This window comes from Tenacibaculum sp. (assembly GCF_048269885.1).
Lineage (GTDB): Bacteria > Bacteroidota > Bacteroidia > Flavobacteriales > Flavobacteriaceae > Polaribacter.
On the sequence record NZ_JBLWTZ010000006.1, the window covers coordinates 115,344 to 173,014 of the forward strand.

Genomic DNA, 57,671 nt, shown 5'->3' on the forward strand with positions numbered 1-57,671 from the left:
TATACCCTGCTTGTTCAGGTACTACTTCGTTAAATAATACTCTACCAACTGTAGTTTCTATTAATTGAGTTACTAACTCACCATTCTCGTTAAAATCTTTAGTTCTTACTTTTATTCCAGCATTTAAGTCTACTTGCTCTTCATTATAAGCAATCGTTACTTCTTCTGGAGAATAGAAAGTTAATCCTTCACCTTTAATAGGCACTTCTGGAGTTGACTTTCTTTCTTTTGTCATATAGTATAACCCTAAAACCATATCCTGAGATGGTACCGTAATTGGTGCTCCATTTGCAGGGTTTAAAACGTTATGAGAAGCTAACATTAATAACTGTGCTTCTAAAATTGCTTCTGGTCCTAATGGTAAGTGAACCGCCATTTGATCCCCATCAAAATCGGCGTTAAATGCCGTACATACTAATGGGTGTAAACGAATTGCCTTTCCTTCAATTAATTTTGGTTGGAAAGCTTGAATACCTAAACGGTGTAAGGTAGGGGCACGGTTTAATAAAACAGGGTGTCCTTTAATTACATTTTCTAAGATATCCCAAACAACTGGTTCTTTTCTATCAATTATTTTCTTTGCAGATTTTACTGTTTTTACAATTCCTCTTTCGATTAACTTACGAATAACGAAAGGTTTGTATAATTCAGCTGCCATATCTTTTGGCAATCCACATTCGTATAATTTTAATTCAGGTCCAACAACAATTACCGAACGTGCAGAGTAATCAACACGCTTACCTAATAAGTTTTGACGGAAACGTCCTTGTTTACCTTTTAAACTATCAGATAATGATTTTAATGGTCTGTTAGACTCCGTTTTTACAGCTGATGATTTACGTGTGTTGTCAAATAATGAATCTACTGATTCTTGTAACATACGTTTTTCATTACGTAAAATTACTTCTGGTGCTTTAATTTCCATTAATCGTTTTAAACGATTGTTACGGATAATTACACGACGGTATAAGTCATTTAAGTCAGAAGTAGCAAAACGACCTCCATCTAATGGTACTAATGGACGTAATTCTGGTGGAATAACCGGAATTACCTTCATAATCATCCATTCAGGATTGTTTTCTCTGTTTTTTTGAGAATCTCTAAATGCTTCAACAACATTTAAACGTTTTAATGCTTCGTTTTTACGTTGCTTAGAAGTTTCAGTATTTGCTTTATGACGTAATTGATATGACAACTCGTCTAAATCGATTCTTTCTAATAAATCAATTAAACACTCTGCCCCCATTTTAGCGATAAACTTATTAGGGTCAGTATCTTCTAAGTACATATTTTCTTGTGGAAGCTCATCTACGATATCTAAATATTCTTCCTCAGTTAAGAAGTCCATTTTTTGCAATGGTTCTCCTTCGGCATTCTTAGCAATACCTGGTTGAATTACTACGTAACGTTCGTAGTAAATAATCATATCTAACTTCTTAGATGGTAACCCTAAAAGGTATCCCATTTTGTTAGGTAATGATCTAAAGTACCAAATATGTGCAACTGGTACTACTAAGTTAATATGACCTACTCTATCTCTACGTACTTTTTTCTCAGTAACTTCAACACCACATCGGTCACAAACGATACCTTTATATCGAATTCTTTTATATTTACCACACGCACACTCATAGTCTTTTACAGGACCAAAGATACGCTCACAAAACAATCCATCTCTTTCTGGTTTGTGTGTACGGTAGTTTATAGTTTCTGGTTTTAACACCTCTCCTTTAGAAGCCTCTAAAATAGACTCAGGTGATGCTAAACCTATTGAAATTTTGTTAAACTTCTTAACAGTGTATTTTTCGTTTTTTCTTGCCATGATAATGGATTCGAATTAAAAATAAATGTCTTATAATAAGACTGATATTGAAAAAATGATTTGCCTCAGAGCTTACACTCTGAGACATTTCACTGTGATTATTCTTCTAATTTAACGTCTAATCCTAAACCTTTAAGTTCGTGCATTAATACATTAAATGATTCTGGTAAACCTGGTTCTGGCATTGCTTCTCCTTTAACGATAGACTCGTAAGTTTTCGCTCTACCTAGTACATCATCAGACTTAACAGTTAAGATTTCTCGTAAGATACTTGAGGCACCGTATGCTTCAAGTGCCCATACCTCCATCTCACCAAAACGCTGACCTCCAAATTGAGCTTTACCTCCTAATGGTTGCTGAGTAATTAATGAGTAAGGTCCGATAGAACGTGCGTGCATCTTATCTTCAATCATGTGACCTAACTTAATCATATAAATTACTCCTACCGTTGCAGGCTGATCGAAACGTTTACCAGTACCTCCATCATATAAATATGTATGTCCGTAACGTGGAATTCCTGCTTCATCAGTTAAAGCATTGATTTGATCTATTTTTGCTCCGTCAAAAATAGGTGTCGCATATTTTTGCCCTAATTTTTGACCTGCCCATCCAAGAACCGTTTCATAAATCTGACCAATGTTCATACGCGATGGTACCCCTAATGGGTTTAATACGATATCTACTGGTGTTCCGTCTTCTAAGAAAGGCATATCTTCTTGGCGCACAATACGGGCAACAATACCCTTGTTTCCATGACGTCCAGCCATCTTATCCCCTACTTTTAATTTACGTTTCTTAGCAACATAAATTTTAGCAAGCTTTAAGATTCCTGCTGGTAATTCATCTCCTACAGAAATTGTGAATTTCTCACGACGTAAAACTCCTTGTAAATCGTTTACTTTAATCTTGTAGTTGTGAACTAATTCTACAACTAATTGATTTAAGTCTTTATCAGTAGTCCAAGTTCCACTTAAATGTGTAAAATCTTCTACAGAGTTTAACATTTTTTGTGTGAACTTTTTACCTTTTGGCAATACTTCTTCTCCTAAGTCGTTATACACTCCTTGAGAAGTTTTTCCTGATACTAAGTTGAATAATTTTTCAACTAAAACATCTTTTAACTCCTCGAACTTAGACACATAAGATGCCTCTAAAGATGCAATTGCTTCTTTATCACGGGCACGCTTATTCTTATCTTTTACTGCGCGTTTGAATAATTTTTTATTAATTACAACTCCTCTTAATGATGGAGACGCTTTTAAGGATGCATCTTTTACATCTCCTGCTTTATCACCAAAGATAGCGCGTAATAACTTTTCTTCTGGAGTTGGATCAGATTCTCCTTTTGGTGTAATTTTACCAATTAAAATATCACCAGGATTTACTTCTGCTCCAATGCGAATCATTCCATTTTCATCTAAGTCTTTTGTAGCCTCTTCAGAAACGTTAGGAATATCGTTAGTTAATTCTTCAGCTCCTAATTTTGTATCACGAACATCTAATGAATATTCATCAATATGAATAGAAGTAAAGATATCTTCACGAACTACTTTTTCAGAAATCACAATCGCATCCTCAAAGTTATACCCTTTCCAAGGCATAAAGGCTACTTTCATGTTTCTACCTAAAGCTAATTCTCCTTTTTGTGTTGCATATCCTTCACAAAGTACTTGTCCTTCTTCAACTCTATCACCTACTTTTACAATTGGTTTTAGGTTAATGTTTGTACCTTGGTTGGTTTTTCTAAACTTAATTAAGTCGTAAGATTTCTCATCAGAATCGAAGCTTACCATACGCTCTTCTTCTGTTCTATCATACTTAATTGTAATTTTGTTGGCATCTACATACTCAACAACACCAGCTCCTTCTGCGTTGATTAAGATACGAGAATCTTTTGCTACTCTACGTTCTAAACCTGTACCTACAATTGGAGATTCTGGACGTAATAATGGAACTGCTTGACGCATCATGTTTGATCCCATCAATGCACGGTTTGCATCATCGTGTTCTAAGAAAGGAATTAACGATGCTGAAATCGAAGCAATTTGATTTGGAGCAACGTCCATGTAGTTAATTGCTTCAGGGCTTTCAACAGGGAAATCACCTTCTTCACGTGCAATTACTCTATCGCTTTCTATCTTACCGTCTGCTGCTATTGGTAAATTAGATTGAGCAATCTTCATTCCTTCCTCTTCTTCTGCACTTAAATATATAGGTTCTTCTCCTAATACGTTCCCTTCTGCTACTTTCTTATATGGTGTTTCAATGAACCCCATATTGTTTACCTTAGCATAAACGGCTAAAGAAGAAATAAGTCCAATGTTTGGTCCTTCAGGTGTTTCGATTGGACATAGACGACCATAGTGAGTATAGTGAACGTCACGTACCTCGAAACCTGCTCTTTCACGTGATAAACCTCCAGGTCCTAAAGCCGATAAACGACGCTTATGAGTAATCTCTGCTAATGGATTGGTTTGATCCATAAATTGAGATAGCTGGTTGGTACCGAAGAAAGAGTTAATTACTGATGATAAAGTTTTTGCGTTAATTAAGTCGATTGGAGTAAATACTTCGTTGTCACGAACATTCATTCTTTCACGAATTGTACGTGCCATACGAGCCAAACCTACACCGAACTGACCTGCTAATTGCTCTCCAACAGTTCTAACACGACGGTTAGATAAGTGATCGATATCATCTACTTCAGCTTTAGAATTGATTAACTCAATTAAATACTTGATAATGGTAATGATATCGTTCTTAGTTAATACCTTTTGATCTAAATCTTCATCTAAACCAAGTTTTGTATTCATTCTAAAACGTCCTACTTCCCCTAGACTATAACGCTGCTCTGAGAAAAATAATTTTTCAATAATTCCTCTTGCAGTTTCCTCGTCTGGTGGTTCCGCATTACGCAATTGTCTATATACGTGCTCTACAGCCTCTTTTTCAGAGTTAGTAGGGTCTTTTTGTAATGTATTGTGAATGATGGCATAATCTGCTTGCTGATTGTCTTCTTTGTGTAGTAAGACAGTTTTTGCACCTGCTTCAATTATTTCATCAATGTGTTCTTTTTCTATAATAGTATCACGGTCGAAAATAATTTCGTTACGTTCAATAGATACAACTTCTCCTGTATCTTCATCTACGAAATCTTCATGCCAAGTTTTTAATACTCTTGCTGCTAATTTACGCCCTAATACCTTCTTTAATCCTGCTTTAGAAACTTTTACTTCTTCAGCTAAATCAAAGATTTCTAAAATATCTTTATCTCTTTCAAAACCTATGGCTCTGAATAACGTTGTTACTGGTAATTTTTTCTTTCTATCAATATAAGCATACATTACTTGATTGATATCGGTAGCAAATTCAATCCAAGAACCTTTAAATGGAATTACTCTTGCAGAGTATAATTTGGTTCCGTTAGCGTGGAAAGATTGCCCAAAGAATACACCTGGTGAACGGTGTAATTGTGACACTACAACTCTTTCTGCACCATTAATAATAAAGGTACCTGAGTTTGTCATATAAGGAATTGTACCCAAATACACGTCTTGAACAATTGTTTCAAAATCTTCGTGTTCTGGATCGGTACAATATAATTTTAAACGTGCTTTTAGAGGTACACTGTGGGTTAATCCACGCTCTATACATTCTTGGATGCTGTATCTTGGTGGATCTACAAAGTAGTCTAAAAATTCTAATACAAATTGATTACGTGTATCTGTAATCGGGAAGTTATCCATGAAAGTTTTATACAAACCTTCTTCTCCTCGCTCTTCAGCTTTAGTTTGCAATTGGAAGAAATCTTGGAAAGATTTTACCTGAATATCTAAAAAATCTGGATAATCAGCTCCTAACTGCGATGACGCGAAGTTAATTCTTTCAGTAGTATTTATCGTTGCCAAAAGAGATGCTATTTTTAATTAAAAATATTATTTTTGAAACTTAACTGTTTCAATACTGCAATTTTAATTGCTGTTACTGATTAAAAATCAGCACTTTATAATCGTAAAATCACAATTGAAAAAATTGTGAAAAATAAAGAACGAATATATACACAAAATGGTTTAGGTCTAAAAACATAAGTTTTTAGTACCTAAACCTTTATTGTTTTTTCCCGTTTTTTTTTATAATTCGGGAGTATAGCTTACTTAAGCTCTACCTCAGCTCCTGCTTCTTCTAAAGACTTTTTAAGACCTTCTGCCTCATCTTTAGATACACCTTCTTTAATTGGTGCTGGTGCGCTATCTACAATACCTTTAGCTTCTTTTAATCCTAATCCAGTTAATTCTTTAACTAATTTTACAACTGCTAATTTAGAACCTCCTGCTGCTTTTAAGATTACATCAAACTCAGTTTTTTCTTCTGCTGCATCTCCACCACCTGCTGCTGGTCCTGCTACTGCTACTGCTGCTGCTGCTGGCTCAATACCATACTCTTCTTTTAAAATATCAGCTAATTCATTAACTTCTTTTACTGTTAAGTTAACTAATTGTTCTGCGAAATCTTTTAAATCTGCCATTTTAATTGTTTTTTAAAAATTTTATTTATTTAGTTTATTAGTGCGCGAAATTATTTTTCTGATAATGTCTTTAAGATACCTGATAACTTACCACCACCTGATTGTAATGCTGAAACAACATTCTTAGCAGGAGATTGTAATAAGGTAATAATATCTCCAATAAGTTCTTCTCTAGATTTAATGTTTACAAGAGCATCTAATTGGTCATCTCCAATATAAACTGCCTCTTCTACATACGCTCCTTTTAATAAAGGACGATCTTTTGATTTTTTTCTGAACTCTTTGATAACTTTTGCTGGTGCATTAGATGCCTCAGCAATTAACATTGAAGTGTTTCCCTTTAATACCTCTGGTAACTCTCCGAAATCTTTATCAGAAGCTTCCATTGCTTTTGAAAGCAATGTGTTTTTAACAACAGCCAATTGTACGTTCGCTTTAAAACATGCTCTACGTAAGTTAGATGTAGTAGCTGCATCTAAACCAGAAATATCTGCTAAATAGATCGTGCTAGTATCTGCTAATTGTGCTGTTAAATCTTGTATTACTTGTGATTTTTCCTCTCTAGTCATAATTAAAAAGTTTTAACTGCCTTACGATACTGTTTTAACATCTACAGCTACACTAGGGCTCATAGTAGAAGATATGAAAATACTCTTAATATAAGTTCCTTTAGCCGCTGTTGGCTTTAATTTAATTAATGTTTGAATTAACTCGTTTGCATTTTCCTCAATCTTTGCAGCATCAAAAGATGCTTTTCCGATTGCAGCGTGTACAATACCAGTTTTATCTACTTTAAAGTCGATTTTACCAGCTTTTACTTCTTGTACTGCTTTTGCAACATCCATAGTTACTGTACCAGTTTTAGGGTTAGGCATTAAACCACGAGGTCCTAATACACGTCCTAATGGACCTAATTTACCCATTACACTTGGCATAGTAATTATAACATCTACATCAGTCCATCCTCCTTTAATTTTCTGAAGGTATTCATCTAATCCAACATAATCAGCTCCTGCTTCTTTAGCTTCTGCTTCTTTATCTGGAGTAACTAATGCTAAAACTTTCACGTCTTTACCAGTTCCGTGAGGTAAAGTTACAACACCACGAACCATTTGATTAGCTTTACGAGGGTCTACACCTAAACGTACTGCTAAATCAACAGACGCATCAAATTTTACGTATGTAATTTCTTTTACTAATGCTGATGCATCTTGTAAGCTGTAAACTTTAGAGCTATCTACTTTAGCACGAGCTTCTTTTTGCTTTCTAGTAATTGCCATTTCTAAATATCTTTTAAAGTTTAAGCAGGTGCATCACCTGTTACTGTTAATCCCATAGAACGAGCTGTTCCAGCGATCATTCTCATTGCAGACTCTACTTCAAAGGCATTCATATCTACCATTTTGTCTTCTGCAATTCCACGAATTTGATCCCAAGAAACGCTTGCTACTTTTTTCCTATTAGGTTCTCCTGAACCTTTCTTAATTTTGGCCGCTTCTAATAATTGTACCGCAGCTGGTGGAGTTTTTACAACAAATTCAAATGATTTGTCTGTATAAACTGTAATCACAACAGGTAATACTTTACCTTGTTTGTCCTGTGTACGAGCATTAAACTGCTTACAGAACTCCATGATGTTAACACCGGCAGCACCTAAAGCGGGTCCAACTGGTGGCGACGGATTCGCTGCACCTCCCCTAACTTGTAGTTTAACTAATTTACTTACTTCTTTTGCCATTGTTTAAGATTTAACGATGTGTTTAAATTGGAAGCTTAAACTCATCAAAATATAGGTGTAACAATTATATTTTCTCTACTTGCATATAATTTAGCTCTAATGGAGTTTTTCTTCCGAAAATCTTAACCATTACTTCTAACTTACGCTTTTCTTCATTTACCTTTTCAACCGTTCCATCGAATCCATTGAAAGGTCCGTCAATAACTTTTACCGTTTCTCCAACAGTATAAGGTATTGCGATATTTTCATCTTTAACAGAAAGTTCATCAACTTTTCCTAACATTCTGTTTACTTCTGATTTACGCATAGGTACCGGATCACCTCCTTTTGTTTCCCCTAAGAAACCAATAACACCTGTTACCGATTTAATTACGTGAGGAACCTCACCCGCTAAATTAGCTTCAACCATTACATAACCAGGAAAGTATACTCTTTCTCTGTTAATTTTCTTTCCGTTTCTTACTTGAATAACTTTTTCTGTAGGAACAATTACTTGGTTCACAAAATCAGACAACCCATGACGAGCAATCTCAGTCTCGATATAAGTTTTGACCTTATTTTCTTGACCTCCAATAGCTCTCACCACATACCACTTCATCACCGAATCAGCCATCATTAAAACATTTTAAAGAAGTTATCTAACCCTGTTTGAAAAACCTTATCTATCCCTGCTACAGCTAAAGCAAACACAATTGTAAATGCTGCAACCACTACAGTAGACTTTTGAGCTTCTTCACGAGAAATCCAAGTCATATTGGTATTTAATTCTTCAAAAGAATCTTTAATGTATTGTATAAAGTTACTCATATTTTATCCTTTTAACGAGTTGCAGTTTTCACCACAACTCGTTTTAGTTTTTGCACGGGTTGAGAGACTCGAACTCCCGACACCTGGTTTTGGAGACCAGTGCTCTACCAACTGAGCTAAACCCGTATTTTAAAGGAGTCTCTCTTAAAAAAGAGACTCCTTATACTTTATTATTAAACTATAATTAGTCTAAGATTTCAGTTACCTGACCAGCTCCTACTGTTCTACCTCCTTCACGGATAGCGAACTGTAAACCTGTGTTTAATGCGATAGGTTGGATTAAGTCAACAGTAATAGTTAAGTTATCACCTGGCATTACCATTTCAACACCTTCTGGTAAGTTAATGTTACCTGTTACGTCAGTTGTACGTACGTAGAACTGTGGACGGTAGTTGTTGTGGAATGGAGTGTGACGTCCACCTTCTTCTTTCTTTAAGATATACACCTCAGCTTTAAACTTAGCGTGTGGAGTGATAGAACCTGGCTTACAGATTACCATTCCTCTCTTAATTTGAGTTTTTTCAATACCTCTTAATAAGATACCTGCATTATCTCCAGCCTCACCTCTATCTAAGATTTGACGGAACATTTCGATACCAGTTACAGTAGATGTTAATTTTTCATCTCCCATACCAATAATCTCAACAGGATCTCCAGTGTTAATGATACCAGTTTCGATACGTCCAGTTGCTACTGTACCACGACCAGTAATAGAGAATACATCTTCGATTGGCATTAAGAAATCTTTTTCAGTATCTCTTGGTGGCTCTTCGATCCAAGTATCAACAGCTTCCATTAATTCTAAAACTGTATCAACCCACTTTTGCTCTCCGTTTAATGCACCTAAAGCAGAACCAGATACAACAGGACCATTATCTCCATCATACTCATAGAAAGATAATAAATCTCTCACTTCCATTTCTACTAATTCTAATAACTCCTCGTCATCAACCATATCAACTTTGTTTAAGAAAACAACGATACGTGGAATACCTACCTGACGACCTAATAAGATGTGCTCACGAGTTTGTGGCATTGGACCATCAGTAGCAGCTACTACTAAGATAGCACCATCCATCTGTGCAGCACCAGTTACCATGTTCTTTACGTAATCGGCGTGACCTGGACAGTCAACGTGTGCGTAGTGACGGTTAGCTGTTGCATACTCTACGTGAGAAGAGTTAATTGTAATACCTCTTTCTTTTTCTTCTGGAGCGTTATCGATTTGATCAAAAGCTCTCTGCTCAGAATATCCAGCATCTGCTAATACTTTAGTAATTGCAGCAGTTAAAGTAGTTTTACCGTGATCTACGTGACCAATAGTACCTACGTTTAAGTGCGGTTTCGAACGATCATAAGTTCCTTTTGCCATGATTATTAATTTTAATTCTTAGTTAAATATATTTAGTGTTATTTTTAAACTCTTGTCAAATAAACTCTAAAATAGAGCCAACAACGGGATTTGAACCCGTGACCTCATCCCTACCAAGGATGCGCTCTACCAACTGAGCTATGTCGGCAACGAATTTAGAGCGGGAGACCGGGTTCGAACCGGCGACATTCAGCTTGGAAGGCTGACGCTCTACCAACTGAGCTACTCCCGCGATTTGATTAACGATTTATAGAAACTGACTTCTGACTCACATCATTGCCTACCCTAAAATCTTTAATCTACAATCTTAAATTTAAAATGTGGGGAGAGCAGGATTCGAACCTGCGAAGTCGTAAGACAACGGAGTTACAGTCCGTCCCATTTGGCCGCTCTGGAATCTCCCCAAAAATCTTAAATCAAAATTTTAATGAACTTTTGTTCTTTTAGAGCCGATGGAGGGACTCGAACCCACGACCTGCTGATTACAAATCAGCTGCTCTAGCCAGCTGAGCTACATCGGCGTTTGCTATAAAAAAACAATCCGCTATTTCTAACGGACTGCAAATGTAAAAAGTAATTTTTAATTTTTAAAACTTTTTTGATTATTTTTTATCGTTTTTATGACACTAACGCATCCTTTGATTTTTCTTTTGATTTTTGTAACTGTCTTTTTAATGATTCAACGCAGACACTCACCCCCTCTTCAAAGGTTTTGTTCTGTTTTTTCACAATTAATTCATTCCCCGGTATATTAATTTTTACTTCCGTTATTTTATTTTCCTTTTCACTCGTTTTTTGCACTTTCAAAAACACTTCTGCATCAACGATCTTATCATGAAACTTTTCTAATCCTCCTACTTTTTTCTCAATGAAGTCTATTAGTTTTTGGTCTGCTGAGAAATTTACTGATTGCGTGAATACCTTCATAATTCTTCGATCTTTTAAGTTGACTCTCTAGGATGAGCCTTATTATACACTTTTTTTATTTGCTCCAAGCTACTGTGCGTGTACACTTGGGTAGAGGCTAAACTTGAATGCCCTAGTAATTCTTTAACCGAATTTAACGACGCACCGTTATTAAGTAAATGTGTTGCAAAAGCATGCCTTAATATATGAGGACTCTTTTTTGCTTTTGTAGACACTCTACTAAAGTACAAATTTATTATTCGGTAAACAAGGGTTTCATAAATTTTAACGCCCTTTTTAGTTACTAAAAGCACCTCTAAATCCACCTCTTCAATCTCTCTTTTTTGCCTTAAATATTCTTGTAAAGTTTTATATACTGACGGTAAGATTGTTACATACCTTTCCTTATTTCTTTTTCCTAATACTTTTATTGTTTTACTTGAATGGTTTATATCTTCTTCTTTAACATTTATTAACTCATTCCTCCTCATTCCTGTTGAGTACAACATTTCTACAACCAATCGGTCTCTTACCGATTCAAAATCCGAACCTTCTTTTATTAGTTGTAAAACTTCTTCTACTTCCGTTTGATCAAAAGGTGTTTGTATCTTTTTTTGAACTTTTAACGCCTTGTGGTTTGAAAGTGGACTTACTGTTACTTCTCCAATTTTTTGCAAAAACCTATAAAAGGTTTTCAAAGAGCTTACTTTTCTATTTACACTTCTATTCGACACATTAGCATTCACTAAACTCACAAGCCATGTTCTAATTTGATTGTAATGAATATGTTCCAAATCTTCTTGATCAAACGCTACCTCACAAAAATCTTTAAACGCTACCAAATCTGTTTTATAAGCTTGAATTGTATTTTTTGAATACTTTTTTTCAAACTCTAAATATTCTAAAAAAGCTTCTATTAACATGGGGCTTATTATTTATAAAATGAAGGTACAAAAAAAACCTGTATTGAAATCAATACAGGTTTTTATACTTTAGTAGATAAACTACTATCCTACTTCTTCTTGAGTTCTTAATCTCTGAACGTAAGATGCTTTAATCATTTGAGCACGTTTTGCTACAGATGGCTTTGTAAATTGCTTTCTGTTACGTAATTGCTTCATTGTCTTTGTACGATCAAATTTACGCTTGTAACGTTTTAACGCTCTATCGATATTCTCTCCTTCTTTAACTGGAATGATTAACATATTTTTGCACCTCCTTTCATCGTAGTTTCTATATCTTTAAAATTGACAACAATCAGTATATCAATTAATTATACTATAATATTTCTTTTTTGGACGGCAAATATACAAAGTATTATTTAAAAACACCCTATTTTATTTCTTTTTAGTATAAAATGAGATAAATAAAAATCCTGCAAAAGCAGGATTTTTATTTATCTATTTTCATCGAGAACCTGTAAACAGATTACAAGTATTCCTTATTAATAATTATTTTCAAAAAAACATTAGGTAGCTGGCCTGTACTCTTTTTTGTCGATTATCATTTTTGCGATACGAAAACACGTTTTCGCAAAAATGAAAAAAACTAGGTAGCTGGCCTATACTCTTTTTTATCGATTATCATTTTTGCGATAATCTCTTTTAAGATTTCAGAAGTACCCCCGCCAATCGGACCTAATCGGCTATCTCGTAATAAACGTGCCATTGGGTATTCTTCCATATAACCATACCCTCCTAACAATTGTAGAGCGTCATATATAACCTCATCTGCCATTTTAGTAGACAACAGCTTACTCATGCTTGCCTCTTTTACCACATAAATACCATCATTTAACCGTTTTGCTATAGAATAGTTGTATTCTCTACACATATCTACTCTACTTGCCATTTCTGCTACTTTATGACGTAAAGCTTGAAATTTATCTAATGTTTTACCAAAAGCTTCACGCTCGCTCATGTAGTGTACTACATAGTCAACAGCGTATGCCGCACGTGCATGAGCATTGATTCCCATTACTAATCTTTCCAAAGCAAAGTGCTGCATGATATAGGGAAATCCTTTTCCTTCTTCCCCCATTAAGTTTTCAGCAGGTATTACCACATTATCAAATGCTATCTCAGCAGTATCTGAAGCTCTCCAACCCAATTTATCTAACTTAGTTGACGATATTCCTGGAGTATCTCTATCAATAATAAAAATACTCATTCCTTTATGTTTATCTTCTGGGTTTGTTTTGGCTGCCACTACTAGATAATCAGAATACACTCCGTTTGTAATAAAGGTTTTTGATCCGTTAACTACATAAGTGTCTCCTTTTTTTATTGCGGTAGTACGCATTCCCGCCACATCGCTTCCTCCAAAAGGTTCTGTGATACATAAACACCCTATCTTATCTCCTTCAATACTTGGTGTTAAGTATTCTCTTTTAATTCGATCGTCTCCTTCTTTATTAACATGGGTCATCGCTAAATATGCATGTGCCCACATGTTCGCTGCAAAACCTCCTGAATTTATTTTTTGCAATTCTTCTAAAAAAATTACAGTATAAAAAAGATCTAACCCTAATCCTCCATATTCTTCTGGCTGGTTTAAACCAAAGTATCCCATTTCACCAAATTTCTTCCAGATAAAACGCTCTACCGTACCTTCTTTCTCCCATTTATCTATATGAGACACTACCTCTTTTTGTAAAAAATCTTTAAAACTCTGGCGAAAGGCTTCATGCTCTTCGGTAAAGTACATACTATTCATAGTGGTTTGTTTATTAAATTTTGTTGCTTGTTTATTTTGCTTCCAAATATAAGATTATTCTACTGTATTTATTTAACGGAAAATCTTTAATATTTCTTAATTCTGATATATCTTGTAATTCTGCGACTTCATCTCGGTATTCAAAAATCTTTTTACACAACTCATAATTTATATATGGATTCTCCAATACTTCTTTGAACCTAGCTGTATTAATGTTTACTTTTTTTATAATGGGTTTTTCTATTACAGCAAAAGTTTGCTCAATTCTATTTATTGTTGCTTCATCTAATCCCCACACTTCATACAATTGCTCTGTTAGTGAATATCCTTGCAACTTATCTCTATACTTAATAATTCTAGAGGATAGCACTTCCCCAATTCCATTAATAGTTTCAAAATCACGTTGGGTCGCTTTATTAATGTCATTGGTAAAAATTTTATACTCCTTATTATATGTATGTTTTTCTATTAAGCCAGACTCTATTTTACTTTTCTTCTTTTGGCTTTCTTTTTTCACAACCCAATCTGGAAATTTAACATAAGGAACTATTCTGTTCAATAGACTATCAGATATTTTTGTTACTTGTTTGAATTCTTTAGCTGAATTAATCCATTTATTTTGCTTTCTATAATTATGTAACCTGTCTATTTCCTCTACTGACATACCTAATTGATATCCTTTAAAATCTGTAATATAATTTGGATTGAACGGATACAACCTTGACTTTCTTTTATCCACTTCAATTCTTTTCAAACTATCAATAGTATTTTGAAAAGCTGCCAACTCTTCTTTATTTATGTCTTCTACTTTTTTTGAAGAAAAATCTAGGCATACATATATAAATTGTAAAGCAACTATGACAAGCAACAAAAAGAAAACCCCATTTCTTTGGCGTTTATTATACCAGAAATGGGGCTTAAATATGTTCATTTGTTTGTTTCTTATTCTTCTACTGCTTCTTTTTTAAGGTTAATAGCATCTAAATATCTTTTTAGTTGCTTTTTAACCACTGGCATCAATAAGTATAAACCTACCATGTTAGGGAATACCATTGCAAAAATCATCGCATCTGAGAAATCCCAAATAGATTTCATACTTGCTGCTGCTCCAATTACCACGAAGGTTAAGAATAAAATTTTATATGTTAAATCTGCTTTTTTTCCTCTACCAAATAAAAATTTCCAAGATTGTAATCCGTAGTACGACCAAGAAATCATTGTAGAAACCGCAAATAATACTACTGCCACTGTTAAAAATACATTTGAAAAAGGAATGTATGCAGCGAATGCTCTTGAAGTAATCCCTGCTCCTTCATAAGCCACTCCATCAATAAATACCGATCCTGTACCATCTCCTCCATATTCAAAAGCTCCTCCGAAGTTAAAAATAATGATAACTAAAGCTGTCATTGTACATATTAATACTGTATCGATAAACGGCTCTAATAATGCCACCAAACCTTCAGATGCTGAATATTTCGTTTTTACTGCCGAGTGTGCAATCGATGCTGAACCTGCTCCTGCTTCGTTCGAAAAAGCGGCTCTTTTAAACCCTACTAATAAAACACCTATAACACCACCAACACCAATTGCTGTTGGATTGAAAGCTTCTGTTATAATTAAAGAGATCGCATCGTCTATTAAAGAGAAATTCACACCTAATATATACATACATGCTAACAAGTATAATAATGCCATAAAAGGAACTACTTTTTCTGTTACTGAAGCAATTCTTTTAATTCCTCCAATAATTATAATTCCAACTAAAACTGCTAACACCACACCTATGATAGCTCCGGCTGCTGTACTTTCTAACCCTAACAATTCTTTAATTACAATTGTTGCTTGGTTAGATTGTGCTGCATTACCACCACCAAAAGATCCTCCGATACAGAATACTGCGAATGCTCCTGCGGCAATTTTACCTAAAGTAGCAAAACCTTTTTCTTTTAATCCTTTAGATAAATAATACATAGGTCCACCATATACTGTTCCATCTTCTCCTACATCACGGTAATGAACACCTAACGTACATTCAACAAATTTTGTAGACATTCCTAGCAAACCACAAATGATCATCCAGAAAGTTGCCCCTGGACCTCCTAAAGCAATTGCCAATGCAACTCCTGCAATATTACCATTTCCAACTGTACCAGAAACTGCTGTTGCTAGTGCTTGGAAGTGAGACACTTCTCCTTCATGACTTTCATCGCGAATGGTATCTTTAATATCTCCATCAATTTCTAAATCACTGTGCAAACTTTCTACATTTTCTATATGCTCTTCAATATCATCAACCTCATTCATATCTACTCCTTGAGCTATACCATCTTCTCCATATAATAATTGTGCTCCGTGCTTTTCGATATCTTCATACTTTCCTCTAACAACATTTATCGCAGTAAAAAAGTGACGGATATTAGGAAATCCAAAATAGAACGTAAAAAAAGCGGCACTAGCCACTAACAAAATCAATACAAAAGGGGTTCCAAATACTTGAAAGAAAATCACACTACTAAAAAAATCAGAAATAGGCTTAAAAGCTTGGTCTATTTGTTGATCTAAACCTTTTTCCTGTGCAAATGTTAACATCGGTGTCATTAATAACAGCAATGCAAGTAGTTTTTTGTTCATAATATGTATTAGATTTTTGAATTAGTAGCCCGCAATATCATAAAAAAATGTACTTACAACAAGTTTTCGTTGTTAAATATAGTTTTTACGTTAGTTTTTCTTTAAATTTCTGTAAATCTTCTTGAAATGATTTTGGGTTTATCCTCAGATACTTCCTTGTTTTAGACAAATCAAAACCTGTTATAGCCGGTCGTTTGGCTGTTTGATTAAGTGTAACTGTAGAAATTGGTTTTATTAAGCTTTTGTCTAACTTAAAAGCCTGTGCTATTTGCTGGGCTATATCGTAAATACTCAATAATGTATTTGATGATATATTAAAAACCCCTAATGCTTTTTTGTCTATTGATATTTTACAGGCTAGTGCCAAATCTTCTGCATAGGTTGGCATGCGAAACTGATCGTTTACTATAGTAATTTCTTTTCCTTCTTCCAACATTTGCTTTACCCACAACACTATATTACTACGAGACATATCATATACTTTTCCGTAGACTAATATGGTACGTAAGATAGTATAAGATACTGTAGACTTTACTAAAATTTCTTCTGATTTCAATTTTGAAACCCCATAATAACTTAACGGGTTAGGTGTGTCAGTCTCTTTATATGGTCCCGCTTTACCATCAAATATAAAATCGGTTGAAATATGGATTAAATGAGTTTTATGTTCTTCAGAATAGTTTTTCAAACACCTTACTGCTTCTACATTTAACTTATCACAAGCTCCCTTATTGGTTTCGCAAGCATCAACATTAGTCATTGCTGCTGTATTAACAATAACATCTGGCTTGTACGCTGAAAGTGTATCATAAAACAAAGCTTCATTAGTTATATCGATTGAAACATAATCAAAATCACTTCTTCCACTTCTATTTTCACCTCTTGAAAAACCTATTACCTGATATCTCTCTTTTTCTTCTAGCAAAAGGTTTACTAAAGTTTGACCTAACAAGCCATTACTCCCAGTAATAATAACTCTCTTCATTAAAAAACTCTTCTAAGTGTTTCTATTTGTTCTGGTCGACCTAAAACGATTAAATTCCCTCCTGCTTCTAATTTTACAGATGCTTCTGGATTAATGATATAGTCTTTATCTGGAGTACGATATCCAATCACTGTACATCCTGTTATTTTTCGTAAATCTAAATCTAAAATTGTCTTGTCAATATATTTTTCAGGCAAATCATTAATTGCCACCTCTTCTAAATTTGCAGTGGTTTCCCCCTCAATAGTTAACCTATCAACAAACTCAATAACATCAGGAGTTACCACTAACGACGCCATATGAGAACCTCCTAACTTATCAGGCATAATTACATTATCGGCTCCTGCTATTTTTAGTTTACTATACGAGGTTTCTTTTGATGCCCTGCTAATTACTTTACAGTCTTTATTTAATTGTTTTGCCGTTAATACCACAAACAAATTATCTGCATCAGAAGGCAAAGCAGTTATTAAGTTTTTAGCATTCATAATACCTGCTCTTAACAAGGTTTCGTCGAGCGTTGCATCTCCTTGAATAGTTAATACGCCTTTTTCGTCTAGTTGTCTGGCTATTCCATCAAATTTTTCAACCACTACAACTTGCTTTTTATAATTTTTTAATTTTGAAATAGCTTGTTTACCATTTCTTCCATAACCACACACAATGGTGTGTCCTTGTAATTTTTCTATTTTTTTTTGCACTTTTTTTACTTTTAGTTGATGGAAAAACTGTCCACTGATTAAATATTCTGAAAATGAAGAAACTGCATAACCAAAAATAAACAAACTAGATATTATCAATCCGATTGTAAATAATTTTTCTCCTGTACCAAACGGGTGCACTTCTCCAAAACCAATCGTGCTAATGGTTATGATTGTCATATATAAAGCATCGATAAAAGAATATCCAAATAACATTACATACCCCAACACACCTGCTGAAACAATTAGCACAGAGTAAGTAATCGCTTTATATAATTTTGATTGAAACACGGTATTTATCATAAATCAAAAACAGAAGTTCTTTTGGTATAAATCATATCTTTTAAACGCAGTAAAAATGCCATGGTTAAATACAAACCAAAAGACAAACCCACAGTAACAAATGATATGTATATAAAAAACAAACGTACATTGGTTGCTCGCATCCCTAAACGGTCTGCAAATCTAGAAGACACATTAAAACCATGTCGTTCAAAAAAATGTCGTACGGAATGGATAAATTTCATTATACTATTTTTTTCAAGATATAAAAATTCTCATTTAAAATTACATCTTTTTCTAACTTCACTTCATTATTATATTTTTGGGAAAGACTAAAATAATCTTGATGATTTATCAATTCATAACTTTTACTTTCACTGTAAAAAGCTGCTTCAATTGTCTGCCAATCTGATGCTTCAGTTTTCACCATTTCTTTATTACAAAAGTCGAGTAATTTTTTAAATCCTTCTGACTTTTTTAACTCTTTTTGAAATGAAGCACTTCCTATATAATCTCCTTTTCCCTGCAAAACTGAAAAGAAATCAAAAAGCTTATCAGTGTCTTTTCTTGACAAAAAAAACAATACTCCTTCTATTAAAACAAATGAGGTTTTATTTTTTTTAATCGTTTTAATTCTTTTAAGTAAATCCTCTACATAATCCTCGCTAAAATCAACTCCTATAAAATGGATTGTTCTTTTTGGTAATTTTTCTTGACGTTCAAACTCATTAATTTTTCCTTTTTTATAATCAACAATTTCTTTCTTATCTATTTCAATATTGATTATACTTTCATCTAATAAAAAAGGATACATACTAAAGCCCGATCCAAAATTGATAAGCACCTCTGGTTTGCATCTTTCAATCTCTTCAAGAAAGAATCGATTTCTCAAACAATGGGCAGACACTTCTTCTAAACATACTTGATGAAGATACTTTTTTACTAAAATATCGGTTCGAGAATTATTCCAAAGCTTCGCGTACACATCCTTACTCAAGTCTTCATTTAAAGATCTAAAGGTGGATGTAACAAATGCTGTTTCGTGTATTTCTATATCCAAACCACTCATTGATACGCAAGATACTATTTTCAGTTTATTTGTTGACAATCACTACTCCAAAATAAATTTGGTTTTGGTAACTTTGCTGTTTTTGGTAAAATCCTCACTTTGAAAGAACAAGAATACATAGAAGTTTACGGAGCACGCGCTCATAATTTAAAAAACATTGACGTTAAAATTCCTCGTGAAAAGCTAGTTGTAATTACTGGGTTAAGTGGAAGTGGAAAGTCTTCTTTAGCATTCGACACCATTTATGCTGAAGGACAACGTCGCTATATTGAAACTTTTTCTGCTTATGCACGTCAGTTTTTAGGTGGTTTAGAAAGACCTGATGTAGATAAAATCGACGGGCTTTCTCCGGTAATTTCTATTGAACAAAAAACAACCAATAAAAGTCCTCGTTCTACTGTAGGAACGATTACTGAAATTTACGATTTCCTTCGTTTACTGTTTGCCCGCGCAGCAGATGCTTACTCCTATAATACAGGTGAAAAAATGGTAAGCTATTCTGACGAGCAAATCAGGAAATTAATTTTAAAAGATTTTGACGGCAAACGTATTGCCATTCTTGCACCATTAATTAAATCGAGAAAAGGGCATTATCGTGAATTATTCGAACAAATTTCTAAACAAGGTTTTGTTCGTGTTCGTGTGGATGGGGAGATTCGAGAGATTGAAAAAGGGATGAAACTCGATCGCTACAAAACGCACGACATCGAAGTGGTTATCGATCGATTGGCTGTAAATGATGCTGCTGAAAAACGCCTTGAAGAAACTATTAAAACTGCGTTATACACGGGCGACAACATTTTAATGGTAATTGATGTTGACGATGAAAAGCCTCGTTATTTTAGTCGTGAACTGATGTGTCCTACTACCGGTATTGCTTATCCTAACCCTGAACCCAACACTTTTTCGTTCAACTCACCAAAAGGAGCTTGTTCACATTGTAACGGATTGGGAATTACCAACGAGATAAACCATCAAAAAGTAATTCCAGACAATGACATTTCTATAAAAAACGGAGGAATTGCTCCTTTAGGCGAACAAAAAAATAGCTGGATTTTCAAACAGCTTCAAACCATTGCTGAACGTTATCGTTTCAAGTTAACCGACCCCATAAAAAGCATTCCTAAAGAAGCCATGGAAATTATTCTTCACGGCGGAAAGGAAAAATTTGAAATCCAATCAAAAACTGCTGGAGTTACTAGAAATTATGAAATTGATTTTGAAGGTATCATTGCCTTTATTGAAAATCAGTATAAAAACTCAGAAAGCACTTCCATCAAACGTTGGGCAAAAGGTTTTATGGATGAAGTTACTTGCTCGGTTTGTGATGGAAAGCGCTTAAAAAAAGAAGCACTTCATTTTAAAATTACCGACAAAAACATTAGTGACTTAGCACAAATGGATGTGCTAGAATTAGCCAGTTGGTTTCAAAAAGTTGACAACAAATTATCGGAAAAACAACTAACTATTGCTGCTGAAATTTTAAAAGAAATACGTACTCGAATTCAATTTTTGTTAGATGTAGGACTAGATTATTTAACATTAGACCGTACATCTAAATCACTTTCTGGTGGAGAAGCACAACGTATTCGATTGGCTACACAAATTGGTTCTCAACTAGTTGGTGTTTTATATATTTTAGACGAGCCTAGTATTGGTTTACATCAACGTGATAATCAAAAATTAATTGACTCTTTAATTAAACTTCGTGATGTTGGAAACTCTGTTTTAGTTGTTGAACATGATGAAGACATGATTAAGAATGCTGATTTTGTTTTAGACATTGGTCCTGGTGCAGGTCGACATGGAGGAGAAATTGTTAGCGAGGGCAACTTTGACGATTTAAAAAGTCACGATACCCTTACTGCTGACTATTTATCGAGAAGAAAAGAAATTGAGATCCCTAAAAAACGTCGTGAAGGAAACGGAAAAGCAATCTCATTAAAAGGAGCCTCTGGAAACAACTTAAAAAATGTTTCCGTTGAATTTCCTTTAGGAAAAATGATTTGTGTCACAGGTGTCTCGGGTAGTGGAAAATCTACTTTAATCAATGAAACCCTCTACCCTATTTTAAACGCACACATTTATCGAGCAGTTAAACAACCAATGCCTTATAAAAAAATTGAAGGCTTAGAACATATTGATAAGGTAATTGATATTGACCAATCTCCTATTGGTAGAACTCCACGTTCAAATCCTGCCACCTATACTGGAGTATTTAGTGAAATACGTAGTTTATTTGCAAAGACACCAGAAGCTTCTATTAGAGGATATAAACCAGGTCGTTTTAGTTTTAATGTAAAAGGAGGGCGCTGTGAAACCTGTCAAGGTGGAGGTGTTCGCGTAATAGAAATGAATTTCTTACCAGATGTTCATGTAGAATGTGAAACCTGTCAAGGAAAACGTTTTAACCGAGAAACTTTAGAAATTCGCTACAAAGGAAAGTCGATTTCAGACATTTTAGAAATGACAATTAATGAAGCCACAGTATTTTTTGAACACATTCCTAAAATATATAGAAAATTAAAAACGATTAAAGATGTTGGTTTAGGATACATTACACTCGGACAACAATCTACTACTCTTTCTGGAGGAGAAGCACAACGCATTAAATTAGCTTCAGAGTTGTCTAAAAGAGATACTGGAAACACCTTTTATATATTAGACGAACCAACAACCGGACTTCATTTTGAAGACATTCGTGTGTTAATGGATGTTTTAAATAAGTTAGCAGATAAAGGAAACACTGTTTTAATTATTGAACACAACTTAGATGTAATTAAACTCGCCGATTATATTATTGATATAGGTATGGAAGGTGGTAAAAAAGGGGGTAAAGTACTTACTTTTGGAACTCCTGAAGAAGTTTCAGAACACAAGAAAAGTTACACTGCTAAATTCTTAAAAAAAGAGTTAAAAAAATAAAACAACAATATTTCTTATTAGTAAATAATTTATTTTATGCATATTTTTTTTGATTTTAAATTAGTTTATATAAATTTATGAACTGATTTTTTTATAAAAAGAATCAATTAAATAGTGTTCCCCCCGAAATTATTTATACATGAGAAAAGAAAAACAATCTGCCTTATTAGCGGATAATTGCCCGCTTATTTGCGAAACGTACAAGAACATAATATCTAAAATAGCTAGATTAAACCCAAATTTTAATTTTAACACAGACATTACTTACAATTGTAATGGAGCTTACGATATTATAAAAAAGACGATTGAGAAGGAAACCTCTTTAAACTTTGTTGTCTTAGACTTAAAACTTTCACCTGCTAAGAATAGAAAAATCTTATCTGGAGAAGATTTAGGACTCTTAATTAGAAAGCTACTACCCAGCACAAAAATTATTGTTTCTACTGATTGTAATGATAACTACAGAATTCACAATATTTTTAAAAGCTTAAACCCTGAAGGTTTTCTTGTTAAAAACGACTTAACCTCAAAAGAGGTGAAAAATGCCATAAAGAACGTAACAAACAACATTCCTTATTACAGCAAAACGGTATTAAGCCTTTTAAGAAAAGAAGTTTCCAACAACCTCTCTATTGATTCAATAGACCGACAAATTTTATACGAACTTTCATTAGGATCTAAAATGAAAGACATGCCAAATTACATACCTCTTTCTGCGGCTAGTATTGAAAAACGAAAACGACATTTAAAAAAAATATTCAATGTCAAAGCTAAAGGAGACAGAGAGTTAATACTAATAGCCAAAGAAAAAGGCTTTATTTAAAAAATTAAAAAATACGGTTTTCCCATACTTTTTTTATGGTTTTTTTTATAAAAAAACAATTATCAACATATAGCTTTGGGAAGATTAAGAATAGCTAGCCCTAAAAACTTTTTACTTTTGAAAGACACTTTAATCAATTTAGTACAAACATTACTCAAGAAAAATAGTATTTCTTTTGACAAAGAAGAATTAGCTTTTCAAATTCAAAGCCATCCTTCTTACCCTAGCTTACATGCAATTACAGGAGTATTAGACCATTTTAATATTGAAAATGTTGCGGCAGATGTTCCTGTCAACTCAGAAACACTTTCTCAGCTCCCTAACTGCTTCATTGCTCAAATAAACAGTGACCATGGTCAGGATTTAATTGTATCGGAAAGAAAAAACTTGGAGTATATTATCTATGATTCTGAAAACAAAAAAACAAAACTAACTGAAAGTGAGTTTTTAAATAAATTTACAGGAATTATTGTTGCTGTGGAAGAAACTGAAAACTATCTAACAACTAAAAACAATTCTAAGTTAGTTAAAACGATCGCTTTTGCTTTATTCGGAGCTTTTGCTTTATTTTTTGTTCTTAGCAATTCAACTTCGTGGTATAACACTTTTTATTTCTTATTATCTATTACAGGAGTCGTAATTAGTAGCGCAATTATAAAACAAGAACTTGGATTAAAAACCTCTATAGGCGATGCCTTTTGTTCGGGAACTGATGATAAAAAAGACTGTGATGCCGTGCTAAGTTCTAAAGGTGCTGAAATTTTCAAGGGGTATAAATTGAGTGATTTTAGCATGCTCTACTTTGCTGGCTTGTCTCTTTTAACATTTATGCAAATTTCTAACCCTGTTATTTCATATACTATTAGTTTGCTTGCCATACCTATTACACTATACTCTTTATACTACCAATATGCAGTAGTAAAAAAATGGTGTCTTTTATGCTTAAGCATTGTTGGTGTACTTTGGTTACAAGCATTAGCACCAATACTAACAAAAAACTACATTAGCACTTTTGTACTTAGTGATTTTATTACTTTAGGTCTCGTTGCTTCATTTACTTGGTTGGCTTGGAGCTATATAAAACCTCTATTTACCGAAGTTCAAGAACTTAAAAAAGAAAAAATAGCAAGTGTAAAATTCAAAAGAAATTATACACTATTTGATAGTTTATTACAAAAATCACCTCTGCTTGACACTCAATTAACTGATAGTAGGGAAATTATTTTTGGAAATCTTAACTCCAACCTTGAAATAACAATTGTTACCAATCCTTTTTGTGGTCACTGTAAACCGGTTCATACACATGTTGATGATATTCTTAAAAGATATCATAACCATGTAAAAATTAAAATACGATTTAATGTAAACGTAGAAGATAAAGACAGTGATGTGATTAAAATTACCAGCAGACTCATAGAAATTTATAATACTAAAGGAGGTAAGGAATGCCTCTTAGCCATGGATGCTATTTATGAAGGACAAAAACCAACTGCTTGGTTAAAAGAATGGGGAGAGTGTGTTGACAAAGAAACTTACACTTTAGAGTTAGAAAAAGAGAAGAATTGGTGTACGCAAAATGGCATCAACTTTACTCCTGAAATATTAGTAAACGGACAATCTTTCCCAAAGGAGTACAGCAGAACTGATTTGATATTATTTATTGAAGACTTGGAAGAAAACTCACATACTTCTAATGTATCATTAAAAACAGCATAAAAAAAACAAAGCCCAGAAAAGGGCTTTGCGTTTTGAACAAAATTCTCTCGCGAAGAATAGACACATAGGTGAGTGTCTTTAAATGTTCGCCGCAAAAGTAACCTTAATATTTTAATTATGAAAAAACAAATTCTAAATTTAGGTAAAGCTTTAAAGAAAGCGGAACAAGCTCAAATTAACGGAGGTAGAATGCAATGTGATGCTAACAGAGATCGCATATGTGAAGACTTTGGATGGAAATGTGCAGAAAGCTACTGCCAATTAATGCCTTTTTAATGATGAAAAAATCAATTTTAACCTTAGGCAAGATTTTAGACAAAGCGGAACAAGTTCATATCAACGGAGGAAGAAAACAATGTGATAAAAACAGAGATGGTATTTGTGAAGACCATGGGGTACATTGTGCTGAGTTTTATTGTGGTTTTATTCTGTAACAAAAGAGCTTACTCATGAAAAAATCAATTTTAAATTTAGGAAAGCTTTTAGACAAAACAGCACAAAAGCAAGTTAAAGGAGGCGCTCCAAGATTTTGTCAATGTGACTCAGAATGTGGCAGTGGACACCATTGTTGTAGTCATCGATGTTATGCTATTAACGCTCCGAACTACCCAACAGGAAACTGTCCTCCTCTTGTGTGCCCTATTCTAGAATAACTTAACTAGTGTAATCTGAAAAGAATAGGCTGAATAATGGGCACTGCTTTCGAGTATAACTACACAATAAAGTTAGTGCCTTACTCAATACTTTTTACAAAACAATAATAACTTACTCATGAAAAAATCAATTTTAACCTTAGGAAAAACCTTAAATAAAGCAGCACAAATCCAAATTAACGGAGGTAGAAAAATGTGCGATACAAACAAAGACCGTGTATGTGAGGATTACGGACCGCATTGTGCTGAAATTTACTGTAGTTTCATTTTAGACTAAAAATGAAAAAACCAATATTAACTCTAGGAAAACCTTTAAGTAAAGTAGAGCAAAAACTAATTAGTGGAGGTAAATACAATTGTTTTACCAATGATGATTGTAACATTGGATGTTGTAACACTGCTAACTTTTGTCAATCCATTGGAAGCCCTAACTCAGGAGACCTACTTTGTAAATCTTAATCAACTTCTTTTAAACCTTAGAATTATGAAAAAATCAATTTTAACCCTAGGAAAGGCTTTAAATAAAACAGAGCAAACTCTAATTAACGGAGGTAAAAAACAATGCGACAACCATTACCAATGCGGAAGTGGATATTGTTGTAATACTGCTGGTTGGTGTCAATTATTTGGCGACCAAGGAAATACAGGTTACTTATGTGACGGAAGTATAATTTAATAAAATTAAAGATGAAAAAATCAATTTTAACCTTAGGAAAATCTCTCAATACAGCAGCGCAAAAGCAAATTAACGGTGGAGGTTTAAAACCTAGAAGATGCTGTGACCCAGCATTGCAATGCTGTACAACAAGTCATGCCGCATTAAACAACCCTAGCTGTGGGGGAACTTATATTTCGGGTTGTCAATATCACCCAGCCACTAATTGTTGTATTTAATTCATAAGATCATGAAAAAAACAATTTTAAATTTAGGAAAGCCTCTTAACAAAACAGCCCAAAAACTAATTAATGGCGGAGGAGCTGTAGGTTTTTGTGACGGTGAAGGCAGCTGTCCTGCTGGGCAATACTGTCAAGGAATATACTGTTATACAGAAGACGGAAACGGCAGCGACCCTGGTAATAACAACTGTACAGGTCCGTGGCAATTTTGCCCTAATGGCGGTATAAGCTGTACAGGCTGCTAACGAACCAATATAAAAATCAATATATTTTTTATGAAAAAACAAATTTTAACCCTAGGCAAGGTTTTAGGTAAAACACAGCAAAAACAAATTAATGGGGGGCAACCAATGCCTGATCCAAGATGCAAATGCTTCTGTTATTTAAATTCAACAAAATACACAACAGATTGTCAATCTTTATGTCCAAATGGAGACATCCCTGGAGTGTATGAGGGAACACCTACTTCTTGTTTTGGTGATTATCCTATGTAATTAATGATTGTTTTATTTAAAACACACCCATTTAGATTCTTTATAATGAGCGAGATTCAGTACCACAACTTGGAAAAATTGGACATGTAGCAACTACTCCAAGTCAAAAAAGGTTTTTTTTCTAGTCGTAAATTCAATACAATGCTATAAAAAACATTTATTGTTCAGATAACACCTCTATAAACATACCTTAAAAAGTTATTGATTATTTAGCTCTTAGTAATTTTTAAAACTAGGTTAGAAATTGTATATTCCTGACCTAGTTATATATTATACCAAAATTGAACTTGAAAAAATTCCCAAACTATAAACAGACTGAAGCAAAGGATTGCGGTCCTACCTGCATAAAAATCATAGCCAAACACTATGGTAAAACTATTAATACACAACAACTAAGGAGCTTAAGTGAAACCACTCGTGAGGGTAGTAGTTTGCTCGGTTTAAGTGAAGCTGTAGAGTCTATAGGCTTCAAGTCTTTAGGTATTAAATTGGCTTTCAGTAAACTTAAAGAAGCCCCATTCCCATGTATTATTCATTGGAATAAAAATCATTATGTAGTTCTCTACAAAATAAAAAAGGAGCTCGTTTATATTTCTGATCCAGCTCACGGATTAATTACTTTTACAAAAGAGGAATTTATCCAACATTGGATTGGTAATAATGCTGATGAGAATACTGAAGAGGGAATTGCCCTACTAGTAGAACCAACTCCCAAATTTTATCAAGAAGAATTTGAAGAAGATGAAAAATTTGGTTTTTCATTCATCTTTAAATACCTCTATAAATACAAAAAATTTATAGCGCAATTAATAATAGGACTTCTTGCAGGTAGCTTACTTCAACTAATCTTACCTTTTTTAACCCAAAGTGTAGTTGATGTAGGTATTAAAAACCAAGACTTAAACTTTGTTTACTTAATTTTATTTGCTCAATTATTTCTATTTATCGGAAAAGCTTCTTTAGAAATTATTAGAAGTTGGATTTTATTACACTTGAGTACTCGTATTAATATTTCTTTGATTTCTGACTTCTTTATAAAACTAATGAAATTGCCTATTTCCTACTTTGATGTGAGGATGACAGGTGATTTACTGCAAAGAATTAACGACCATAAACGTATTGAACGAATTTTAACCACATCATCTTTAACAGTTTTATTCTCTTTTTTCAACCTTATAATTTTTAGTTTGGTTTTAGGATATTACAGCCTACAAATCTTTGGTGTTTTTGTATTGGGAAGTGTATTATATTTTGGATGGGTATTGTTCTTCTTTAAAAAGAGAAAAGAACTTGACTACAAACGTTTTTCTCAAGTAAGTCAAGAGCAAAGTAAAGTTATTGAGCTTATTAATGGGATGCAAGAAATAAAACTCCACAATGCAGAAAGACGCATGCGTTGGAATTGGGAATATGTACAAGCACGATTATTCAAAGTAGCTACCAAGAGTCTTGCTTTAGAACAAACTCAAAGTGTGGGATCTAACTTCATTAATGAGCTTAAAAATATGTTTATCACCATCCTTTCTGCTAAATTAGTTATAGACGGTCAAATAACCCTTGGTATGATGATGGCTATTAGTTATATCGTAGGTCAGTTAAATGGTCCTATTACACAACTAATTAATTTCATGAGAGACATACAAGACGCTCAAATCTCTTTAGATAGATTAGGTGAAATACACAATATGGAAGATGAAGAAAAACCTAGTGATGAAAAAGTAACTACCATTCCTGAAAATGCTTCAATAAAACTAAACAACATTTCATTCAGATATACAGGGGGGCTAGAACCTGTTTTAAAAAATTTATCACTTGAGATTCCTGCAAATAAAACAACAGCAATAGTAGGAGTTAGCGGAAGTGGTAAAACTACTTTAATGAAATTATTACTTGGTTTTTATCAAGTTGATCAAGGTGATATAATGATCAACAACTTTAATCTGAAAAACATCTCTCAAAAAGAATGGAGGAGGAATTGTGGTGTTGTAATGCAAGAAGGATACATCTTTAATGATTCTATAGCTAAAAATATAGCTGTAGGGGAAGATTATATTGATAAAGAAAAATTAGCTCATGCAATAGATGTGGCAAACATTGGTGATTATATTGAAGGACTACCATTAGGATATAATACCAAAATTGGTAGCGAAGGTAATGGATTGAGTACAGGTCAAAAACAACGATTATTAATTGCCCGATCAGTATACAAAAACCCTAAGTTTTTATTCTTTGATGAAGCTACTAGCGCACTCGATGCCAATAACGAAAAAGTTATCATGGGAAAACTTAATGAGTTTTTTGCTGATAAAACAGCTGTTGTCATAGCACACCGATTAAGTACTGTAAAAAATGCGCATCAAATAGTGGTTCTTGAAAAAGGAAAAATTATTGAAAGAGGAAGTCATGAAGAGCTAATCAAACTAAAAGGAAGTTATTACCACCTAGTTAAAAACCAGCTAGACTTAGGTAAATAAGAATATTCACTCGCGAAGAATAGACACAAACCTTGAGTGCCTTTAAAGGTTCAGGGATTTAATCAAATTTAAATTATTTAAAAATGAAAAAATCAATCTTAAACTTAGGTAATGCTCTGAGTAAAATAGAACAAGAGCGAATTAAAGGAGGCAAAACAATTGGTTTTCCTTGTTCTAACTACTTTTTTTGTGCTTTAGATTGCCAAGAAGGAGATGTGTGTGCTGTGCCAAATGGTACGGGAGGAGCCAATAGAGGCATTATAAAAAATGGACAATGTTGTCCTGCTTAATTTTTTAAATAAATTACGATGAAAAAATCATTTTTTAAGCTTGGAAAAGTTTTAAACAAAGCAGAACAAAAATTTATTAATGGTGGTTATTCTTGTAAGACAGAAAAAGATTGTTACGATCAACAAGGTCCTGGAGACCCTTTAACTCCATGGATTTGTTATAACGGAACTTGCATAATATCCTAAATTAATTTATTTCATTGGTGCTCTTATCTTATCTGAATGTAAGAGCACTTTTATACATTCTAAGATGCCAAACAATACTCAAGACATAGAAATTAGAAGTGAAGAAGTTCAAGAAATTTTAACCCATGTACCAAATTGGATGATTCGCTGGGGGAATACATTATTACTTGGGCTTATAGTAATGCTATTATTCATTTCTTGGTTCGTAAAATACCCGGATGTTATATCTGCTGAGGTGATGGTTACTACCTCAACACCCCCTGAGAAAATTTATGCAAAATCAACAGGACAATTTGAAACCTTTTTAACTAATGAAGGTAAAAATGTTTCCGAAGGAGATATTTTAGCTGTTATTGAAAACAGTGCTTCATACAAAGATGTTTTACTATTAAAGAGTATTGTGGATACAATTAAAATAAATCAACAAAATTTCTTCTTCCCTATCGATAAAGTTCCTCCTTTAATTTTAGGAGACATAACTTCTAGTTACTCACAGTTTGAAAATGACTACTCCGAATATGTTTTAAACGAAAAATTAACTCCGTTTAAATCTGAGAATTTTGCAAATCAAATGTCTGTTATTGAAGCTAGGGGGCGATTACAAATTCTATTATCTCAAAAAGAGTTAAACTTAAAAGAATTAGATTTTAAAGAAAAAGACTTAGAACGCAGCAGAAAAATGTTTAGTCAAGGTGTTATTTCTGCTAAGGAAAAAGATCAAAAAGAAATTGAGTATTTACAAGCTAAACGCTCATACAAAACTCTTGAATCTTCAATTTCACAAATACGAGAATTGATTAACAATTCTGCGAAAAACTTAGAGGGGACTTCTATAAAAAAAACACAACAAGATACTCGTGTTAAAAAGAAAGCTATTCAATCTTTGCTATACTTAAAAAAGGCGATTAAAGATTGGGAAAAACAATATGCCCTTACTTCTTCAATAAACGGAAAAGTTTCCTTTTTGTCTTTTTGGAATAAAAACCAAACAGTTAATACGGGAGACTTAATATTTACTATTATTCCAAACAAGGGAAACTCATTTATTGGTAAAATTGAAGCACCAGCTGCTAATTCTGGTAAAATAAAGAAAGACCAAAAAGTTCAAATCAAATTATTAAATTATCCTTCTGATGAATTCGGAGAATTAAATGGAAAAGTTAAATCTATTTCACTTATTCCTAATGAAAAAGGTAATTATATAGTGGATGTAGAACTTCCTCAGAATTTAGAAACTACTTATAATAAAACTATTCCTTTCAGACAAGAAATGAAAGGTGCAGCAGATATTGTAACTGAAGACTTACGTTTGATAGAACGTTTTTTCTATCAACTTAAAAATATTATCAAATAAAAAATTCTTTCGCGAAGAATAGACACAAACCTTGAGTGTCTTTAAACTGTTCAAGGATTAATTAATACCAAATTTTTTAATCATGAAAAAATCAATTTTAACCTTAGGTAAGGCTTTAGAAAAAGCTGATCAAAAACAAATTAATGGTGGGTCTAATGGCTTTTGTTATCAAGAAGGTCGTAAATGCTGCCAAAATACATCTTGGGGCGTTTTTTGCGATGCTGGTAGATGCGACAGATATGGTTGCTTCTGGTACTAAATTCATAACCCTCTAAAAATTTCAATTATGAAAAAATCAATCTTAAACCTAGGTAATGCTTTAAGTAAAGTGGCTCAAAAACAAGTCAAAGGCGGAACCAAATTAACAACACCAGGAGAGTGTGATGCCATAGAAGGCAATGTTCCTTACGGTTGTCCTTGTAAAAGTAACTGGTGTGCTCCTGGCTTGCGCTGTGACACAGCACAACAAAGTCATTTAGATGGTATTTGCGTTTATAGCTAACACCTTTTTTAAACATGCATAAAGTTTCGAAACTTATTCGAAGCTTTATGTTTCTTTAACATAAAAAATCAATCTTAAACTCATAACTCACTTGAAGCAAAGCTGAGCAAAAAAATGTAAGATCGTGGTAACTTACTCCATACGCTCCTTATGGTAATTTACTAAAAAGACACAGTAAGGTTGCCAAGCCATAATTTTTAAACACTAACTACAATAAATTGTTACTTCTTTCTTCTGAAGGGAAGGGTTGTCTTCTAGCCTAAATATAATATTCGCCTTTACTCGATTACTCAATCAAAAAACAATCTTTTTAAAGGAGTTTTTCTTTTATCTTTTTTTCTAACACCAAAAACCACTAAATTAGCAGGCTTGCTAAAAATCAAATTTTAGCGATTTAATTTGTTATTTAATATAAAAGTAGAAGAATTATGAGTCCGAACGATGACAGAAAAATTAGAGAAAAACTACAGCAAAAAACCTGGAACGAAATAAAAACAAATGATTCTTGGGCAATATTTAAAATTATGTCTGAGTTTGTTGATGGGTATGAAAAACTAAGCAAAATTGGACCTTGTGTGTCTATTTTTGGATCTGCTCGCACAAAAACTGATGACCCTTATTATAAATTAGCTGAAGAAATAGCCTATAAACTAACACAAAATGGTTTTGGAGTAATTACTGGTGGAGGTCCTGGTATTATGGAAGCGGGTAATAAAGGAGCTCATCGAGGCAAAGGAACTTCGGTAGGCTTAAATATTGATCTTCCTTTTGAACAACATGACAATCCATGGATTGATAGTGATAAAAACTTAAATTTCGATTATTTCTTTGTTCGAAAAGTAATGTTTGTAAAATATTCTCAAGGTTTTGTTGTAATGCCTGGTGGTTTTGGTACAATGGATGAGCTTTTTGAGGCAATTACTTTAATTCAAACTAATAAAATTGGTCGTTTCCCTATTGTTTTAATTGGTAAAAAGTTTTGGTCTGGTTTGTTAGATTGGATTAAAAATACTTTAATTGAAGAAGGTAATATTAGCGAAAAAGATTTGAATTTATTTAGAGTTGTAGATACTGCTGATGAAGCTGTTGAACACTTTAATAAATTCTATGCGAAATATCAGCTGAAACCAAATTTCTAAAAATATTTATCTTTAAAGCTCGTTGTAATTCCAACGAGCTTTTTTATTTTCACAGGGTTTATGAAACACATTTTGTATACCCTTTCTTTAAACAAAACCTTATATTGAAACAGAAAGTACTCCTCTTATTATACGCTACCTTCTTGTATTGCTTTAAAATAGTAGCGCAAGAAAACTCTGTTGAAATAAAAGCTAAACTAGATACTAGCAATGATTTAATTCACATTTTACAAAAAACAACTTTTTATAACCACTCTTCAGCAAACTTAGATCGTGTTTTTTTACATAACTGGGCCAATGGTTTTAAAAATGATAATACTCCTTTAGCTAAGCGTTTTATTGAAGACTACAAAAAAGCTTTTTACTTTTCGAAAGAAAAAGATAGAGGTTATAGTAAAATAAGAAACTTAACTGTAAACTTTAAACAAGTTTCGTTTAAGGAAAGAAAAAATCAGCAAGATATTATTGAGGTATTTCTTAACAAACCTTTAAAACCTAAAGATCGTTTAATAATTCGTACCTCCTATTCTGTAAAGGTTCCAAATGCAAAATACACAGGATATGGGAAAACAAAAACTGGATACCATTTACGATTTTGGTATGTAACTCCTGCTGTATATGATAAAAAATGGCAACTGATGAGTAACTTAAATTTAGACGATTTATACGAAGAGCTCTCTAACTACTCCATTTCTATAAATATTCCTAAAAATTACCACATAGAAAGTAATTTATACCAATATAAAACTGAACACAATAATTATACGAACTATTATTTAGTTGGCGCTAAAAAGAAAGACATCATACTTCATATTGATACGGTTAAAACTTTTAAGTCTTTTAAGCTAAAGGATAAAGAAATAAAGACCGATGCCTATCTTAAAAAAATTCCAAATGAAGAAACTACCCAAATTATAAATAGACAAATACAATTTATAGAAGACTTTATAGGCAAACACCCACACCCTGAAATTTTTGTAGATTCTCGAACTATTAATAAAAATTCATTGCATGAAATTTATGGACTTCCTAGTTGGTTAAAACCCTTTCCTAAAAATTTTAGATGGGAAACTGGATTCTTTAAAGCACTTACCCAAAAATATTTTGATGATATCATTATTCAAAACCCTAGAAAAGATTATTGGTTAACTGATGGTTTGCAAACGTTTTTAATGATGGAATATGTAAAAAAATATTATCCAAACGTTACTTTTCTGGGAAAATACTCCAAGTATTGGCCTATAAAAACCTACAACATTGCTCAATTAAAACAAAACGATAAATACCCACTAGTATATCAGTTCAGTTCTCGTAAATTTTATGACCAAACTTTAACCACCTCTAGCGACTCTCTTTCTAACTTCAACAGGAAAGTTGTTAGTAAATACAAGGCCGGTTTAGGAATTAAATATTTATACGATTTTGTAGGCGATAGTATTTTAAAAAAATCTGTTAAAGAATTTTATACTCAAAACCAATTAAAGCCCTCTAATAGTAAGTATTTTGCGAACATACTTCAAAAGAATACTTCAAAAGATTTGCAATGGTTTTTTGGAGATTATCTTACTACCGACAAAAAAATTGATTATAAAATAAAAAAAGTATCCTACTCTCAAAACAAAGACTCTCTATTGGTTACCATCAAAAACAAAAGAAGTTTTAATGCTCCTGTTGCACTATATGGTATTCAAAAGAAAAACATAAAATTTAAAACTTGGGTTACAAATATAGACTCTACCAAAACAGTAAAAATTAAAAGAGGTGACTTTAATAAGCTTGCTTTAAATTATGAAAACAACTACCCTGAATTTAATTCTCTTAACAATTTTAGAAATGTAAATAATAGCATTATAAGCAAACCTATTCAGTTTCGTTTTTTTAAAGATTTTGAAAACCCTTATTACAATCAACTATTTTATTATCCTGATATTAAGTATAACTTGTACGATGGACTAATTCTTGGTCTTAACATAAATAATAAATCGCTAGTTAATCATAATTTTCAATTTAGCATAACCCCTAACTATAGTCTAAAAAGTCGAAACCTTACAGGGTCTTTCGCTATAGGATACAACCATTTTTTAAGAGATTCTAAACTTTACAAAATACGATATGGTATTTCTGGAAGTAATTTTCATTATGCCCCCGAGCTAGGATACAACACTCTAAGTCCATTTATTAGTTTTCAATTTAGAAGAAACACCCTCCGTGATATAGGTTCAAAATTCTTAATCGCTCGTATGGTAAGTATTGATAAAGAAGTAGCTCCGAATACTACACAAGGTGATCAAGACAAGTATAACATTTTTAACCTACGCTATATAAATAATACGTTTGATGCTATACACAGAATACGGTATGCTGCTAACCTAGAAATAAATTCTAACTTCAGTAAAATATCAACCGATTTTCGTTACAGAAAGTTTTTTACTGCTAACGAAAGCTTTGAGGTTCGGTTTTTTGGTGGACTCTTCCTTTCTAACAAAACAACGGGAAATTACTTTAGCTTTGGATTAAACCGTGGAAATGATTATTTATTTGAACAAAATTTATTTGGTCGCTCGGAAAACGACGGTATTTTTAGTCAGCAATTTGTCGTTGGCCAAGGAGGTTTTAAGTCTAAATTTAAAGAACCTTATTTTGCTAATCAACTTATAACATCTATTAATACTAGTGTAAGTGTATGGAAGTGGGCTGAAATTTACAATGACGTTGCCATGTTAAAAAACAAGCATAACTCTCCTAAGTTTTTTTATGAAAATGGAATTCGTTTAAACTTCCTTCCAAATATTTTTGAATTCTATCTCCCTATTTACACTAACGAAGGTTTTGAAATCAATAAAAGAGCTTATCCTACTAAAATTAGATTCATCATTACAACAGATATTGATAGAATTTATAACTTTATTAGAAGAGGTATATTATAGATACTTCAATAAAATTTGTTTTTCCCTCTTTTTTTTGAAAAATATTCAATGAAAATAGAAATTTTTAAATTTCAACTAAAAAAGCTATCTTTGTAACCATACCTAAATTAGATGATTATGACGCAAAATACCGAAATAGCTAATACTCAACAGCTTTCTTTTCAAGATTTTAAAAATGAAGTTTTAAAGGACTATAAAACTGCTCGCATTAGTCGAGAATGTAGTTTATTAGGAAGAAGAGAAGTTTTAACAGGTAAAGCTAAATTTGGAATTTTTGGAGATGGTAAGGAAGTACCACAATTGGCTATGGCTAAAGCTTTTCAAAATGGAGATTTTAGATCAGGTTACTATCGTGATCAAACCTTTATGATGGCTATTGGAGAGTTGACTCCACAACAATTTTTTGCTGGCTTATATGCACATACTGATATTGACGTTGAACCAATGTCTGCCGGTCGTCAAATGGGAGGGCATTTTGCTACGCATTCTTTAGATGAAAATGGAAACTGGAAAAATTTAACAGCTCAAAAAAATTCATCCTCAGATATTTCTCCTACTGCAGGTCAAATGCCTCGCTTATTAGGGTTGGCACAAGCATCTAAAATTTATAGAAATGTTGAAGGTTTAGAAAAGCACACTAATTTTTCAAACAACGGTAACGAAGTTGCTTGGGGTACTATTGGAAATGCTAGTACTAGTGAAGGATTATTTTTCGAAACAATTAACGCCGCAGGTGTTCTACAAGTTCCAATGATAATGAATGTTTGGGATGATGAGTATGGAATTTCTGTACATGCACGTCATCAAACCACTAAAGAAAGTATTTCTGAAATCTTAAAAGGATTCCAACGTGAAAATGAAAGTAACGGATATGAGATTTTCGTAGTGAATGGTTGGGATTATGTTCAGTTAATTGACACTTACAACAAAGCTTCTAAAATTGCGAGAGAACAGCACATACCTGTATTAATACACGTAAAAGAATTAACGCAACCACAAGGGCATTCTACTTCAGGCTCTCATGAGCGTTACAAATCAAAAGAACGTTTACAATGGGAACAAGAATTTGATTGTATTGCACAAATGCGTAAGTGGATTTTAGAGTTTGAACTAGAAAATGAAGAGGGAGAAACTTTAAAATTTATTGATTCTGAAGAAGATTTAATCAATATTGAAAAAGAAGCAAAAAAAGAAGTTAGTAAAGCTAAGCGCGACGCTTGGAGTGCCTATACAAACGAAATAAAAGCAGAAGTAGCTGAAGCCATTTCTTTACTAGAAACCATTGCCCAAAAAAGCAACAATGGATCATTCATTACAAAATATAAAAATGATTTAGCCACTATTGCTGAACCTATCAGAAAAGATATTTTAGTAGCTGCTCGTAAAACGTTACGTTATTTAAGAGATGAAGATTTTGCTGAAAAAACAGCACTGAAAAACTTCATCCAAACATCAATTGATAAAGCAGCTGTAAAATATTCAGCACATTTATTAAGTGAAACAGAATTAGCTACTGAAAATATTCCTGCAGAAGCTCCAACCTATGCTTCAGAAAAAAATATCGTAGATGCACGTATTATTATGCGTGATAACTTTGACGCTATTTTAGCAAAACATCCTGAAGTATTAATTTTTGGTGAAGATGCTGGGTATATAGGTGATGTAAATCAGGGACTAGAAGGTTTACAAGAAAAATTTGGTGAGTTCCGTGTTTCTGATACAGGTATTCGTGAAGCGACTATTTTAGGTCAAGGTATTGGTATGGCAATGCGTGGGTTGCGTCCTATTGCCGAAATTCAATATTTAGACTATTTACTGTATGCTTTACAAATTATGAGCGACGATTTAGCTACGTTGCGTTACCGTACTTTTGGAAAGCAAAAAGCTCCGTTAATTATCCGTACCCGTGGACATCGTTTAGAAGGAATTTGGCATTCAGGTTCACCAATGGGTGGAATAATAAACAATGTAAGAGGAATTCATGTATTAGTGCCTCGTAACATGACGAAAGCTGCTGGATTCTACAACACCTTATTAGAAGGTGACGATCCTGCTTTAGTCGTAGAGTGCTTAAACGGATACCGTTTAAAAGAAGAATTGCCAACAAACTTAGGAGATTTTAAAACTCCAATTGGTGTTGTTGAAACAATCAAGGAAGGAAACGATATTACCATTGTTTCTTACGGTTCTACTTTACGAATCGTTGAAGAAGCTGCTAAAGATTTAGCACAAGTAGGTATAGATGTAGAAATTGTAGATGCGCAAAGTTTATTACCTTTTGACTTGAATCATGATACCGTAAAATCGGTAGCTAAAACAAATCGTTTATTAGTTGTTGACGAAGATGTTCCTGGAGGAGCTTCAGCGTATTTATTACAAGAAATTGTTGAAAATCAAAATGGTTACAGACATTTAGATAGCAAACCACAAACCTTAACTGCTAAAGCTCACAGACCTGCCTATGGTACCGATGGAGATTACTTCTCTAAACCATCTGCAGAAGATATTTTTGAAAAAGTATACGAAATTATGAACGAAGCAAACCCTGCTAAATTTAAAAGTTTGTATTAATAACTATTTTTTCAAAATAGATTAAAATAAAAAAACGATTTTAGAATATTCTAAAATCGTTTTTTTATTTAGTTATTTATAAATTTATTCTGCCACCTTCTCTACAGCCTCCTCTGTTGCTGCTTCTTGAGCATCTAAAGGTTGGTTTTTTGACTCGTAATCTTCTATTTTATTCTCTATAACTGTAATAAACTTAGAAGAAGATAAATCTGAGTTATTGATAACATCTTTCAATGCCTTTATTCTTTCTGTCATTGTTGGTTGAGTATTTGCTATTCCCGCAAATTTAGCCGTTGCTATATCAATTTGATCATTTGTAATGTTAGAAGTTTTCACCCAACCTTCTTCAATATACTTTCCTTCAGACCTTTTTCCCTTAACCTTAATCCAATCTCCTTGAGTTTCAGTTACAGCAATGATATCCATAATGCTGTATTTTTTTTCTGTCTTGGTAAGTAAGTCTGGTCTTTTATAAACAACAGCTTCTTCTAACATAGCTCCCACTTTACCATTAACAGCTAAAAAAGTAGATCTAGTCCATCCTTCTTTTCCATCAATCAACTTTACCTTGTAATACTCCTTCTTCGAAACAGAATCTATAGTTTCATCTCCTGTTAAGCTTACTTTTTCACCTAAGCTAATAGAGGTTATCCATTTCCCTTTAGCTGAAGCACTTTCTCTAATAGATAGTTTATCTAATAAACAAATTGCTGAAGTTGATTTTTCTTCTTTTTCACTAATAGATTCTTCAATTGTTGAAGCTTCTCCATTGTTTTTTGAATTTTTGTTGTCTTTACAACCTACACAAATAGTAGATACTAATGCAATAGCAATTAATGCTTTTTATATTGATACTACTACAGCTATAACTGAAATTAAAAACAAAAAGGCTGTTAAAGCGACTGGAAAAAAATAATGCTTCAGATTAACAATAGTAGCTTTACTCATATCCTTTTTATGTACATAAACCTTTATCGTTTCTCCTTCCATGCAATGCATTTTAAACATATGCTTTTTTGCTTCGCTATTCTCCGTGCGTTCGTATAATTTTCCTTTTACAATATAGTTATATGTTATTTTTGCTGTTGGTACTCTAGTTTTTATTCCTATAACTTCATACTTTACATCAACAACCTTTCCTTTAACCTCTAACCCAAACTTAAAAAGAAGATAATTACGTAATGTATAAACAAATACTATAAGAGACAAAATACTAGTTATAACTACTAACATCATATTCTTTATTTTTTTAATAACTTACTTCCTATAGCACATTGCAAACAGCGTTTTTCTGCACAATAATTGTTTTTTAATTCTAATAAAGCTTGAGATTCAAAAGCATTCTTTGCCTTGATTTGTAATACTGCAAACTTACTTATAATTGAATTATTTTCTGGTTTCAATTGTTGTATTAATTGTAACAAACCTTCTTCATTAACCTCTCCTCTGGCCTCTTCATAAACAAATTTTAAAGGAATAATTGTATTAATAATCAACAAGTCTATAAATGATTTTGTAAGTCTTTTAACTGATTTTTTTGATTCTGATTCAAATGTATAATGTGTTTTCCAAAACTCATTTACTTCAATTGTAAATAAATTATAAAAATCCTCTATTTTATTTACATCCATTACCTTTGAAAACAAACTTTGATATTTGTTATATAGCCCCACTAATTGCGCTATTCTAACCGTAGGAAAATTGTTCGGTCTCATTCTAAAAAACTGAAACCTATACTTAGCCATTGACTCTAATTTGTATTTGTGTTTTAAGTAAGTATACTCATTTTGCAACTGTTGGTAATAACTATCTTCGATTTGGTCAACCAAAAAACCTGCTTGTCCAAATAACAAGGCAGATAATTGCTCTTCATTGAATTGAACTTTACGCAACACTGAAAAATTAAATGATTGTGCTAGTTCTAAAAAAGCCGCTCTATTAACTTTCAATCCAAAATTCTTAGCTAACAACTGAAACAACACCGTTTCATAATCATTATTTGATTTTTGTAACAGCTCTTTTATTACTACCGATTTATTCTCTAATCGTTCAAAGTACAAACGTTCTAACCAGTTATTTAATAAAAAGGAATTGATTTCTGCTATTTGCTTTTCACACGGAATCCAGCGTTGTTCTTTTAAGAATAACCTCCGATAATTTATCAACACTTCTTTTTGAACAACATTTTCTAATGCTACGGTTGGTAATGGACGGTTATTTTTCATAAACACCTCTGTATCGTGTTCCCATACCACATGTAAAATGACTGCATCATAATTTTTATCCTGTTCATGATGATGGGCATACCAGTCAGACGACTTCACATGAACTTCAACATTTCCTACCCATAGCTGATTATCAATCTTTAATTTTGAATTTAAAAAATCAGCCCCAGTATTGCTATTATAACTCCCAGAATCTAAAATTTCAACAACTTTTCCTTTTACTGATATTAAGTTTCGTTTGCTAAATAATTTGTATTGCCATAAATAATGTAAAAATTCTTCTTTCATATGCTTTCTTTTTCATTCTCAATGTACAAAATATTTCTATGATGCTATCAATATTAATTATTCAAAGTATTTTTAGACAACTTTTTATTCCGCTATTTTTGTCAAGCATTTTATCTTATGAAATGAATAAGAAAACTTGTAAAACATTTTAACTTCAATACAAATTTTGAAGTATTTTAACCCTCGACTATCAAATAAAAACTAAACCACATGAATAGTATAGAAAATTTACAATGGCGTTATGCTGTTAAAAAATTTGACGAACATAAGTCTCTTTCTGAAGAGCAAATCAATATTTTAAAAGAAGCTTTCAACTTAACTGCTACTTCCTATGGCTTACAGCCTGTTAAAATGGTGGTTGTTAAAAACAAAAATTTACAACAGCAATTAGTCGCACACTCTTGGAATCAACATCAAGTTGTTCAGGCTTCACATTTATTGGTTTTATGTATTCCAAAAGAGTTAACCTCAGCACATGTAGAAAACTATTTTAAACTAGTGAAAGACATCCGAAATACACCAGACGAAATTTTAAATCCGTTTAAAGAGTTTTTAACAAACGATATTGATAGCAAGTCTCCTGAAGTATTATTTCATTGGATGAAGAACCAAGCTTACATTGCTTTAGGAAACCTAATGACGGTTGCTGCCAACGAAAAAATTGACAGTTGCCCAATGGAAGGTTTTGTTCCTGAAAAGTATGATGAAATTTTAGGATTAGACACTTATAACTTACAATCTGTTTTAGTACTACCTGTTGGTTTTAGAGCCGAAGATGACTACATGAAAGACTTGAAAAAAGTTCGTAGAAAAACCGAAGAAGTGGTTATAGAGCTATAACTTTTTAATTGTTACTTGCGAATTATGAATTTGTATGCGCTAAAAACTAAATTAGTACATTCGTAATTTATAATTCGTAATTAACAGTATGCAACCATTACATATACTACTCCTTATTTTAGTCTATTTTGGTGTATTAATTCTCATTTCTTACATCACAGGTAAATCGGCAAACAATCAAACATTTTTTAAAGCCAATAATTCCTCTCCTTGGTATCTGGTTGCCTTTGGTATGATTGGCGCATCGCTTTCAGGAGTAACTTTTATCTCAGTTCCAGGTTGGGTTGAAGGTGATAAAATGAGTTATATGCAAATGGTACTTGGGTATGTAGTAGGTTATGCCGTTATTGGACTCGTATTACTTCCTCTTTATTATCGGTTAAATTTAACCTCAATTTATACTTATTTAGAAGGACGTTTCGGTAGGCATTCCTATAAAACAGGTGCCTCATTTTTCTTACTCTCAAGAACTGTTGGTGCTGCCTTTCGTTTGTTTTTAGTGGCAAATGTATTACAGTTAATTTTATTTGATGCTTATGGAATTCCGTTTTGGGTAACAGTAACTATTACTATTTTACTTATTTGGTTATATACTTTTAAAGGAGGAATTAAAACTATTGTATGGACAGACACTTTACAAACCTTGTTTATGCTGATTGCTGTTGGTGTATGTATTGTGATGATAAAAGACGAAATGCAAATAGATAATTTATTTTCGTACGTAGCAGATAATAGCTTATCAAAAACCTTCTTTTTTGATGATGTAAAAGCAGGGAATTACTTTTGGAAACAGTTCTTTTCAGGTGCTTTTATCTCAATTGTAATGACAGGTTTGGATCAAGACATGATGCAAAAAAACTTGACCTGTCGGAACCTAAAAGATGCTCAAAAAAACATGTTTTGGTTTACTATAGTACTGGTTATTGTTAATTTTTTCTTCTTAGCTTTAGGAGTATTGTTAACCGATTACGCTACAGCAAATGAATTAAATGCGCACAAAGACAACTTGTTTCCTACTATAGCCATGAGTGGTGATTTAGGCATGATAACGGCACTTTTCTTTTTATTAGGATTGATTGCCGCAGCTTACTCTAGTGCCGATAGCGCTTTAACTTCATTAACTACCTCATTTAGTATTGATATTCTTGAAATTGACAAAAAAGAAAACGAAGAAGAAAAAGAAAAAACACGAAAGAAAATCCACGTGTTATTCTCTTTTATCCTAGTTGCCACTATTTTAATTTTTAAATATTTTATTGCAGATGAAAGTGTCATCGCTAAAATATTCCAATTTGCTGGTTATACCTATGGACCACTATTAGGATTATATGCTTTCGGATTATTTACCAAACTAGCTGTAAAAGACAAACTCGTTCCTATTATTTGTTTGATTGCTCCAGTATTAACCTATGCAATTAGTTTTTACAGCAAAGAAAAAATGGGATTTGATTTTGGTTTTTTTGTCTTAATTTTAAATGGTTTCTTGACTTTCTTAGGACTTTTGGCAATTCATAAAAAACGTGTAATTTTATAATTTACAAAACTTTACACTGCATGAAACTCTTTTTCACATTCATAATAGCACTGTTATCTATTACTTTAAATGCTCAAAATAACAATCTTAATTACGATGCTAAACTAGCTAAAGAATTAGGTGCAGATGACTACGGAATGAAAAGTTATGTATTTGCAATCTTAAAAACAGGCAGCAATACCTCAACAGACAAAGAACTTAAAAGTAAGGCTTTTAAGGGCCATTTAAATAACATCAACAGATTAGTTAAAGAGCAAAAACTCATTGTTGCTGGACCATTTGGTAAAAACGAAAACGCTTATCGAGGACTTTTTATATTCAATGTAAAAACCATTGAAGAGGCTCGAATGCTAATTAATACAGATCCTGCTATAGCTGAAAAATACTTAGATGTAGATTTATACAACTGGTATGGATCAGCTGCCTTATCAGAATATTTAAAAACTGCAGATAAAATCTGGAAAATCAATCCTTAAAATGCCTAAAAAAGGGAAAGCTAAAAACACAGTAAACAAAGCGAAGCATACGCGCTTAATGAAACAAAAAGAAAATAAGCTTCGCTTGGAAAAACAGCGTACCAAAGAACGTTTAAAAGCCATTATTAAAAAAGTTAACGAACAAAAAGAAAATGACAACTCAACAACTAATTAAAAAGTTTGACTTAACAGAGCATCCTGAAGGTGGTTTTTATAAAGAAACATACAGAAGCAACGGAATTATTAAAAACGAACACTTAAATTCTAACTTTGTAGGCGATAGAAATTACAGTACGTGTATTTATTTTTTATTAACTTCTGAAAAATTTTCTGCCTTTCATAAAATCAATCAAGATGAAATTTGGCATTTTTATAAAGGAAGTACTTTAAAACTACATATGATATCTCCCGAAGGAAACTACTCATTTGTATTGATTGGAAATGACTTCGCAAATGATGAATTCCCACAATTTGTAGTTCCTGCTGGTTATTGGTTTGCCGCTGAAGTAAATAAAGAAAACTCCTATGCTTTTACTGGTTGTACCGTCGCTCCTGGATTTGACTTCAACGATTTTGTATTACCTAAAAGAGAAGAGCTTATACTGTTATTCCCTGAGCATAAAGAAATAGTAACTAAATTAACTCACATGTAATGTTTCTTTTCTAAAGAAAAGCTATTTTTATTCCCTTTATTAAACAAATTAAATTACCATTATGAACAAGAAACTTTTATTATCAATTACTTTTACTATTCTAATAGCTTCTTTGGGGTTTTCTCAAAAAATAAAATTAAAAAAAGGAAAAGTACTAGTAGACGGAAAAGAAATTTTAAAATATGAAAAAAGAGGTCTTGGTACCGAAATAACTTTTTACTCTCTTGATAATAATGATGAAGTAGCTAATATGTTTCAAGAAGACAACGGTACTCATAACTATCTTGACGATGATTATAAAAAAATGTTTTTCGCCAAAGATGAAATATGGGTTGAATCAAGTAGAGTAAGAACTAGAGGTTGGAAATACATGGTAAAGCTTTTGCTTGAAAACAATGTCTTAGATAATGAAGGCAACATTAATTCTAAGAACTTAAAAAAGTTTGCAAAAAAATACGATGAAAACATAACTAATAGAACTGTACGATTCTAAATTTTAAAAACCTGAGTTATATATAACTCAGGTTTTTTCTTTTAAGCATTATTTACTATTACATAAACGCTATTTGTAACCCCATCAATACAAATATTGCTCCTGACACTTTGTTTAGCCTTACGCCTATTTTTTCATTCTCTTTAATTTTAGTTGAAAACATCCCTGCAAACGATGTTAAAATCAAGTACCAAATAGTAGTCATTACCGCATAAATAACTCCCATTATTATAAAAGGAACGGGATTCTCTATTTCTGTTGGACTTATAAACTGCGGAAAAAAAGCTATAAAGAATAATGCAACTTTCGGATTTAATATATTAGTAACAAATCCTGATGTAAAACTACTTTTTGCTGAATTTTTCTTTTGCTCTTCATTTGTCTCAGTAATCAATCCTTTTTTTGACATCACTTTTGCAACCCCTAAATAAACCAGGTAAGCCGCTCCTAAATACTTAATCAACGCAAAAAACAATGCAGATTTAGCTACCATAATCGACAATCCCAACGCTCCAAACAACGTATGCACCAAAGCCCCTGTATTTAAACCAAAGCTAGTGTACACACCAGACCTTCTTCCTTGACTAATAGATTTGTTAATTAAGAAAACAGTTTCTATTCCTGGGGTTAATACAAAAAGAAGAGTTGCTACAAAAAATGCGATAAAATTCTCAATTCCCATTTCGTTACTTTTTAAAAATGATTACACTGTTTTTTTATGCAAAGCAACAGTAGTTCTCTTTATTAAAAAATACTTATTTTTGATTAATTAATGCAAAAAACGCATTAAAATGACATTTCAACAGATTCGATATTTTTTAACGCTAGCAGAAGAATTACATTTCTGGAAAACAGCAGAGAAAGTTTACACCTCTCAATCGTCGTTGAGTAGACAAATTCAATCTTTAGAAGAAGAATTGGGTATTACTTTATTTGAGCGAGATAAAAGAAATGTAAAACTTACCGAGGCTGGTGTGTTCCTTAAAAAAAAATGGAGCATTTTACTAGACGAGTTTGATCGTACTCATCAACACGCAAAAAAAATAGACGAAGGTTCTTCCGGACTTGTTAGCATCGCCTACCCTGGTTCTATTTCTTACAACTATTTACCTGAACTACTTACGTTGTTTTCGGAAGAAAAACCCGACTTAAAAGTAGAGCTTATGGAACCTACTGATATTACACTTGAAAACCTTCTTTCTGGTTATCAGATAGACGTTGCTTTTAGTAGAAACGAGGTGTTAAATACTTCTATTTTATCTGAAAAACTGTACGCAGAACCTGTTTGTCTTGTCGTACCTAAAAACCATTGGTTAACTGAAGATTCGTTTATAGACTTAAGAGATGTAAAAGACGAAAAATTTATTCTCTCTGGGTTGCACCATACCACCTATTTTTCTTCGTTGCTTCGCAATATTTTTAACGCTTACGGTTTTGAACCTCAAACTCATATTGAATCTGATTTTGGAAGCATGATTTTAAGTTTAGTTGGTAGAGGTTTAGGGATTTCTATTTTGCCGTATTCATATCAGTTTTCTTTAAATACCAATCTTCGTTTTATCACACTACCAGAAAATACGGAGTTATATATCAATTGGCGTAAAAACGACAATAGAAAAATCATTAAAAATGTAATTGAATACGCAGTCAAACTAGGCAAAAACTACCATCGAAAATTTGTTTAATTTTACTAAATGTAACTCCTATCTAAACCGTAAATCGTAAGATATTCCCAAAGTGTATAACAAAAAGTATGCTCCTCTCTCAAAGCTTTTTTCTTCACGCAAAATATTTACCGAGGCTCTCCAGGCATGCTTTTTATTGGAAGAGGTAAATGCATATTCTCCACTTATTTTTTGTGTTTTTAAATCAAAAACTACCGTTTGCTCTGTATTTACTGGAAACCTATCTATTTCAGGTGAAAATCCCATTCCAACAGCTATTCCAAAATAATTATCAGCATCACTATAATACCTACGATACGCTAGCGTAACTGATTTACTTGTACCGTTATCGTTAGGAGTAAAATAAGGTCGTAACGACCAATAACTATTCCCTGTATACCAGCCTATGGATCCTGTGTAAATAGTTGTTGTTTCAGAAAATTTTAACCCTCTAAAACCTAAAGAAACTTCTAAGCCAAGTGGTAACGACTTATACAGTTCTGCTCCATAACGCACCTTAGGAAATAAACTAGAGTTTGAAAAGCCTGCACTCACGTATGCGTATAAACCGTCTGTTATTCTTGGGTATAAATCTACTTCATACTGTAGGTTATCAGACTCAAAACGCCTTGAGTAATTTATTTTAGCAATTACACTCCCATATTTTGTTTGTCTTGTGTAATTAAGCGTACTGTAGTGTGATGCATCTCGTTCATTCTTATGATACAAAACGGTTGAATAACTCAACCCTACACTATTAAAACGCAATGTATTGGTTAAACTTTTTTTGTACGAAATTGCCTTAGAATTGTTAGGAGCCATGCTAATTATTTTATCTAGCGTTATTAATGCTTCCTTTGGGTTCTGTAATTTTTCTTCTGACTTTGCCTTTAGATACAGTAAATCTGTATCGTCTGAAAAATATGACAATGCCTTTTTTACTAAATCGTTTGCTTTATAAGGTAACGAGGCATACAGTTCATTTTTAATAGCCGCTATCCAATCATTTTTTCTTTTAGGATCTTTTTCCAACACATATTCAAACTCTTTTCTAGCTTCTTTATAATTTCCATCCCAAGAATAAGTACTTGCTAAAAATGAACGTATATCTAAATAATTTGGATACTTTGTTAAAATAAATCGCAACGTATCTTGTGCCTTTTTTCGTTGCTGATTAAAAGCCATTGCTCTTGCCTTTTCAAAAGCGGTGTCTGGATTACCTTGAAATACTTTCTGTTGTGAAAAAACAGTACAAACAAGTAACATTAACAGTATACTAAGCTTATATTTTATGCTGTTTAACATCATTCTTTTAATATTTTTTCTAGTGCTACATACTCTTTATTATCTGGATACAAGGTTAAAAGACTATCTATAATTTTTAAGGCCTCCCTTTTTTGTTGTAATCGTTGATATGCCTTTGCCAGTTTAAAGCTTATCTCTGGATTTTTAATTTCATTTACATAAGCTTCTTGAGCAACAACTATACTTTTTGTTTCTTTACCTGACCACCAATACAGATCTAACAAGGCTATATAAGCATCATCGTAAAATGGATGTCTTTCAACTGCATTTAACAACAGCTTTTCTGCTTCTTTATAGTTTCCATCCCAAGACAATGTTCTGCCTTTTAAAATTCTTGCATCTGCATGATTTGGCATGTTGTTTAATATAAAATCGCAAAGTAATCTTGCAGCTACCCTATCTCCGTCAAAAGCTTTTGATCTTGCTATCAAAAACACCTCATCAAATGTTTTCCCTTCTGTTACTTCTCTTATTATTTTTTGCTCTCCTTCTGTAAATTGAATTTTATCCTGCTTTCTTTCATAAAGAACATCTGGATAAATTTTATCCTGCTCTGTTACATATTTATTAATTGCTTTAAACGCTTCAAAAGATTTTTTTACCTTACTCAATATTTTATCGTTGTTAATTGGATGTGTTTCAAAAGTGTGATCTATCTTATACAACTCTCCATCAGAAAACAAATATTCACCATAAATAAAATCTTTCAAACCTCCTTTATAACGCATTAATCCTATGTGATGAATATTTCTAAAACTCTTTGTAGTGTCTAAGCCTATTCCTAACCAAGCAGTTTGTTTCAGTGGTTCAAACGTATAATTATTCGTTAAAAAGGAATAAATACTTGGCGCAACATCTAAATGAGAAGAAACAGATTTAAAACGCTGTGCTTTTTTTAACATGGGACTGTATATTAACAACGGAACGTGAAATCTACACAACTTGTCTTTTTGTTCTATTGGAATTAGCCTATGATCTCCTGTAATCACAAAAATTGTATTATCAAAATCTTCTCTTTCTTTATAACTCTCCATAAAGTTTTTTAGAGAATGATCGCTGTAAAGTAGCGTTGCATATATTTCTTTTTTGTTTGCTATTTCTTTTTTAGGAACTTCAAATGTTCGTGAGGTTTTTAAAATACTATCTACCTTCTTTTTGTAGGTTTCTTTCTCTGGAAACACAAAAGGTTCGTGATTGCTAAGCGTTGCTATCACATCTAACCTAGGCTGCTTTTTATTTTTTAAAGTACTTACAACTTTTTTAAACATTTCTGCATCTGGGTATCCCCAAGAAAAACCATCAACTCCACCTGTTTTTACATATGACGGTCCATATTTATTTTCATCAACAATAAAATCAACGCTATTATATTCTAAAAAGTTAATGATTTTATCAAAGCTAGATTGGGTTCCTGTATAATACGAAGTTGTATACCCGTTTGCTTTTAATATATTAAATAGCGATAGGTGTGATGGTGTTTTGGGTATTTCTAAAAAACCTGTGTCTCCAAAAGGTAACGATCCAAGTAGTGAAGGTAGCACCCCAAAGGTTCGACCGGTGTTACTAACAAAATTCTCCCAATACAACGATTGTGTTATTAGGTTATCTATATAGGGAGTAAACCCACTGTATGAATTACCATCTACAAATTCAGTCCCTAGCCCTTCCATTACAATAACGACTATATTGGGCTTTTTCAATGTTCTATTAAAAAAAGGCCCTAATACATCTTTTGTTTCTTCTGATGATTTTAAAAGTGGGTACTCATTTGCTTCTTCAGGCTGATAATTGTGTGTTTGTAGTTTATCCAATTTAAACTTTAAAATATCAACTGCTAAAAAACTAATTTTAGTTTGATACACAGTTTCGTTGAATTCTGAATTAAAGAACTTCAATGGCAGTGCCAGTATTAGTAATCCTAAAATTGTTTTTAGAAAATGCTTTGCTGGTATTTTCTTCTTAAACAAATACACCAATACTAAAAAAAGCAATGGAATTGTTAAAATGAACAAGTAGTTTACAATAGAAAATGATTTGGACGATGCTATTGTTTTGTAAATATCAGCATAGGAGTACCCTAAAAGATCTGCTCCTAAATTTAACAAAGTAGTTGTGCTATATTTTACCAAAGAGAATTCTCCAATTACAAGAAACACTCCTAAAACTACGAGTAATATTTCGGCTATTTTTTTGTTTCCCAATCCTAATAAGCAGTATAAAGGGAACAACAATGCTCCTATTATTAAAACTGTAATTACTGCATGTAACAACTTATACAAAACAACTTTTAATATAAAAACTACTGTATCAGTTTCTTTAAAGGTTGTAATAACTTCAAACAGTCCTAACAGCCAAATCATTACTAACAAGGCTGCAAGTACTTTTAAATACGCTACTAGGCTTTTTTTCATCATAATTTATTACTCAATCCTTTTCGGGTCATTTTCCCCCATTTCAGTTTTTTATTAAAGTAGTAATCTTTATTTCCCATTAATGCTGCATATAATATTATAGGGTGTAACAGAAAAGGTTCTATAAAAGCCGATTTTATCAATTGAAACCCCACTCCCTTTTTTTTGTATTGATGAAAACTAAATTCTTCTGAAAAAATAGCTAATAACGTATATATGACAGAAGAAAAATAGGCTGCTAAAAAAAAGCCAAGTACATAACTCCAATGCACACTTTTTAAAAAAAGCAGCACCACAAAGTATATAATTCCGAGTACTTCAATTATAGGTGCTAGTCGTTCAAAAAGAAACCAGTAAGGAAAACTTAACATGCCTAATACCCTGTATTTTGGATTAAAGCCTATTACTTTGTGTGTTTTTAATGTTTCTATAGTTCCTCTCGTCCATCTATTACGCTGTGATATAAATGTTTTATAGCTTTCTGGAGCCTCGGTCCAACATAAAGGGTCTGGAATATAAGCTACTTTATATTTCTTGTTTTGTTCTTCCATATATCTCCGCATTCGAACAACAATTTCCATATCTTCTCCAACAGTTTTTGTACTATACCCACCTACTTTAATCGCTATATTTTTATCAAACATTCCAAATGCTCCTGAAATCACCAACAATCCGTTTAATTTACTCCATGCCATTCTACCCAATAAAAAAGATCGTAAGTATTCTAATATTTGCATTCTAACCAACGTAGTTTTTGGGTAATTTACATCTAGTAGCTTTCCATTTTTTATAATGCATGAGTTCGCTATTCTTATAACTCCCCCTGACGCTATAACTTCTCTATCTGTATATTCTAAAAAAGGTTTGATCATTTTTTGTAGTGAGTCTTCCATCAGCAAGCAATCTACATCAATACAAGCCACATAATCATTCTTACTAATATTTAATCCTACATTAAGCGCGTCTGCTTTTCCTCCATTTTCTTTATCAACTACAATGAGTCTTTCAAAGGCTGGATTTTTAGATTTGAAAACTCCAGCTCTTATGGGTCTTGTCTTAATACGTTCATTAATTAAATACTCTACTTTTTCTAAGTTGTAAGCGTTAATTAATTTTTCCAAACTATCATCTGTACTCCCATCATTTATTATAATTACATCGTAATTTGCATAGTGTGTAGAGAGTAACGACCTTACATTTTCTACAATATTTAAACTTTCATTATAGGCTGGTGCGATAATTGAAATCCCAGGCGCTAACCTTGATGATAATATGTCTTTGTAATTAACAAAACTATTTTTTCGCAAATAAGAAATTGTTTCTTTTCTCGAATAAACAGCCAATATTCCATAGGATACTAAAACTAAAAATGAGTATCCTAAGAATAAAAAATGAATAACAAATAATAGATAATATACAATGCTAGAGACCTCCATAACTTTCTTTTTATTTAGGGTATTTTTTCTAAGAAATCAATAAGCTTGAAATTCCCTAGCCTACTCATTTCATTTTTAACACCTAAAAATTTTGGCGTGTTTATTTGTTTTAAAATTTTCAGAGCCAGTACTTTTATTTCAAAAATATGACTGGTAATATGTTTTAAAACAAACGATTCTTCTTCTATAGCTCCCATATTTTCTAAGAGTTCAAATACTGCAATTTGCTCTTTTACGGTTAATGTTTCGTATGCGTTGATAAGCAATTCTTTTGCTTCCGTTATGTATAAATGGTTTAAAACATGAATGGTTTTTAAGCGAACCTTGCTATTTTGGTGTTGTATTAACTGAAGTAGTTCTTCTTGATTTTCTCGTAGGTTATAACCTCTTACCAAATCCAAAGCTAACAATACCACATAGCTGTTTTGAGACCTTAGCCATTTTCGAGTATCAGGCACTTCTTGTGTTTTCATCTCTTGTAAAGCACCAAGAATTCCTATTCGATCCCAAACTGAAATCGAAATTTTTAAATGATCTAAAAAATCAAGCCCTTTAAAACCAAACAAATTGATAAAATATAAGTAGGCTTGTCTTCGAACTTCTACTTTGGAGTGGTTAATACATTTAGCTACTTCTTTTTGAGCTTCTAATACTTTAAATCGTCTTAAATCTCTAATTCCTATGGCAACTACATGCCATTTACTACTCCTTAACCTTGACAAGGCATGTTTATTTAGCCCTAGCCTTCTATATAATTGATTGATAACATCAACCATACTACCAGAAACTTCTCCTTTTAAAGTAAGCAGTGTATGAACAAACACCTTTCTGTTTACACTGGTCTTTAAACTAAGTTTCAGCTCTGAAATAAGTTTTTCTTGAGTGCTATTTACATCTTCACAACCTTCACATGCATAAAGGTAGTTTACAATATGAACTTCATACTCTTTCCCTTTATTTTTAAGAAATGCTTCTTTTTTTCTTAAACGATGCCTTACTACTTTTAAAAAAAGAATAAGATTTAGTAAAACAAAAAAGAAAACTGTAGCAAGTATCCAGATTATTTTGACAACAAACGGAAGATCTTTAAAAAAAGAATCGATAAATTGAGGGGGGACCATAAATGTTGAGAGATAAGTTTATTTTACATAAGCATTCGTTTTACCCTTATCACTAACTCATTAGGCATTAATGGTTTTACCATAAAATCATTGGCACCTAAATTAAACGCTTGTGTTACCATTTCTTCCTGGCCAGAAGCCGAAAAAACAAGAATAGGGACATCCATTTTTAATACATTTCTAACATGACTGATAACTTCCAAACCAGAAAGATAATCCATCATTATATCTGTTAAAATCAAGTCTGGCTCACAAACCTCTATAAGCTCAATTGCTTTTTTTCCATCTTCAGCAACAAACAGTTTGTAGCCTTCTTTTTCTAACTTTAATTTAATTAATAACAAAAACACTGAGTTATCCTCAGCTATAACAATTTTCTTTTCCTTACTCATTAAATTATTATTTACATACTTTTTTTACTAATTTTATAAAAAAATCATACCTGATACTCAAATATAATAAAAATATGTTAATTTAACTATTTAATTATCTGTATTAAAACTGTATTTATAAAATTGTACCCCCATGTTAAAAAACAATTGCTTTCATAGTGAAATTGTTGATTTAAGCTTTCTAAACAACAACCTCTCTGATGATATTGAACTTTATACTGAAATGATTTCTGTTTTCTTAACAGAGAGCAAGGGTAAGATTGCTACTCTAGAAAAAGCAAGTGCCGAAGAAAATTTTCTTTTAATTAAAGAAGTTACTCATTTTTTAAAATCTTCATTTACTATTATGGGGCTGCAATCTAAAGACCTACTTATTGAAATTGAAGAACTAAGCTCCCAATCAAAAAACATTAAAAGAATAAAATCGCTTATAAACTCAGTGATAAACAATTACAACGAGAGTATTATTGAATACGAAAAAATGCTCTCCTGCTTTTCAAAAAACAATAATTAACCTTTTTATAGAGTCCCCCACTACATGAAATCACAAAAACTTAAATACATAAGTTACCTGTTTACTTATTTGGTATTGTTCTTTAGCGTTTTTACGATGCTCGAATGGATTCTTCATAAGCAACTTGTATTTACAATTAATGAAAATGGAGCTACAACCAAATTTAACACTGCCTTATTGTTCTTTTTATGTACAGTAAGCTTAATTATTAGTAGAAAAAAGCAAAAAACATATAGGAAGCCTTTCTTTCTCTTCACTTATACAGTATTATTTATCAGTACCTTAACTCTTATCGAATACATCTTTAGAGTAAACCTCTACATAGACAATCTATTTATAAAAGACTCCTTAACAATAGTCAACCCGGGCAGAATGTCAGAAGCTACAGCAGTATGTTTTATTTTTTTTGCCATTGGACTTACTGGATTAAAATCAACCAATAGAGTTTATATTGCTACAACTCAGCACGTGGCGCTGGTAACCTCAATAATTTCATTAATTACCATATTGTATTTTATTTTAAGATTTCCAACAGACTCTAAAATTGTTTTTTTCAAAACTATGTCTGTTCAAACAGCCATCTCTTTTGTTTTTATTTCATTTTTATTAATATTTAAGTCTTACAACATTGGATTTAAAGAAACTATTTTAGGAAACAGCGATGGTAGTAGATCTCTTCAACGATTGTTACCTTTTATCATCCTTATTCCATTTTTTTTAAGTTTTTTAATGCTTACCCTTATAAATGAAAAAATAATAGGAGCCCAATCTGGTATTATCGTATATACCTTAATTTTAATACTCTCTGGTTTTTTATACACCTATATAGTTTCTATTGGATTGAACAAATCTGACTACTTAAGAAAAGCCCTAGAGAAAAACTTAATTAATAAAAACTCAGAGTTATTACAGTTTAAAGAAGCTTTAGATAAAATAGCTATTGTTGCTATTACAGATGAGAACACTTTTATTAAATATGTAAACGATAAGTTTTGTGAAATTTCTAAGTATTCAAGAGAGGAAATTATTGGAAGTACAAATGAAATTGTTCGTTCTGATTACCATCCAGATTCTTTTTTTACAGAAGCTTGGTTAACTGTATCTTCAGGAGACCCTTGGTTTGGCGAAGTAAAAAACAGAGCTAAAGACGGTTCTTTGTACTGGACAGAAACCGCTATTGTTCCTCTAAAGAAAAAAACCAATTATATTAGAGAGTATATGGCTATTCAGCTAGACATTACCAAACGTAAAGAAGCTGAAGAGTTACTAGCTTCTAAATATGTAAAAACCTTAGAACAGAAAAATCAAGAACTTGAGCAGTTTAGTTATATTACCTCACACGATTTACAAGAACCCTTGAGAACCATTTCTTCTTTTTCTGACATTCTTTATGATGAATATCACGATAAACTAGATAACAATGCAAAACAACTGTTTCTCTTTATAAAAAAGGCGACTCGTAGAATGAGCAGTTTAATTAAAAACTTATTAGATTATTCGCGGTTAGGTCGTCAAAGAGAACTATCAAAAGTAAACTGTAACCTTCTAGTTAATGACATCATAGAAGACTTAAACAGTACGATTAAACAAAGTAAGGCAACTATAAAATTTAGCAACCTACCTATTATTAGTGCTTACCCTACTGAGCTTAGGTTGTTATTTCAAAACCTTATTAGCAATGCTATAAAATTTTCTAAAAAAGAAGTTTCTCCTTATATTTCGATTAAGGCAAAAAAGAAAGATCAAGCGTGGAAATTCTATGTAAAAGATAACGGTATCGGAATTCCTGAACAGTTTCAAGACAAAATTTTTTCAATTTTTCAACGGTTACACCCAGAAGATCAATATGAAGGTACAGGAATTGGTCTTGCCCATTGCCAAAAAATAGTAGGGATGCACGGAGGGGAAATTGGAGTTAAATCAAAATTAGGAAAAGGAAGCACCTTTTTCTTTACAATACCAAACCAATAATTATGAAAAAACTACACACTATCTTATTAATTGACGACGACCCCGCAACCAATTTTCTTCACAAATTAATTATAGAAAAAGAAAATTGCGCCGAACACGTTCTATGCAAACAAAGTGCTGAAGAAGCCCTTGTGTATTTAAAATTTAATATTGAAAACAATATTCCTCATCCAGAACTTATTTTTTTAGACATTAATATGCCTAAGATGAATGGATGGGATTTCTTGGAAGAATACAAAAAGTTTGATAAAAATAAACAAGCTAAAAAAATTGTAATCATGCTTACCACGTCTTTGGATCCTAACGATAAAGAAAAAGCCAAAGCTATTAATCAAATAAATGAATTTAGATCAAAACCATTAACTAAAGAAAAGCTACAAAGTGTTTTAACTTCCAATTTTCCTAACATATTTAGTCAAACATAACACCTTATATCATAAAAAAATCCCAGAAAATTTTTAATTTTTCTGGGATTCTTCTTAATATCAGTTTCTAAAAACTATTGGTCAATTGAACCTAATACACGTTTCATAAAATTATTTAACGCTTCTTTTTTAGGTGTTCCGTCTTTAATCATTTTATCAACTTCAATTGCTCCGTACATATTGGAAATTAATTCCCCTATTACGTCTAACTCTTCGTCTTTTAACGATGGAACTTCTGTTAAAGCCTCAAGAGTTTCAATAGTTTCTAGTACGTAATCTTGGTCGTTTTCTTCAATAAATGAAGTTAGGTGTTTAATTACTGGTAATTTCATAATTAAGCTACTTCGTTTACTAAATCTTTCAACACATCAAACTTGTTAGTTTGAGTTTGATTTACAAATTTACCATCAATAAAAGTAGCAAAAGTAGGTAAGTTACTTACATCAGCAAGTTTTCTACTCTCTGGAAATTTCTCTGCATCAGCAATAACAAAAACCATATCTTCATTTTCAGTAGATAACTTTTTAAATTTAGGTTTCATAATACGGCAGTTACCACACCATGTAGCTGAAAATTGCACTACTACTTTTTTATTCCCTGCAACAACCTCTGATAAATTGTCTTGACTCAATTCTTGTACCATAGTCTTTTGTATTATCTGTTTCGAAAGGAGCTCGTGCTCGACCCCTTCACTTATCTCACACGAACTTGTTTCCTTTCTTAAATTATATTCTTAGATCGCTGCTAAGTACTCTGCAGTAGCTTTAGCATTTGCTTGCATCGCTTCTTTACCTTCTTCCCAGTTAGCAGGACAAACCTCCCCTTTTTCTTGTACATGAGTGTACGCATCAACTAAACGTAAATATTCGTTTACGTTACGACCAACTGGCATGTGGTTGATTCCTTCGTGGAATACAGTTCCTTCTTCATCAATTAAATAGGTAGCTCTATACGTTACGTTATCTCCTTCTACCTGAACAGTTCCTGTAGCTTCATCATACGTTTCGTTAGAGATGTCTAAGATACCTAAAATAGATGACAAATTACGATTACTATCCGCTAATAATGGATATGTAACTCCTTCAATACCTCCCTTATCTTTTGATTGGCTTAACCAAGCAAAGTGTACCTCTGGAGTATCACAAGAAGCACCAATTACGATAGTATTTCTTTTTTCAAATTCTGGTAATGCAGCTTGAAAAGCGTGTAACTCTGTTGGACAAACGAAAGTAAAGTCTTTCGGATACCAAAATAACAACACTTTTTTCTTGTTTTTAACTGCCTCTTCTAATACATTTAATTTAAACGTATCACCCATTTCATTCATTGCATCTACGTTTAAACTTGGAAATTTTTTTCCTACTGCTGTAGCCATTTTATAATTGTTTATTGATTAATAATTTTTTACGAGCACAA

62 protein-coding genes and 5 tRNA genes (1 of these 67 only partly in view) are annotated in these 57,671 nt (G+C 32.5%); 31 read left to right on the plus strand and 36 right to left on the minus strand.

What is annotated here, in order from left to right; translation table 11 throughout:
• The 24 genes from rpoC to ACN0WY_RS06420 all read right to left on the minus strand — a co-directional run.
• On the minus strand, nucleotides 1–1,822 hold the beginning of the coding sequence (rpoC, locus tag ACN0WY_RS06305; RefSeq protein WP_330488626.1) for a DNA-directed RNA polymerase subunit beta'. Its footprint begins 2,453 nt before the window's first position; the window shows 1,822 of its 4,275 coding nt (coding positions 1–1,822); the start codon lies at nucleotides 1,820–1,822; its stop codon lies beyond the left edge, outside the window.
• Between the two features lie 98 nt (nucleotides 1,823–1,920).
• Entirely contained in the window at nucleotides 1,921–5,730 is a 3,810-nt protein-coding gene (rpoB, locus tag ACN0WY_RS06310; RefSeq protein WP_330488627.1) for a DNA-directed RNA polymerase subunit beta, read from the minus strand.
• Between the two features lie 242 nt (nucleotides 5,731–5,972).
• Entirely contained in the window at nucleotides 5,973–6,347 is a 375-nt protein-coding gene (gene rplL, locus ACN0WY_RS06315; protein ID WP_047790108.1) for a 50S ribosomal protein L7/L12, read from the minus strand.
• A 50-nt stretch (nucleotides 6,348–6,397) separates the two neighbouring features.
• A complete protein-coding gene (gene rplJ, locus ACN0WY_RS06320; protein ID WP_330488628.1) occupies nucleotides 6,398–6,916 on the minus strand; it encodes a 50S ribosomal protein L10 in 519 nt (172 codons plus the stop codon).
• A gap of 21 nt (nucleotides 6,917–6,937) precedes the next feature.
• Nucleotides 6,938–7,627 (minus strand): 50S ribosomal protein L1, encoded by a 690-nt coding sequence (gene rplA, locus ACN0WY_RS06325; protein WP_330488629.1) that lies wholly within the window; start codon nucleotides 7,625–7,627, stop codon nucleotides 6,938–6,940.
• Between the two features lie 20 nt (nucleotides 7,628–7,647).
• Nucleotides 7,648–8,085, minus strand: coding sequence for a 50S ribosomal protein L11 (rplK, locus tag ACN0WY_RS06330; protein WP_047790105.1), 438 nt, complete (start codon nucleotides 8,083–8,085; stop codon nucleotides 7,648–7,650).
• Nucleotides 8,086–8,149: 64 nt separating this feature from the next.
• Nucleotides 8,150–8,698 carry a transcription termination/antitermination protein NusG gene (gene nusG, locus ACN0WY_RS06335; protein WP_099214163.1) on the minus strand — a complete coding sequence of 183 codons (549 nt, stop codon included), beginning with the start codon at nucleotides 8,696–8,698 and terminating at the stop codon, nucleotides 8,150–8,152.
• Nucleotides 8,699–8,700: 2 nt separating this feature from the next.
• Nucleotides 8,701–8,892 carry a preprotein translocase subunit SecE gene (secE, locus tag ACN0WY_RS06340; protein WP_073184511.1) on the minus strand — a complete coding sequence of 64 codons (192 nt, stop codon included), beginning with the start codon at nucleotides 8,890–8,892 and terminating at the stop codon, nucleotides 8,701–8,703.
• Between the two features lie 53 nt (nucleotides 8,893–8,945).
• Nucleotides 8,946–9,018: transfer RNA gene (locus tag ACN0WY_RS06345), tRNA-Trp, on the minus strand.
• A 58-nt stretch (nucleotides 9,019–9,076) separates the two neighbouring features.
• A complete protein-coding gene (tuf, locus tag ACN0WY_RS06350; RefSeq protein ID WP_330488630.1) occupies nucleotides 9,077–10,264 on the minus strand; it encodes an elongation factor Tu in 1,188 nt (395 codons plus the stop codon).
• Between the two features lie 75 nt (nucleotides 10,265–10,339).
• Nucleotides 10,340–10,412: transfer RNA gene (locus ACN0WY_RS06355), tRNA-Thr, on the minus strand.
• 11 nt (nucleotides 10,413–10,423) lie between these two features.
• Nucleotides 10,424–10,496, minus strand: a tRNA-Gly gene (locus tag ACN0WY_RS06360).
• Between the two features lie 89 nt (nucleotides 10,497–10,585).
• Nucleotides 10,586–10,668 (minus strand) — tRNA-Tyr (locus tag ACN0WY_RS06365).
• Between the two features lie 43 nt (nucleotides 10,669–10,711).
• Nucleotides 10,712–10,785: transfer RNA gene (locus ACN0WY_RS06370), tRNA-Thr, on the minus strand.
• A 97-nt stretch (nucleotides 10,786–10,882) separates the two neighbouring features.
• Entirely contained in the window at nucleotides 10,883–11,191 is a 309-nt protein-coding gene (gene hpf, locus ACN0WY_RS06375; protein WP_330488631.1) for a ribosome hibernation-promoting factor, HPF/YfiA family, read from the minus strand.
• A gap of 14 nt (nucleotides 11,192–11,205) precedes the next feature.
• Nucleotides 11,206–12,093: a tyrosine-type recombinase/integrase gene (locus ACN0WY_RS06380; RefSeq protein WP_417799853.1), complete on the minus strand. Its 888-nt coding sequence runs from the start codon at nucleotides 12,091–12,093 to the stop codon at nucleotides 11,206–11,208.
• 84 nt (nucleotides 12,094–12,177) lie between these two features.
• The gene (rpsU, locus tag ACN0WY_RS06385; RefSeq protein WP_028892869.1) at nucleotides 12,178–12,375 is read right to left on the minus strand and encodes a 30S ribosomal protein S21; all 198 of its coding nucleotides are present in this window, start codon (nucleotides 12,373–12,375) and stop codon (nucleotides 12,178–12,180) included.
• A gap of 343 nt (nucleotides 12,376–12,718) precedes the next feature.
• A complete protein-coding gene (locus tag ACN0WY_RS06390) occupies nucleotides 12,719–13,885 on the minus strand; it encodes an acyl-CoA dehydrogenase family protein (protein ID WP_417799854.1) in 1,167 nt (388 codons plus the stop codon).
• A 31-nt stretch (nucleotides 13,886–13,916) separates the two neighbouring features.
• Complete coding sequence (locus ACN0WY_RS06395; RefSeq protein WP_330488634.1) at nucleotides 13,917–14,816, minus strand: helix-hairpin-helix domain-containing protein; 900 nt, start codon at nucleotides 14,814–14,816, stop codon at nucleotides 13,917–13,919.
• Between the two features lie 11 nt (nucleotides 14,817–14,827).
• Nucleotides 14,828–16,519: an alanine/glycine:cation symporter family protein gene (locus ACN0WY_RS06400; protein ID WP_417799855.1), complete on the minus strand. Its 1,692-nt coding sequence runs from the start codon at nucleotides 16,517–16,519 to the stop codon at nucleotides 14,828–14,830.
• An 85-nt stretch (nucleotides 16,520–16,604) separates the two neighbouring features.
• On the minus strand, nucleotides 16,605–17,504 hold the full coding sequence (locus tag ACN0WY_RS06405; protein ID WP_417799856.1) for an SDR family oxidoreductase: 900 nt from the start codon (nucleotides 17,502–17,504) through the stop codon (nucleotides 16,605–16,607).
• Nucleotides 17,504–18,508, minus strand: a complete 1,005-nt coding sequence (locus tag ACN0WY_RS06410) for a potassium channel family protein (protein ID WP_417799857.1) — start codon at nucleotides 18,506–18,508, stop codon at nucleotides 17,504–17,506. Before ACN0WY_RS06410 ends, ACN0WY_RS06405 begins: the two co-directional genes overlap by 1 nt.
• Nucleotides 18,505–18,732 (minus strand): PspC family transcriptional regulator, encoded by a 228-nt coding sequence (locus tag ACN0WY_RS06415; protein ID WP_099214064.1) that lies wholly within the window; start codon nucleotides 18,730–18,732, stop codon nucleotides 18,505–18,507. The genes ACN0WY_RS06410 and ACN0WY_RS06415 overlap by 4 nt, the downstream gene beginning before the upstream one ends.
• On the minus strand, nucleotides 18,732–19,556 hold the full coding sequence (locus tag ACN0WY_RS06420; protein WP_417799858.1) for a class I SAM-dependent methyltransferase: 825 nt from the start codon (nucleotides 19,554–19,556) through the stop codon (nucleotides 18,732–18,734). The genes ACN0WY_RS06415 and ACN0WY_RS06420 overlap by 1 nt, the downstream gene beginning before the upstream one ends.
• A gap of 99 nt (nucleotides 19,557–19,655) precedes the next feature.
• Here ACN0WY_RS06420 and uvrA point away from each other — a divergent pair, with 99 nt between their 5' ends.
• From uvrA to ACN0WY_RS06525, 21 genes are all read left to right on the plus strand, one after another.
• Nucleotides 19,656–22,481: an excinuclease ABC subunit UvrA gene (uvrA, locus tag ACN0WY_RS06425; protein WP_417799859.1), complete on the plus strand. Its 2,826-nt coding sequence runs from the start codon at nucleotides 19,656–19,658 to the stop codon at nucleotides 22,479–22,481.
• Between the two features lie 139 nt (nucleotides 22,482–22,620).
• A complete protein-coding gene (locus ACN0WY_RS06430; RefSeq protein WP_330488640.1) occupies nucleotides 22,621–23,304 on the plus strand; it encodes a DNA-binding response regulator in 684 nt (227 codons plus the stop codon).
• A gap of 117 nt (nucleotides 23,305–23,421) precedes the next feature.
• A complete protein-coding gene (locus tag ACN0WY_RS06435; RefSeq protein ID WP_417799860.1) occupies nucleotides 23,422–25,020 on the plus strand; it encodes a vitamin K epoxide reductase family protein in 1,599 nt (532 codons plus the stop codon).
• A gap of 117 nt (nucleotides 25,021–25,137) precedes the next feature.
• A complete protein-coding gene (locus ACN0WY_RS06440) occupies nucleotides 25,138–25,296 on the plus strand; it encodes a hypothetical protein (protein ID WP_330488642.1) in 159 nt (52 codons plus the stop codon).
• Nucleotides 25,296–25,454, plus strand: a complete 159-nt coding sequence (locus ACN0WY_RS06445; protein ID WP_330488643.1) for a hypothetical protein — start codon at nucleotides 25,296–25,298, stop codon at nucleotides 25,452–25,454. The genes ACN0WY_RS06440 and ACN0WY_RS06445 overlap by 1 nt, the downstream gene beginning before the upstream one ends.
• A 15-nt stretch (nucleotides 25,455–25,469) precedes the next feature.
• Nucleotides 25,470–25,673, plus strand: coding sequence for a hypothetical protein (locus ACN0WY_RS06450; protein WP_330488644.1), 204 nt, complete (start codon nucleotides 25,470–25,472; stop codon nucleotides 25,671–25,673).
• Between the two features lie 118 nt (nucleotides 25,674–25,791).
• A complete protein-coding gene (locus tag ACN0WY_RS06455) occupies nucleotides 25,792–25,950 on the plus strand; it encodes a hypothetical protein (protein ID WP_330488645.1) in 159 nt (52 codons plus the stop codon).
• A gap of 2 nt (nucleotides 25,951–25,952) precedes the next feature.
• Nucleotides 25,953–26,132, plus strand: coding sequence for a hypothetical protein (locus ACN0WY_RS06460; protein ID WP_330488646.1), 180 nt, complete (start codon nucleotides 25,953–25,955; stop codon nucleotides 26,130–26,132).
• A 25-nt stretch (nucleotides 26,133–26,157) separates the two neighbouring features.
• On the plus strand, nucleotides 26,158–26,349 hold the full coding sequence (locus ACN0WY_RS06465) for a hypothetical protein (RefSeq protein ID WP_330488647.1): 192 nt from the start codon (nucleotides 26,158–26,160) through the stop codon (nucleotides 26,347–26,349).
• Between the two features lie 11 nt (nucleotides 26,350–26,360).
• A complete protein-coding gene (locus ACN0WY_RS06470; RefSeq protein ID WP_417799861.1) occupies nucleotides 26,361–26,567 on the plus strand; it encodes a hypothetical protein in 207 nt (68 codons plus the stop codon).
• An 11-nt stretch (nucleotides 26,568–26,578) separates the two neighbouring features.
• Nucleotides 26,579–26,815, plus strand: coding sequence for a hypothetical protein (locus tag ACN0WY_RS06475; RefSeq protein WP_417799862.1), 237 nt, complete (start codon nucleotides 26,579–26,581; stop codon nucleotides 26,813–26,815).
• 30 nt (nucleotides 26,816–26,845) lie between these two features.
• Nucleotides 26,846–27,064, plus strand: a complete 219-nt coding sequence (locus tag ACN0WY_RS06480) for a hypothetical protein (RefSeq protein ID WP_330488650.1) — start codon at nucleotides 26,846–26,848, stop codon at nucleotides 27,062–27,064.
• Between the two features lie 287 nt (nucleotides 27,065–27,351).
• Nucleotides 27,352–29,538, plus strand: coding sequence for a peptidase domain-containing ABC transporter (locus tag ACN0WY_RS06485; protein WP_417799863.1), 2,187 nt, complete (start codon nucleotides 27,352–27,354; stop codon nucleotides 29,536–29,538).
• An 83-nt stretch (nucleotides 29,539–29,621) separates the two neighbouring features.
• Nucleotides 29,622–29,828 carry a hypothetical protein gene (locus ACN0WY_RS06490; protein WP_330488652.1) on the plus strand — a complete coding sequence of 69 codons (207 nt, stop codon included), beginning with the start codon at nucleotides 29,622–29,624 and terminating at the stop codon, nucleotides 29,826–29,828.
• Nucleotides 29,829–29,846: 18 nt separating this feature from the next.
• Nucleotides 29,847–30,014 (plus strand): hypothetical protein, encoded by a 168-nt coding sequence (locus tag ACN0WY_RS06495; protein WP_417799864.1) that lies wholly within the window; start codon nucleotides 29,847–29,849, stop codon nucleotides 30,012–30,014.
• Nucleotides 30,015–30,078: 64 nt separating this feature from the next.
• Complete coding sequence (locus ACN0WY_RS06500; protein ID WP_330488654.1) at nucleotides 30,079–31,368, plus strand: HlyD family secretion protein; 1,290 nt, start codon at nucleotides 30,079–30,081, stop codon at nucleotides 31,366–31,368.
• An 82-nt stretch (nucleotides 31,369–31,450) separates the two neighbouring features.
• On the plus strand, nucleotides 31,451–31,627 hold the full coding sequence (locus tag ACN0WY_RS06505; protein ID WP_330488655.1) for a hypothetical protein: 177 nt from the start codon (nucleotides 31,451–31,453) through the stop codon (nucleotides 31,625–31,627).
• A gap of 27 nt (nucleotides 31,628–31,654) precedes the next feature.
• On the plus strand, nucleotides 31,655–31,870 hold the full coding sequence (locus ACN0WY_RS06510; protein WP_417799865.1) for a hypothetical protein: 216 nt from the start codon (nucleotides 31,655–31,657) through the stop codon (nucleotides 31,868–31,870).
• A gap of 428 nt (nucleotides 31,871–32,298) precedes the next feature.
• A complete protein-coding gene (locus tag ACN0WY_RS06515) occupies nucleotides 32,299–33,009 on the plus strand; it encodes a TIGR00730 family Rossman fold protein (protein WP_330488657.1) in 711 nt (236 codons plus the stop codon).
• Nucleotides 33,010–33,113: 104 nt separating this feature from the next.
• Nucleotides 33,114–35,936 (plus strand): aminopeptidase, encoded by a 2,823-nt coding sequence (locus tag ACN0WY_RS06520; RefSeq protein WP_417799866.1) that lies wholly within the window; start codon nucleotides 33,114–33,116, stop codon nucleotides 35,934–35,936.
• A 117-nt stretch (nucleotides 35,937–36,053) separates the two neighbouring features.
• Nucleotides 36,054–38,507, plus strand: a complete 2,454-nt coding sequence (locus ACN0WY_RS06525; RefSeq protein WP_417799867.1) for an alpha-ketoacid dehydrogenase subunit alpha/beta — start codon at nucleotides 36,054–36,056, stop codon at nucleotides 38,505–38,507.
• An 84-nt stretch (nucleotides 38,508–38,591) separates the two neighbouring features.
• Here the strand turns inward: ACN0WY_RS06525 and ACN0WY_RS06530 are convergent, their stop codons facing one another.
• From ACN0WY_RS06530 to ACN0WY_RS06540, 3 genes are read right to left on the minus strand one after another with little or no spacing between them, the layout of a single operon-like run.
• Nucleotides 38,592–39,341, minus strand: a complete 750-nt coding sequence (locus ACN0WY_RS06530) for an SH3 domain-containing protein (protein ID WP_417799885.1) — start codon at nucleotides 39,339–39,341, stop codon at nucleotides 38,592–38,594.
• A 9-nt stretch (nucleotides 39,342–39,350) separates the two neighbouring features.
• On the minus strand, nucleotides 39,351–39,743 hold the full coding sequence (locus ACN0WY_RS06535) for a hypothetical protein (RefSeq protein WP_417799868.1): 393 nt from the start codon (nucleotides 39,741–39,743) through the stop codon (nucleotides 39,351–39,353).
• Between the two features lie 5 nt (nucleotides 39,744–39,748).
• Nucleotides 39,749–41,020: a DUF2851 family protein gene (locus ACN0WY_RS06540; RefSeq protein ID WP_417799869.1), complete on the minus strand. Its 1,272-nt coding sequence runs from the start codon at nucleotides 41,018–41,020 to the stop codon at nucleotides 39,749–39,751.
• Nucleotides 41,021–41,230: 210 nt separating this feature from the next.
• On the opposite strand from ACN0WY_RS06540, the gene ACN0WY_RS06545 reads away from it, so the two are divergent.
• The 6 genes from ACN0WY_RS06545 to ACN0WY_RS06570 all read left to right on the plus strand — a co-directional run bounded on the left by ACN0WY_RS06545 (nucleotide 41,231) and on the right by ACN0WY_RS06570 (nucleotide 45,016).
• On the plus strand, nucleotides 41,231–41,860 hold the full coding sequence (locus ACN0WY_RS06545; RefSeq protein ID WP_417799870.1) for an NAD(P)H-dependent oxidoreductase: 630 nt from the start codon (nucleotides 41,231–41,233) through the stop codon (nucleotides 41,858–41,860).
• A gap of 88 nt (nucleotides 41,861–41,948) precedes the next feature.
• Entirely contained in the window at nucleotides 41,949–43,394 is a 1,446-nt protein-coding gene (locus tag ACN0WY_RS06550; RefSeq protein WP_417799871.1) for a sodium:solute symporter, read from the plus strand.
• Between the two features lie 20 nt (nucleotides 43,395–43,414).
• A complete protein-coding gene (locus tag ACN0WY_RS06555; protein WP_330488665.1) occupies nucleotides 43,415–43,870 on the plus strand; it encodes a hypothetical protein in 456 nt (151 codons plus the stop codon).
• 1 nt (nucleotide 43,871) lies between these two features.
• The gene (locus ACN0WY_RS06560; RefSeq protein ID WP_330488666.1) at nucleotides 43,872–44,045 is read left to right on the plus strand and encodes a hypothetical protein; all 174 of its coding nucleotides are present in this window, start codon (nucleotides 43,872–43,874) and stop codon (nucleotides 44,043–44,045) included.
• Nucleotides 44,023–44,523, plus strand: a complete 501-nt coding sequence (locus ACN0WY_RS06565) for a cupin domain-containing protein (protein WP_417799872.1) — start codon at nucleotides 44,023–44,025, stop codon at nucleotides 44,521–44,523. The genes ACN0WY_RS06560 and ACN0WY_RS06565 overlap by 23 nt, the downstream gene beginning before the upstream one ends.
• 61 nt (nucleotides 44,524–44,584) lie before the next feature.
• A complete protein-coding gene (locus tag ACN0WY_RS06570; RefSeq protein WP_417799873.1) occupies nucleotides 44,585–45,016 on the plus strand; it encodes a hypothetical protein in 432 nt (143 codons plus the stop codon).
• 58 nt (nucleotides 45,017–45,074) lie between these two features.
• Here ACN0WY_RS06570 and ACN0WY_RS06575 read toward each other — a convergent pair whose 3' ends face one another.
• Nucleotides 45,075–45,698 carry a LysE family translocator gene (locus ACN0WY_RS06575; protein WP_330488669.1) on the minus strand — a complete coding sequence of 208 codons (624 nt, stop codon included), beginning with the start codon at nucleotides 45,696–45,698 and terminating at the stop codon, nucleotides 45,075–45,077.
• A gap of 109 nt (nucleotides 45,699–45,807) precedes the next feature.
• Between ACN0WY_RS06575 and ACN0WY_RS06580 the strand changes: the two genes are divergently transcribed.
• Complete coding sequence (locus ACN0WY_RS06580) at nucleotides 45,808–46,701, plus strand: LysR family transcriptional regulator (RefSeq protein ID WP_330488670.1); 894 nt, start codon at nucleotides 45,808–45,810, stop codon at nucleotides 46,699–46,701.
• An 18-nt stretch (nucleotides 46,702–46,719) separates the two neighbouring features.
• Here the strand turns inward: ACN0WY_RS06580 and ACN0WY_RS06585 are convergent, their stop codons facing one another.
• From ACN0WY_RS06585 to ACN0WY_RS06605, 5 genes are read right to left on the minus strand one after another with little or no spacing between them, the layout of a single operon-like run.
• Entirely contained in the window at nucleotides 46,720–47,988 is a 1,269-nt protein-coding gene (locus ACN0WY_RS06585; RefSeq protein WP_417799874.1) for a YaiO family outer membrane beta-barrel protein, read from the minus strand.
• Nucleotides 47,985–50,399 carry a sulfatase-like hydrolase/transferase gene (locus tag ACN0WY_RS06590; RefSeq protein ID WP_417799875.1) on the minus strand — a complete coding sequence of 805 codons (2,415 nt, stop codon included), beginning with the start codon at nucleotides 50,397–50,399 and terminating at the stop codon, nucleotides 47,985–47,987. Before ACN0WY_RS06590 ends, ACN0WY_RS06585 begins: the two co-directional genes overlap by 4 nt.
• The gene (locus tag ACN0WY_RS06595) at nucleotides 50,396–51,832 is read right to left on the minus strand and encodes a glycosyltransferase (protein WP_330488673.1); all 1,437 of its coding nucleotides are present in this window, start codon (nucleotides 51,830–51,832) and stop codon (nucleotides 50,396–50,398) included. The genes ACN0WY_RS06590 and ACN0WY_RS06595 overlap by 4 nt, the downstream gene beginning before the upstream one ends.
• Nucleotides 51,833–51,846: 14 nt before the next feature.
• Nucleotides 51,847–52,953 (minus strand): hypothetical protein, encoded by a 1,107-nt coding sequence (locus ACN0WY_RS06600; RefSeq protein WP_417799876.1) that lies wholly within the window; start codon nucleotides 52,951–52,953, stop codon nucleotides 51,847–51,849.
• Nucleotides 52,954–52,976: 23 nt separating this feature from the next.
• Entirely contained in the window at nucleotides 52,977–53,345 is a 369-nt protein-coding gene (locus ACN0WY_RS06605) for a response regulator (protein WP_330488675.1), read from the minus strand.
• Between the two features lie 133 nt (nucleotides 53,346–53,478).
• Between ACN0WY_RS06605 and ACN0WY_RS06610 the strand changes: the two genes are divergently transcribed.
• From ACN0WY_RS06610 to ACN0WY_RS06620, 3 genes are read left to right on the plus strand one after another with little or no spacing between them, the layout of a single operon-like run.
• Nucleotides 53,479–53,859 carry a hypothetical protein gene (locus ACN0WY_RS06610; RefSeq protein WP_330488676.1) on the plus strand — a complete coding sequence of 127 codons (381 nt, stop codon included), beginning with the start codon at nucleotides 53,479–53,481 and terminating at the stop codon, nucleotides 53,857–53,859.
• A 24-nt stretch (nucleotides 53,860–53,883) separates the two neighbouring features.
• A complete protein-coding gene (locus tag ACN0WY_RS06615; protein ID WP_417799877.1) occupies nucleotides 53,884–55,830 on the plus strand; it encodes a sensor histidine kinase in 1,947 nt (648 codons plus the stop codon).
• Between the two features lie 2 nt (nucleotides 55,831–55,832).
• Nucleotides 55,833–56,255, plus strand: a complete 423-nt coding sequence (locus ACN0WY_RS06620; protein ID WP_330488678.1) for a response regulator — start codon at nucleotides 55,833–55,835, stop codon at nucleotides 56,253–56,255.
• 74 nt (nucleotides 56,256–56,329) lie between these two features.
• On the opposite strand, the gene ACN0WY_RS06625 is transcribed toward ACN0WY_RS06620, so the two are convergent.
• From ACN0WY_RS06625 to ACN0WY_RS06635, 3 genes are all read right to left on the minus strand, one after another.
• Nucleotides 56,330–56,587, minus strand: a complete 258-nt coding sequence (locus ACN0WY_RS06625; RefSeq protein ID WP_028892839.1) for a DUF6952 family protein — start codon at nucleotides 56,585–56,587, stop codon at nucleotides 56,330–56,332.
• A 2-nt stretch (nucleotides 56,588–56,589) separates the two neighbouring features.
• The gene (locus ACN0WY_RS06630) at nucleotides 56,590–56,898 is read right to left on the minus strand and encodes a thioredoxin family protein (RefSeq protein ID WP_330488679.1); all 309 of its coding nucleotides are present in this window, start codon (nucleotides 56,896–56,898) and stop codon (nucleotides 56,590–56,592) included.
• A 90-nt stretch (nucleotides 56,899–56,988) separates the two neighbouring features.
• Nucleotides 56,989–57,630, minus strand: a complete 642-nt coding sequence (locus tag ACN0WY_RS06635) for a peroxiredoxin (RefSeq protein ID WP_330488680.1) — start codon at nucleotides 57,628–57,630, stop codon at nucleotides 56,989–56,991.
• Nucleotides 57,631–57,671 lie beyond the last annotated feature (41 nt).

Bases quoted from the DNA above. Each gene is read 5' to 3' on its own strand.
- rplL (WP_047790108.1), bottom strand. From the start codon at position 6,347: ATGGCAGATTTAAAAGATTTCGCAGAACAATTAGTTAACTTAACAGTA.
- rplJ (WP_330488628.1), bottom strand. From the start codon at position 6,916: ATGACTAGAGAGGAAAAATCACAAGTAATACAAGATTTAACAGCACAA.
- rplA (WP_330488629.1), bottom strand. From the start codon at position 7,627: ATGGCAATTACTAGAAAGCAAAAAGAAGCTCGTGCTAAAGTAGATAGC.
- rplK (WP_047790105.1), bottom strand. From the start codon at position 8,085: ATGGCAAAAGAAGTAAGTAAATTAGTTAAACTACAAGTTAGGGGAGGT.
- nusG (WP_099214163.1), bottom strand. From the start codon at position 8,698: ATGGCTGATTCGGTGATGAAGTGGTATGTGGTGAGAGCTATTGGAGGT.
- secE (WP_073184511.1), bottom strand. From the start codon at position 8,892: ATGAGTAACTTTATACAATACATTAAAGATTCTTTTGAAGAATTAAAT.
- tuf (WP_330488630.1), bottom strand. From the start codon at position 10,264: ATGGCAAAAGGAACTTATGATCGTTCGAAACCGCACTTAAACGTAGGT.
- hpf (WP_330488631.1), bottom strand. From the start codon at position 11,191: ATGAAGGTATTCACGCAATCAGTAAATTTCTCAGCAGACCAAAAACTA.
- ACN0WY_RS06380 (WP_417799853.1), bottom strand. From the start codon at position 12,093: ATGTTAATAGAAGCTTTTTTAGAATATTTAGAGTTTGAAAAAAAGTAT.
- rpsU (WP_028892869.1), bottom strand. From the start codon at position 12,375: ATGTTAATCATTCCAGTTAAAGAAGGAGAGAATATCGATAGAGCGTTA.
- ACN0WY_RS06390 (WP_417799854.1), bottom strand. From the start codon at position 13,885: ATGAATAGTATGTACTTTACCGAAGAGCATGAAGCCTTTCGCCAGAGT.
- ACN0WY_RS06395 (WP_330488634.1), bottom strand. From the start codon at position 14,816: ATGAACATATTTAAGCCCCATTTCTGGTATAATAAACGCCAAAGAAAT.
- ACN0WY_RS06400 (WP_417799855.1), bottom strand. From the start codon at position 16,519: ATGAACAAAAAACTACTTGCATTGCTGTTATTAATGACACCGATGTTA.
- ACN0WY_RS06405 (WP_417799856.1), bottom strand. From the start codon at position 17,504: ATGAAGAGAGTTATTATTACTGGGAGTAATGGCTTGTTAGGTCAAACT.
- ACN0WY_RS06410 (WP_417799857.1), bottom strand. From the start codon at position 18,508: ATGATAAATACCGTGTTTCAATCAAAATTATATAAAGCGATTACTTAC.
- ACN0WY_RS06415 (WP_099214064.1), bottom strand. From the start codon at position 18,732: ATGAAATTTATCCATTCCGTACGACATTTTTTTGAACGACATGGTTTT.
- ACN0WY_RS06420 (WP_417799858.1), bottom strand. From the start codon at position 19,556: ATGAGTGGTTTGGATATAGAAATACACGAAACAGCATTTGTTACATCC.
- ACN0WY_RS06430 (WP_330488640.1), top strand. From the start codon at position 22,621: ATGAGAAAAGAAAAACAATCTGCCTTATTAGCGGATAATTGCCCGCTT.
- ACN0WY_RS06440 (WP_330488642.1), top strand. From the start codon at position 25,138: ATGAAAAAACAAATTCTAAATTTAGGTAAAGCTTTAAAGAAAGCGGAA.
- ACN0WY_RS06445 (WP_330488643.1), top strand. From the start codon at position 25,296: ATGATGAAAAAATCAATTTTAACCTTAGGCAAGATTTTAGACAAAGCG.
- ACN0WY_RS06450 (WP_330488644.1), top strand. From the start codon at position 25,470: ATGAAAAAATCAATTTTAAATTTAGGAAAGCTTTTAGACAAAACAGCA.
- ACN0WY_RS06455 (WP_330488645.1), top strand. From the start codon at position 25,792: ATGAAAAAATCAATTTTAACCTTAGGAAAAACCTTAAATAAAGCAGCA.
- ACN0WY_RS06460 (WP_330488646.1), top strand. From the start codon at position 25,953: ATGAAAAAACCAATATTAACTCTAGGAAAACCTTTAAGTAAAGTAGAG.
- ACN0WY_RS06465 (WP_330488647.1), top strand. From the start codon at position 26,158: ATGAAAAAATCAATTTTAACCCTAGGAAAGGCTTTAAATAAAACAGAG.
- ACN0WY_RS06470 (WP_417799861.1), top strand. From the start codon at position 26,361: ATGAAAAAATCAATTTTAACCTTAGGAAAATCTCTCAATACAGCAGCG.
- ACN0WY_RS06475 (WP_417799862.1), top strand. From the start codon at position 26,579: ATGAAAAAAACAATTTTAAATTTAGGAAAGCCTCTTAACAAAACAGCC.
- ACN0WY_RS06480 (WP_330488650.1), top strand. From the start codon at position 26,846: ATGAAAAAACAAATTTTAACCCTAGGCAAGGTTTTAGGTAAAACACAG.
- ACN0WY_RS06490 (WP_330488652.1), top strand. From the start codon at position 29,622: ATGAAAAAATCAATCTTAAACTTAGGTAATGCTCTGAGTAAAATAGAA.
- ACN0WY_RS06495 (WP_417799864.1), top strand. From the start codon at position 29,847: ATGAAAAAATCATTTTTTAAGCTTGGAAAAGTTTTAAACAAAGCAGAA.
- ACN0WY_RS06500 (WP_330488654.1), top strand. From the start codon at position 30,079: ATGCCAAACAATACTCAAGACATAGAAATTAGAAGTGAAGAAGTTCAA.
- ACN0WY_RS06505 (WP_330488655.1), top strand. From the start codon at position 31,451: ATGAAAAAATCAATTTTAACCTTAGGTAAGGCTTTAGAAAAAGCTGAT.
- ACN0WY_RS06510 (WP_417799865.1), top strand. From the start codon at position 31,655: ATGAAAAAATCAATCTTAAACCTAGGTAATGCTTTAAGTAAAGTGGCT.
- ACN0WY_RS06515 (WP_330488657.1), top strand. From the start codon at position 32,299: ATGAGTCCGAACGATGACAGAAAAATTAGAGAAAAACTACAGCAAAAA.
- ACN0WY_RS06525 (WP_417799867.1), top strand. From the start codon at position 36,054: ATGACGCAAAATACCGAAATAGCTAATACTCAACAGCTTTCTTTTCAA.
- ACN0WY_RS06535 (WP_417799868.1), bottom strand. From the start codon at position 39,743: ATGATGTTAGTAGTTATAACTAGTATTTTGTCTCTTATAGTATTTGTT.
- ACN0WY_RS06540 (WP_417799869.1), bottom strand. From the start codon at position 41,020: ATGAAAGAAGAATTTTTACATTATTTATGGCAATACAAATTATTTAGC.
- ACN0WY_RS06545 (WP_417799870.1), top strand. From the start codon at position 41,231: ATGAATAGTATAGAAAATTTACAATGGCGTTATGCTGTTAAAAAATTT.
- ACN0WY_RS06550 (WP_417799871.1), top strand. From the start codon at position 41,949: ATGCAACCATTACATATACTACTCCTTATTTTAGTCTATTTTGGTGTA.
- ACN0WY_RS06555 (WP_330488665.1), top strand. From the start codon at position 43,415: ATGAAACTCTTTTTCACATTCATAATAGCACTGTTATCTATTACTTTA.
- ACN0WY_RS06560 (WP_330488666.1), top strand. From the start codon at position 43,872: ATGCCTAAAAAAGGGAAAGCTAAAAACACAGTAAACAAAGCGAAGCAT.
- ACN0WY_RS06565 (WP_417799872.1), top strand. From the start codon at position 44,023: ATGACAACTCAACAACTAATTAAAAAGTTTGACTTAACAGAGCATCCT.
- ACN0WY_RS06570 (WP_417799873.1), top strand. From the start codon at position 44,585: ATGAACAAGAAACTTTTATTATCAATTACTTTTACTATTCTAATAGCT.
- ACN0WY_RS06575 (WP_330488669.1), bottom strand. From the start codon at position 45,698: ATGGGAATTGAGAATTTTATCGCATTTTTTGTAGCAACTCTTCTTTTT.
- ACN0WY_RS06580 (WP_330488670.1), top strand. From the start codon at position 45,808: ATGACATTTCAACAGATTCGATATTTTTTAACGCTAGCAGAAGAATTA.
- ACN0WY_RS06585 (WP_417799874.1), bottom strand. From the start codon at position 47,988: ATGATGTTAAACAGCATAAAATATAAGCTTAGTATACTGTTAATGTTA.
- ACN0WY_RS06590 (WP_417799875.1), bottom strand. From the start codon at position 50,399: ATGATGAAAAAAAGCCTAGTAGCGTATTTAAAAGTACTTGCAGCCTTG.
- ACN0WY_RS06595 (WP_330488673.1), bottom strand. From the start codon at position 51,832: ATGGAGGTCTCTAGCATTGTATATTATCTATTATTTGTTATTCATTTT.
- ACN0WY_RS06600 (WP_417799876.1), bottom strand. From the start codon at position 52,953: ATGGTCCCCCCTCAATTTATCGATTCTTTTTTTAAAGATCTTCCGTTT.
- ACN0WY_RS06605 (WP_330488675.1), bottom strand. From the start codon at position 53,345: ATGAGTAAGGAAAAGAAAATTGTTATAGCTGAGGATAACTCAGTGTTT.
- ACN0WY_RS06610 (WP_330488676.1), top strand. From the start codon at position 53,479: ATGTTAAAAAACAATTGCTTTCATAGTGAAATTGTTGATTTAAGCTTT.
- ACN0WY_RS06615 (WP_417799877.1), top strand. From the start codon at position 53,884: ATGAAATCACAAAAACTTAAATACATAAGTTACCTGTTTACTTATTTG.
- ACN0WY_RS06620 (WP_330488678.1), top strand. From the start codon at position 55,833: ATGAAAAAACTACACACTATCTTATTAATTGACGACGACCCCGCAACC.
- ACN0WY_RS06625 (WP_028892839.1), bottom strand. From the start codon at position 56,587: ATGAAATTACCAGTAATTAAACACCTAACTTCATTTATTGAAGAAAAC.
- ACN0WY_RS06630 (WP_330488679.1), bottom strand. From the start codon at position 56,898: ATGGTACAAGAATTGAGTCAAGACAATTTATCAGAGGTTGTTGCAGGG.
- ACN0WY_RS06635 (WP_330488680.1), bottom strand. From the start codon at position 57,630: ATGGCTACAGCAGTAGGAAAAAAATTTCCAAGTTTAAACGTAGATGCA.